The 57671-nt window shown below is 46.9% G+C and carries 48 protein-coding genes (2 of these 48 only partly in view); 16 read left to right on the top strand and 32 right to left on the bottom strand.

Annotation, left to right across the window (positions count from 1 at the left end; all coding sequences use genetic code 11):
* From AACQ79_RS15420 to AACQ79_RS15375, 10 genes are all read right to left on the bottom strand, one after another.
* On the bottom strand, positions 1-499 hold the 5' portion of the coding sequence (locus tag AACQ79_RS15420) for a methyl-accepting chemotaxis protein (protein ID WP_019281512.1). Its footprint begins 1142 nt before the window's first position; only the first 499 of its 1641 coding nucleotides appear in the window; it begins with the start codon at positions 497-499; the stop codon falls past the left edge of the window.
* A gap of 400 nt (positions 500-899) precedes the next feature.
* Positions 900-1196, bottom strand: a complete 297-nt coding sequence (gene fis / locus AACQ79_RS15415) for a DNA-binding transcriptional regulator Fis (RefSeq protein WP_010320338.1) — start codon at positions 1194-1196, stop codon at positions 900-902.
* 23 nt (positions 1197-1219) lie between these two features.
* Positions 1220-2188, bottom strand: a complete 969-nt coding sequence (gene dusB / locus AACQ79_RS15410; protein ID WP_010320339.1) for a tRNA dihydrouridine synthase DusB — start codon at positions 2186-2188, stop codon at positions 1220-1222.
* Between the two features lie 139 nt (positions 2189-2327).
* Positions 2328-3215 carry a 50S ribosomal protein L11 methyltransferase gene (gene prmA / locus AACQ79_RS15405; RefSeq protein WP_013855808.1) on the bottom strand — a complete coding sequence of 296 codons (888 nt, stop codon included), beginning with the start codon at positions 3213-3215 and terminating at the stop codon, positions 2328-2330.
* Positions 3216-3328: 113 nt separating this feature from the next.
* Positions 3329-4675 (bottom strand): acetyl-CoA carboxylase biotin carboxylase subunit, encoded by a 1347-nt coding sequence (gene accC, locus AACQ79_RS15400; RefSeq protein WP_013855809.1) that lies wholly within the window; start codon positions 4673-4675, stop codon positions 3329-3331.
* A 14-nt stretch (positions 4676-4689) separates the two neighbouring features.
* Positions 4690-5145 carry an acetyl-CoA carboxylase biotin carboxyl carrier protein gene (accB, locus tag AACQ79_RS15395; protein WP_013855810.1) on the bottom strand — a complete coding sequence of 152 codons (456 nt, stop codon included), beginning with the start codon at positions 5143-5145 and terminating at the stop codon, positions 4690-4692.
* 83 nt (positions 5146-5228) lie between these two features.
* Positions 5229-5678: a type II 3-dehydroquinate dehydratase gene (gene aroQ, locus AACQ79_RS15390; protein ID WP_013855811.1), complete on the bottom strand. Its 450-nt coding sequence runs from the start codon at positions 5676-5678 to the stop codon at positions 5229-5231.
* Positions 5679-5963: 285 nt separating this feature from the next.
* Positions 5964-7913, bottom strand: a complete 1950-nt coding sequence (gene acs / locus AACQ79_RS15385) for an acetate--CoA ligase (protein ID WP_170899332.1) — start codon at positions 7911-7913, stop codon at positions 5964-5966.
* A 141-nt stretch (positions 7914-8054) separates the two neighbouring features.
* The gene (locus AACQ79_RS15380) at positions 8055-8687 is read right to left on the bottom strand and encodes a 3'-5' exonuclease (protein WP_170899331.1); all 633 of its coding nucleotides are present in this window, start codon (positions 8685-8687) and stop codon (positions 8055-8057) included.
* A 13-nt stretch (positions 8688-8700) separates the two neighbouring features.
* Positions 8701-10527, bottom strand: a complete 1827-nt coding sequence (locus AACQ79_RS15375) for a DUF294 nucleotidyltransferase-like domain-containing protein (RefSeq protein ID WP_170899344.1) — start codon at positions 10525-10527, stop codon at positions 8701-8703.
* 202 nt (positions 10528-10729) lie between these two features.
* Between AACQ79_RS15375 and AACQ79_RS15370 the strand changes: the two genes are divergently transcribed.
* Together AACQ79_RS15370 and AACQ79_RS15365 are read left to right on the top strand one after the other, a co-directional pair.
* Positions 10730-11920 carry a 3-phenylpropionate MFS transporter gene (locus tag AACQ79_RS15370; protein ID WP_094146942.1) on the top strand — a complete coding sequence of 397 codons (1191 nt, stop codon included), beginning with the start codon at positions 10730-10732 and terminating at the stop codon, positions 11918-11920.
* 86 nt (positions 11921-12006) lie between these two features.
* The gene (locus AACQ79_RS15365) at positions 12007-15441 is read left to right on the top strand and encodes a PAS domain-containing hybrid sensor histidine kinase/response regulator (protein ID WP_170899330.1); all 3435 of its coding nucleotides are present in this window, start codon (positions 12007-12009) and stop codon (positions 15439-15441) included.
* A gap of 97 nt (positions 15442-15538) precedes the next feature.
* On the opposite strand, the gene AACQ79_RS15360 is transcribed toward AACQ79_RS15365, so the two are convergent.
* Positions 15539-17242, bottom strand: a complete 1704-nt coding sequence (locus tag AACQ79_RS15360) for a sodium:solute symporter family protein (RefSeq protein ID WP_013855817.1) — start codon at positions 17240-17242, stop codon at positions 15539-15541.
* A gap of 12 nt (positions 17243-17254) precedes the next feature.
* Positions 17255-17521: a DUF4212 domain-containing protein gene (locus AACQ79_RS15355; RefSeq protein ID WP_013855818.1), complete on the bottom strand. Its 267-nt coding sequence runs from the start codon at positions 17519-17521 to the stop codon at positions 17255-17257.
* Between the two features lie 387 nt (positions 17522-17908).
* Between AACQ79_RS15355 and AACQ79_RS15350 the strand changes: the two genes are divergently transcribed.
* Entirely contained in the window at positions 17909-19654 is a 1746-nt protein-coding gene (locus AACQ79_RS15350) for a potassium/proton antiporter (RefSeq protein ID WP_170899329.1), read from the top strand.
* Between the two features lie 4 nt (positions 19655-19658).
* Here AACQ79_RS15350 and AACQ79_RS15345 read toward each other — a convergent pair whose 3' ends face one another.
* From AACQ79_RS15345 to aspA, 11 genes are all read right to left on the bottom strand, one after another.
* Complete coding sequence (locus AACQ79_RS15345; RefSeq protein WP_094500620.1) at positions 19659-20288, bottom strand: response regulator transcription factor; 630 nt, start codon at positions 20286-20288, stop codon at positions 19659-19661.
* 241 nt (positions 20289-20529) lie between these two features.
* The gene (locus tag AACQ79_RS15340) at positions 20530-22332 is read right to left on the bottom strand and encodes a protein-disulfide reductase DsbD (protein ID WP_170899328.1); all 1803 of its coding nucleotides are present in this window, start codon (positions 22330-22332) and stop codon (positions 20530-20532) included.
* 160 nt (positions 22333-22492) lie between these two features.
* Complete coding sequence (locus AACQ79_RS15335; RefSeq protein WP_088718009.1) at positions 22493-22951, bottom strand: arginine repressor; 459 nt, start codon at positions 22949-22951, stop codon at positions 22493-22495.
* 407 nt (positions 22952-23358) lie between these two features.
* Positions 23359-23823, bottom strand: a complete 465-nt coding sequence (pyrI, locus tag AACQ79_RS15330) for an aspartate carbamoyltransferase regulatory subunit (RefSeq protein WP_017042201.1) — start codon at positions 23821-23823, stop codon at positions 23359-23361.
* A 15-nt stretch (positions 23824-23838) separates the two neighbouring features.
* Positions 23839-24768 (bottom strand): aspartate carbamoyltransferase, encoded by a 930-nt coding sequence (gene pyrB, locus AACQ79_RS15325; protein WP_017042200.1) that lies wholly within the window; start codon positions 24766-24768, stop codon positions 23839-23841.
* A 455-nt stretch (positions 24769-25223) separates the two neighbouring features.
* Positions 25224-26234: an ornithine carbamoyltransferase gene (locus AACQ79_RS15320; RefSeq protein ID WP_013855826.1), complete on the bottom strand. Its 1011-nt coding sequence runs from the start codon at positions 26232-26234 to the stop codon at positions 25224-25226.
* 134 nt (positions 26235-26368) lie between these two features.
* Positions 26369-27280, bottom strand: coding sequence for a carbamate kinase (arcC, locus tag AACQ79_RS15315; protein ID WP_013855827.1), 912 nt, complete (start codon positions 27278-27280; stop codon positions 26369-26371).
* A 73-nt stretch (positions 27281-27353) separates the two neighbouring features.
* Entirely contained in the window at positions 27354-28577 is a 1224-nt protein-coding gene (gene arcA, locus AACQ79_RS15310; RefSeq protein WP_017046788.1) for an arginine deiminase, read from the bottom strand.
* A gap of 842 nt (positions 28578-29419) precedes the next feature.
* The gene (locus tag AACQ79_RS15305) at positions 29420-30865 is read right to left on the bottom strand and encodes a YfcC family protein (protein ID WP_026027156.1); all 1446 of its coding nucleotides are present in this window, start codon (positions 30863-30865) and stop codon (positions 29420-29422) included.
* Between the two features lie 515 nt (positions 30866-31380).
* Positions 31381-32694 carry an anaerobic C4-dicarboxylate transporter family protein gene (locus AACQ79_RS15300; RefSeq protein ID WP_017042196.1) on the bottom strand — a complete coding sequence of 438 codons (1314 nt, stop codon included), beginning with the start codon at positions 32692-32694 and terminating at the stop codon, positions 31381-31383.
* A gap of 148 nt (positions 32695-32842) precedes the next feature.
* Positions 32843-34297, bottom strand: a complete 1455-nt coding sequence (gene aspA, locus AACQ79_RS15295) for an aspartate ammonia-lyase (protein ID WP_017042195.1) — start codon at positions 34295-34297, stop codon at positions 32843-32845.
* Positions 34298-34776: 479 nt separating this feature from the next.
* Here aspA and AACQ79_RS15290 point away from each other — a divergent pair, with 479 nt between their 5' ends.
* Both AACQ79_RS15290 and cspE read left to right on the top strand, forming a co-directional pair.
* Complete coding sequence (locus tag AACQ79_RS15290) at positions 34777-35280, top strand: FxsA family protein (RefSeq protein ID WP_038149154.1); 504 nt, start codon at positions 34777-34779, stop codon at positions 35278-35280.
* 286 nt (positions 35281-35566) lie between these two features.
* Positions 35567-35779 carry a transcription antiterminator/RNA stability regulator CspE gene (gene cspE / locus AACQ79_RS15285; RefSeq protein ID WP_013855834.1) on the top strand — a complete coding sequence of 71 codons (213 nt, stop codon included), beginning with the start codon at positions 35567-35569 and terminating at the stop codon, positions 35777-35779.
* A 96-nt stretch (positions 35780-35875) separates the two neighbouring features.
* On the opposite strand, the gene trmL is transcribed toward cspE, so the two are convergent.
* From trmL to AACQ79_RS15270, 3 genes are all read right to left on the bottom strand, one after another.
* Positions 35876-36352 carry a tRNA (uridine(34)/cytosine(34)/5-carboxymethylaminomethyluridine(34)-2'-O)-methyltransferase TrmL gene (gene trmL / locus AACQ79_RS15280; protein WP_013855835.1) on the bottom strand — a complete coding sequence of 159 codons (477 nt, stop codon included), beginning with the start codon at positions 36350-36352 and terminating at the stop codon, positions 35876-35878.
* A 100-nt stretch (positions 36353-36452) separates the two neighbouring features.
* On the bottom strand, positions 36453-37853 hold the full coding sequence (gene cpxA / locus AACQ79_RS15275; protein WP_013855836.1) for an envelope stress sensor histidine kinase CpxA: 1401 nt from the start codon (positions 37851-37853) through the stop codon (positions 36453-36455).
* Positions 37853-38539, bottom strand: a complete 687-nt coding sequence (locus AACQ79_RS15270) for a response regulator (RefSeq protein WP_013855837.1) — start codon at positions 38537-38539, stop codon at positions 37853-37855. Before AACQ79_RS15270 ends, cpxA begins: the two co-directional genes overlap by 1 nt.
* Positions 38540-38722: 183 nt before the next feature.
* On the opposite strand from AACQ79_RS15270, the gene AACQ79_RS15265 reads away from it, so the two are divergent.
* The 3 genes from AACQ79_RS15265 to pfkA all read left to right on the top strand — a co-directional run bounded on the left by AACQ79_RS15265 (position 38723) and on the right by pfkA (position 41474).
* Positions 38723-39220, top strand: a complete 498-nt coding sequence (locus tag AACQ79_RS15265) for a CpxP family protein (RefSeq protein WP_017049227.1) — start codon at positions 38723-38725, stop codon at positions 39218-39220.
* A gap of 122 nt (positions 39221-39342) precedes the next feature.
* Positions 39343-40251, top strand: coding sequence for a CDF family cation-efflux transporter FieF (gene fieF / locus AACQ79_RS15260; protein WP_010318335.1), 909 nt, complete (start codon positions 39343-39345; stop codon positions 40249-40251).
* A gap of 260 nt (positions 40252-40511) precedes the next feature.
* Positions 40512-41474, top strand: coding sequence for a 6-phosphofructokinase (pfkA, locus tag AACQ79_RS15255; RefSeq protein WP_026027886.1), 963 nt, complete (start codon positions 40512-40514; stop codon positions 41472-41474).
* A gap of 114 nt (positions 41475-41588) precedes the next feature.
* Here the strand turns inward: pfkA and glpX are convergent, their stop codons facing one another.
* Positions 41589-42596, bottom strand: a complete 1008-nt coding sequence (gene glpX, locus AACQ79_RS15250) for a class II fructose-bisphosphatase (protein ID WP_013855841.1) — start codon at positions 42594-42596, stop codon at positions 41589-41591.
* 317 nt (positions 42597-42913) lie between these two features.
* Between glpX and zapB the strand changes: the two genes are divergently transcribed.
* Positions 42914-43156, top strand: coding sequence for a cell division protein ZapB (gene zapB, locus AACQ79_RS15245; protein ID WP_013855843.1), 243 nt, complete (start codon positions 42914-42916; stop codon positions 43154-43156).
* 118 nt (positions 43157-43274) lie between these two features.
* On the opposite strand, the gene metF is transcribed toward zapB, so the two are convergent.
* The 3 genes from metF to AACQ79_RS15230 all read right to left on the bottom strand — a co-directional run bounded on the left by metF (position 43275) and on the right by AACQ79_RS15230 (position 47988).
* On the bottom strand, positions 43275-44165 hold the full coding sequence (gene metF, locus AACQ79_RS15240) for a methylenetetrahydrofolate reductase (RefSeq protein WP_170899327.1): 891 nt from the start codon (positions 44163-44165) through the stop codon (positions 43275-43277).
* Positions 44166-44410: 245 nt separating this feature from the next.
* Positions 44411-46822: a bifunctional aspartate kinase/homoserine dehydrogenase II gene (locus AACQ79_RS15235; RefSeq protein WP_017049225.1), complete on the bottom strand. Its 2412-nt coding sequence runs from the start codon at positions 46820-46822 to the stop codon at positions 44411-44413.
* On the bottom strand, positions 46822-47988 hold the full coding sequence (locus AACQ79_RS15230) for an O-succinylhomoserine (thiol)-lyase (protein WP_017049224.1): 1167 nt from the start codon (positions 47986-47988) through the stop codon (positions 46822-46824). Before AACQ79_RS15230 ends, AACQ79_RS15235 begins: the two co-directional genes overlap by 1 nt.
* 393 nt (positions 47989-48381) lie before the next feature.
* On the opposite strand from AACQ79_RS15230, the gene metJ reads away from it, so the two are divergent.
* Entirely contained in the window at positions 48382-48708 is a 327-nt protein-coding gene (gene metJ / locus AACQ79_RS15225; protein WP_170899326.1) for a met regulon transcriptional regulator MetJ, read from the top strand.
* Positions 48709-48856: 148 nt separating this feature from the next.
* Here metJ and AACQ79_RS15220 read toward each other — a convergent pair whose 3' ends face one another.
* The gene (locus AACQ79_RS15220; protein ID WP_026027888.1) at positions 48857-50134 is read right to left on the bottom strand and encodes a malic enzyme-like NAD(P)-binding protein; all 1278 of its coding nucleotides are present in this window, start codon (positions 50132-50134) and stop codon (positions 48857-48859) included.
* A gap of 205 nt (positions 50135-50339) precedes the next feature.
* A complete protein-coding gene (gene rpmE, locus AACQ79_RS15215; protein WP_010318344.1) occupies positions 50340-50555 on the bottom strand; it encodes a 50S ribosomal protein L31 in 216 nt (71 codons plus the stop codon).
* Between the two features lie 268 nt (positions 50556-50823).
* On the opposite strand from rpmE, the gene priA reads away from it, so the two are divergent.
* The 6 genes from priA to AACQ79_RS15185 form a co-directional block, all read left to right on the top strand.
* Positions 50824-53025, top strand: coding sequence for a primosomal protein N' (priA, locus tag AACQ79_RS15210; protein WP_170899325.1), 2202 nt, complete (start codon positions 50824-50826; stop codon positions 53023-53025).
* Positions 53026-53330: 305 nt separating this feature from the next.
* Positions 53331-54338: a DNA-binding transcriptional regulator CytR gene (gene cytR / locus AACQ79_RS15205; protein WP_013855849.1), complete on the top strand. Its 1008-nt coding sequence runs from the start codon at positions 53331-53333 to the stop codon at positions 54336-54338.
* A gap of 102 nt (positions 54339-54440) precedes the next feature.
* Positions 54441-54983 carry an SPOR domain-containing protein gene (locus AACQ79_RS15200; protein WP_013855850.1) on the top strand — a complete coding sequence of 181 codons (543 nt, stop codon included), beginning with the start codon at positions 54441-54443 and terminating at the stop codon, positions 54981-54983.
* A gap of 120 nt (positions 54984-55103) precedes the next feature.
* Positions 55104-55670, top strand: coding sequence for an ATP-dependent protease subunit HslV (gene hslV / locus AACQ79_RS15195; protein WP_017046778.1), 567 nt, complete (start codon positions 55104-55106; stop codon positions 55668-55670).
* Positions 55671-55705: 35 nt separating this feature from the next.
* Positions 55706-57037: an HslU--HslV peptidase ATPase subunit gene (gene hslU / locus AACQ79_RS15190; protein ID WP_088729195.1), complete on the top strand. Its 1332-nt coding sequence runs from the start codon at positions 55706-55708 to the stop codon at positions 57035-57037.
* Between the two features lie 122 nt (positions 57038-57159).
* On the top strand, positions 57160-57671 hold the 5' portion of the coding sequence (locus tag AACQ79_RS15185; RefSeq protein ID WP_170899324.1) for a 1,4-dihydroxy-2-naphthoate polyprenyltransferase. 406 nt of this gene lie beyond the right edge of the window; the window shows 512 of its 918 coding nt (coding positions 1-512); its start codon is at positions 57160-57162; its stop codon lies off the right edge, out of view.

Genomic DNA, 57671 nt, shown 5'->3' with positions numbered 1-57671 from the left:
ATTTTACATAAGAGATTTTACCCACATCGACGCTAGAACCTGGTTTGGGCCACATATAGTCGACAAAGCCTTCACCCTGCTGTTTAGCGACTTTAGTAAATTCTACAAACAGTTTTTTTCCGGTCGGGTCTGCGGCATTGGAGAGATCTTTACCGTCCAATTGGGGCTTCATTGGGTGCATGATCATACTTGGCTGAAGGTCGTTGATCCAAAAATAATCATCAGCCTCGTAGCGCAGTTTCGCGATGGCTTGTTTGGCTTGAGTCTGTGCTTGCTGCTCGGACAAGGTGCCATCGATTTGTAATTGGTGGAAGTAGCTTAATACGCCGTATCCTGTTTCGACGATGTGGCGAGTTTTCGTCTGTTTTGATTGCATTAAATCGTGTTGATAACTATTGAGCATGGAGACAAATGGGATCAACAGTAGCAGTGTGGTGACCGTGGTCAGCAGGTATAAACGCGTTCTAATTTTGGTCTGGCGCAAGTTCAGTAAGCTCATTGACGTCACTCCTTGTCAATCTTCCGAGTGGTTTTATCATTATAGGCCCATTTGACTTGGTGTTTAGATTGTTGCGTCGCCGAGCTCATCTTAGTCACTCCATTTTTGGGGGGATAAAGCCTTACTCATTGTATGCACTGTTCACGACAAGTTATTTGGGGATCGGTCGGTAAATTTCCATCACATGCACAATGTAACCAGTTTGTTGCGGTCGCGTAAATGCGACAACAGAAGAAGAGAGAGCCCGCTCAAACAATCAGATCTCTTTATTGCATTAATGCAAAGTAAAGCCGCCCGTTGATATTTTAGTTATCCGTTGGGTGAAAATGAAAAAACCGAGCGCAGAGGCTCGGTTTTAAAAGCGATGGTATCTAGTTGCTAGATTTGTGCAGTAGCTAGATTAGTTCATGCCGTATTTTTTTAGCTTCTTACGAAGAGTGCCGCGGTTGATGCCCATCATGGTTGCTGCGCGAGTTTGGTTACCGCGAGTGTACTGCATGATGGTGTCGAGTAGTGGCTGTTCAACTTCAGCAAGAACTAACTCGTATAGTTCTGTCACTTCTTGGCCGTTTAACTGCGCAAGGTAGTTTTTAAGAGATGCTTTAACTGAATCACGTAGTGGCTTTTGCGTGATTTGATCTTGTGAAGTTACGGTTGTTACTGTGAAAGCTTCTGAAGTCAGGTTTTGTTCGAACATATGCGGTCTAGCTCTTCTCTTAATTATGATGCAACGTTATCAAAATAACCTTCGAGCGCGTCAATTTGCAGCGGTGCTGCGTCAATAGCGTTGAAGGTACGGCGAAACTCACTCGCTTGTTCATGTTCTTTCAGATACCAACCCACATGCTTACGAGCGATGCGAGGGCCTAAATACTCACCATAGAAACTGTGGAGAGCCTGTACATGGCCAAGCATAATATCTTTCACTTCCGCAGCCGGAAGTTCAGACATCGTGGTGCCGTTTTCCAAATAGTGTTGGATTTCTTGGAAAATCCACGGGCGACCTTGGGCAGGGCGTCCAATCATTAAAGCGTCAGCGCCGGTGTAATCCAGCACGTATTTCGCCTTCTCTGGGCTATCGATATCACCGTTAGCAATAACCGGAATAGAGATGGCGTTTTTCACCGCTTTAATGCTGTCGTATTCGGCCTCGCCTTTGTACATACACGCTTTGGTTCTGCCATGCAGGGCTAAAGCTTGTATGCCGCAGTCTTCGGCTAATTTAGCGATGTAGACACAGTTTTTGTTGTCTGTGTCCCAGCCAGTACGGGTCTTTAATGTCACTGGGACATCAACGGCGTTCACCACCGCTTTCAAGATCTGTTCAATCGTCTCCGGAAATTGGAGTAAGGCTGAACCCGCTAGCTTTTTATTCACTTTTTTTGCTGGGCAACCCATGTTGATGTCGATGATCTGAGCACCGTTCTCAACACTAAATTGGGCAGCATCGGCCATAAGCTGTGGGTCGGCTCCCGCAATTTGTACCGAGCGAATGCCCGATTCGCCCTCATGTACCATACGTTGCATCGACTTTGACGTATTCCATAGAGCAGGATTAGAGGACATCATTTCACTGACGGCCATGCCTGCTCCATAGCGAAGACACAACTCTCGAAATGGTCTGTCAGTTACTCCTGCCATAGGGGCAACGATAAGATTGTTCTTAAGTTGATAGTTTCCGATTTTCAAAACGTCATCACAGTTCTGTACCAGCAAGGGCGCGCATTTTACGCATTTTTTTACTGCGTGAAAAGACTAATATTTGAGCATTTACAATTTGTTTTAGTAAATCGTATAAAATACAGTCTATTAGCACGCAAAGTCTTATCTAGCCTTGCTTGCGACCCGAGATGCGGCACCACTCATTGAGCTCAATTATCGGGTCAATGTGAAGCTCGTCACGATAATGGTTGGCAACTTCTTCGGCTTGAGTGTCTAAAACACCGGACATCGCAAGTTGGCCATTGGGCTTAAGTAACCCTTTTATCACACCATTCAGGTCACGCAGTGGGCCGGCCAAAATGTTGGCCACAACCACGTCAGCGATTAAGCCTTCAGGTTGGTCTTGTGGCAAATACACTTCAAGTTGGTCAGCTACGCCATTGCGCCCTGCGTTGTCGTTAGAAGCAAGCAGTGCTTGTGGGTCGATATCAATACCGACGACTTTGGCTGCGCCCAATTTGATCGCCGCAATGGCTAAGATGCCTGAACCACAACCAAAATCGATGACGGTTTTGCCTGTCAGATCGAGCCCTTCGAGCCACTCTAAACATAATGCGGTCGTCGGGTGAGTACCTGTACCGAATGCAAGGCCCGGGTCGAGCATTACGTTGACAGCGTCAGGCTCTGGGATTTCACGCCAGCTTGGGCAAATCCACAAACGTTGACCAAATTTCATCGGGTGGAAGTTGTCCATCCATTCACGTTCCCAGTCTTTATCTTCGAGCTGTTCAACTTTGTAGGCAAAGTCATCACTCAGCAGTTTGCTTGAGCGAATTTGGTCTATGATCCATGCGCTATCGGCTTCGGCATCATACAGCGCCAGCACGTCGGTATCGCCCCAAAGGCGAGTTTCGCCCGGAAGCGGTTCAAAAACAGGGGTATCGTGAGCATCAAGAAAAGTGACGGATACTGCGCCCGTCTCTTCCATCAGCATGTCGCCAATTGGCTCGGCATTGGCGTTAGTTGCGTTCAGTTTAATTTGAATCCAAGGCATGTCAGTTGCTCTGTTATGTCGTCAGTTGGCGCAGAGTTTAGCAGAAACTGACTCGGCTGCCGAAAACAAAAATGCTCACCGAAGTGAGCATTTGGTCTCTCGCGACGCGAAAATTAGTGCTGTAAACCCAATTTCTTCTCAAGGTAGTGGATGTTCGCTCCACCGTGTTGGAAGTTCTCATCTTGCATGATTGATTGCTGCAAGGTGATATTGGTTTTAATGCCATCGACGATCATTTCGTTTAACGCATTTTTCATGCGCGCAATCGCCACGTCACGGTTTTCACCGTAAGTGATGAGCTTGCCGATCATTGAATCGTAATGTGGCGGCACTGTGTAGCCAGCATAAATGTGCGATTCCCAACGAACGCCCATACCGCCCGGCGCGTGAAAACGTTCAATTTTGCCCGGTGAAGGGAGGAAACGAACCGGATCTTCCGCGTTGATACGGCATTCAATTGCATGGCCACGGATCTTGATGTCATCTTGGGTAAACGACAGTGGTTGACCTGCGGCGACGCGAAGCTGTTCTTTGATGAGATCAACGCCAGTGACCATTTCAGTGACTGGGTGCTCAACTTGAATACGCGTGTTCATCTCAATGAAGTAGAACTCGCCGTTTTCGTATAGGAACTCAAACGTACCGGCACCACGATAGCCAATTTCGAGACAAGCGCGAGTACAACGTTCACCGATGTATTTACGCATCTCTTCGGTAATGCCTGGTGCAGGAGCTTCTTCAACCACTTTTTGATGACGACGCTGCATTGAGCAGTCACGTTCACCAAGGTGAATGGCGCCACCTTGACCATCCGCAATAATTTGTACTTCAACGTGACGTGGGTTTTCTAGGAATTTTTCCATGTAAACCATGTCATTGTTGAACGCCGCTTTGGCTTCGGCACGTGTCATTGCGATCGCTTGGGTGAGTTCATTTTCGCTACGAACCACGCGCATACCACGACCGCCGCCGCCGCCAGAAGCTTTGATGATCACAGGGTAGCCAATACGTTTCGCATGAGCTTTGTTTTTGACCTCATCGCCATCCAGTGGGCCGTCAGAACCCGGCACACAAGGAACGCCCGCTTTTTTCATTGCGCTGATGGCTGACACTTTGTCACCCATCATGCGAATGGTATCGGCTTTCGGGCCAACAAAAATGAAGCCTGAACGCTCGACTTGTTCAGCAAAGTCGGCGTTTTCAGAAAGAAAACCGTAACCGGGGTGAATTGCTACTGCGCCAGTTACTTCTGCTGCAGAAATAATGCGTGGAATGTTTAAGTAGCTGTCAATACCACGAGCTGGGCCAATACAGATGGTTTCGTCGGCCAGCAGTACGTGTTTTAAATCACGATCGGCAGTTGAGTGCACGGCAACAGTTTTGATACCAAGCTCTTTACATGCGCGCAGAATACGAAGTGCAATTTCACCTCGATTCGCGATGACTAATTTATCTAACATAAAGCAAACCTCGATTATTCGATAACAACAAGCGGTTGGTCGAATTCAACGGTCTGGCCGTCTTCAAGTAGGATTGCCGTAACGATACCTGCTTTATCGGCTTCGATTTGGTTCATCATTTTCATCGCTTCAACGATGCATAGTGTGTCACCGACTGAAACACTTTGACCGACTTCGATGAACGCTTTTGAATCTGGACTTGGTGAGCGGTAGAAAGTACCGACCATTGGCGAAAGTACTTGGTGACCTTTTGGCGCTACAGGCGCGGCGGCTTCAGCCGTTGGCGCAGGGGCAGCGACTGGCGCGGCTTGTTGTGCTGGCGCTGGTGCAGCGTAATGCATCTGAGCCATCTGTACTGGCGCAGTGTTACGACTGATGCGTACCGATTCTTCACCTTCAGAGATTTCTAGTTCAGAAATGCCAGATTCTTCTACCAGTTCGATAAGCTTCTTGATTTTACGAATATCCATCTTTTCTTTCTCTTTATCTTGTGAATACGTCAGCCCTTAAGGTTGGGCCGTAGAGTGTTTGTTTGTCGTTGATCGTCTGTGGGTTATTTTGCCTGTAGCGCTTTTATGGCAGCTGCAAGAGCAAATTCATAACCTTGTGCACCTAACCCGCAAATCACCCCTTGCGCCTTATCCGACAGATAGGAGTGGTGGCGAAAAGGTTCACGTGCGTGAACGTTGGATAGATGCACTTCAATAAATGGGATGGCGACACCCAATAACGCATCGCGCAGTGCCACACTGGTGTGCGTCAATGCGGCGGGATTAATGATGATGAAGTCGACCTTGCCGTAAGCGGCATGGATGGCTTCGATCAGCTCATATTCGCGGTTCGATTGAAGATGTTCTAACTCAATATCTGCTTTTTGCGCTTGTTCGCGTAATGTCTCGACAATGTGCGCTAAGGTGTCAGAACCATAATGTGCAGGTTCACGTAGCCCTAACAGGTTAAGATTTGGCCCATTTAAGACCAGAATGCGAGATTTAGCAGTCATTGTGTCGACATCTCCCTATATCGTGAAACGAATATTAATATTCCCATATTATTCTTAGGTCAGAGTGAATTTTTCGTCAAAAATTCCCTGAATTTAAGAAATTGCCCAAGATTATAGCTAATTCAGCGCAAATGGCAGCAATTTACTGGTCTTATCAGATAGTTTACTCATTTAATTCTGCAACCGAGTTAACAGAATGAGAAGAACTGAGAGGGAAAGAAAAAGCCGCCACAAGTGTGACGGCTTAATCATCTCAATGCCTCGCGGCAGGTAGAATCGTTAGCGTTAAGACAATTCTGCTTTTTCGGCGATCAATTTATCCACTACGCTAGGATCGGCCAGTGTCGAGGTATCGCCCAAATTGCTGGTGTCGCCGGTGGCGATTTTACGCAAAATACGGCGCATGATTTTGCCAGAACGGGTTTTGGGCAGTGAATCGGTCCAGTGCAGTACATCGGGCGTTGCAATTGGGCCAATCTCTTTTCGTACCCAATCTTTGACCTCTTTGTGCAACTCGGCACTGGGGTAGACGCCATCATTTAAGGTGATGTAAGCATAAATGGCTTGGCCTTTAATATCGTGTGGTACGCCGACAATTGCCGCTTCTGCAATTTTATCAAAAGCAACCAAAGCTGATTCAATTTCCGCGGTGCCCATGCGGTGGCCAGAAACGTTTAACACGTCATCCACGCGGCCCGTTATCCAGTAGTAGCCATCCTCATCGCGGCGTGCGCCATCACTGGTGAAATACATACCTTTGAAGGTTGAAAAATAGGTTTGTTCAAAACGGTCATGATCGCCATAAACGGTGCGCATTTGACCCGGCCATGAATCTAAAATAACCAAGTTACCTTCGGCAGCCCCTTCAATGATGTTGCCCATGTTATCGACCAAGGCTGGTTGCACGCCAAAAAATGGCCGTGTGGCCGAACCCGGTTTAAGTGCTGTCGCGCCCGGCAGTGGCGTAATTAAAATGCCACCCGTTTCGGTTTGCCACCATGTGTCGACAATCGGTGATTTCTCGTTGCCGATGGTTTTGTAGTACCACTCCCACGCTTCTGGGTTAATTGGTTCTCCCACCGAACCCATAATGCGCAAACTGGTGCGTGACGTCTCTTTGACGGCTTCATTGCCTTTCGCCATCAAGGCGCGAATAGCGGTCGGCGCAGTGTAAAGAATGTTGACTTGGTGTTTATCCACCACTTGACTCATGCGGTTGGTGTCTGGGTAGTTGGGGACCCCTTCAAACAGAACGGTTTTTGCACCATTGGCCAAAGGACCGTAAACCAAGTAGGTGTGGCCAGTGATCCAGCCCACATCGGCGGTACACCAAAACACTTCGCCCGGCTGATAGTCAAACACATATTTGAAGGTCATCGCCGCGTAAACAAGGTAGCCACCGGTTGTGTGCAGCACACCTTTGGGTTTACCCGTTGAACCAGAGGTGTAGAGGATGAAGAGGGGATCTTCCGCTTTCATGGCTTCGGCTGGGCAGTGGTCGGAAGCTTTTGCGGTCGCTTCATGCCACCACACATCACGATGTTCGTGCCAGTCAATTTGGCCACCAGTGCGTTTAAACACGATGACTTTGCTGATGTTTTTCACTTCAGGGTGGGTCAAGGCTTCATCGACGTTTTTCTTCAAGGGCACAGCGCGACCGCCACGTACACCTTCGTCGGCAGTGATGACTATTTTGGAATCGGAATCAATGATGCGACCGGAAAGGGCTTCCGGTGAAAAGCCACCAAACACCACAGTGTGCACTGCGCCAATTCGAGTACAAGCGAGCATCGCAACGGCTGCTTCTGGCACCATTGGCATGTAAAGACAGACCACATCTCCTTTGCGTACTCCTTGATCTTTTAACACATTAGAAAAGCGACACACTTGTTGATGGAGTTCGTTAAAGGTGAGGGTTTTATCGTCAGCCGGATCGTCACCTTCCCAGATAATCGCCACTTCATCACCACGAGTGGCAAGGTGGCGATCGATGCAGTTAGCGGAGACGTTTAATGTGCCGTCTTCAAACCAGCGAATATCTACATGGCCAGTATCAAACGAGGTTTGTTTCACTTGAGTGAAAGGCTTAATCCAATCCACAATCTTGCCGTGTTCACTCCAGAAGCCTTCTGGGTCGGTCACTGATTGTTGGTACATCGCTAGGTAAGTGTCATTATCCGCATGTGTTTTGGCTTTGATGTTCTCTTTTACCGGATAAACGTGGGCTTCACTCATTGCTTTTCTCCTTGTGAATTCGAACAATTTCCCTGTTGATTGGCGATCAAATTGCGCTGAAAGGAAAATCTGTATGTGGGTAACTGTCAGTCAGAGTGCGATTTTCTACAATTAGACTTTAGGATGAGTGTGGGGTAAGTGCTAGCGCGAGTAAGGTGCAACAAAGGGAGGTAGATCACCTTTGGTCAAGCGCACAAACACTAATGCCGCGGCGATGGCATCTTGCAGCGCGTCGTGTTTATCCTGAATCGGCAAGTCGAGATGGCGACAAATCGCCTCTAAGCTGAGGTCGATGTACGCGTTCGGCAGCATTCTCTCTAACTGATCATGATAGATCTGACTTACCTCGATGAGAGCATTGGGCAGCGGAAAGCCTAAATGTCGCCGACAAGCGAGGTCGAGGATTTTCTTGTCATAACGAATGTGGTAGCCCACTAAAGGTCGGTTGCCGATAAAGTCTAATAGGTGTGTGATGGCCTCTTGCTCGTCGATGCCATCGACCAGATCTTGATGGCGAATTTTGTGGATTTTGACTGAACCCGAGTCGAGCGATTGTGGCGCGCTCAAACGCACTTCAAATGGCTGGCTGGTTAAAATACGGTTGTCGATAATTTTGGTGGCGGCAATCGTCACTAACTCGGCGCGATTCGGGTCAAGGCTGGTGGTTTCGCAATCGAGCGATACATATTCCCCTTGCATCGGCGTTGCAAACAGCGGCCGATAAGGCGAGTCTTTTAGTTTGTGAAACCAATAATGGCGTGTAAACCAATTCAATTTTCAGACTCCACTATTCGCGAATTTGATAGTGATAGCCAAGCCACTGCTTGAATTTTTTCACCACGTGTAAACTGTGCCTGAGCAGGTCACGCTCGGTTCGGTCGAGCTGTTTTAAATCGAGTTTATTGGTGCTGTGTTGATTGCTCAGTTGCTGAGCTAAGCGCAATTTAAAGAACTGTTTGAGCGCTTCACTGAGATTATCGGCGGTTTCTTTTTCCAAAACCCGTTGCTCTACTAGCGCCTCGATGCGTTCAAAGGTGTTGTTTTGTTGAACTTGATGTTCAAGGCTTAGGGCGCGAATGCCATGCACAATCGGGAAAATGCCACCTTGTTTAATATCTAAGCCAGATTTGGAGTGTTTCACAGTGCCAAACAGCGTGAGTGGCACAGAAAAGCTCAGCGCGGGGCGAGTAAACTCCATCAAAATCAATTCTTGGTCGGCCATTAAATGGCTCAAGTGCTGTTTAATAGGGGCCAATAAGTGTTTGTTGCCCGCGACGGCGTGTGCGTCGGCCATGATCGCAATGTCCATCACTTGCTCGGGTTTGGCCGCTTTCACCCATTGGCTAAGCGTGGTTTTCCACTCAGTTTGGCTTTTAACCCATTTCGGATTATTGACCATCACATTGCCCGGACAAAGCGGATAGCCGAGCTGCTGTAAGGTGTGGGTGAGTGTGTCCATGACCACACCCATTTGATGCCACTGCAAGCCATCTTTGATGATCAGCGCGTTATCTTGGTCGGTTTTGAGGATCTGCTCTCCACGGCCTTCGGAGCCGAGTACGATCAAGCAGCAGTGATCATGCAGCGCGGGCGGCACAACCAAATGAAAGGCTTTTTCGATGATCTGTTCATTGACCGCTGAAATCAGCTCCATAATAAAACGAGTGCGAATGCCATTGTTGATTAGGCTTTCAACCAGTTGCCGCTGTTTGTTGGAGGCGAGAGCTAGCTCTTCCACGCAGTTGGCGCGAGCAATACTTAACGTCAGCACGTGAGAATGAGTGGAGAAAGCACTGAGAATTTGTGTCATGTCCAGCATACCAACGGCTTGATGGCCATCGCACACCATCACCCGTTTTATGCGGTTGCGCGTCATGGCGATCATCGCATTAAACAGAAAATCGCCATCGTTGATATGCAGCACAGGAAAGGTAGCAATTTCCCCAACAGGGGTATCGAGCGAGTGGTTATCGAGCATGACGGAATGCAGCATATTGGTGCGCGTGACGATAGCATAGGGGGACGCACTGGGGTTTTCGATTAAGCGTTGATCATGCTCGGCAAGACGAACTAAGGCTGCATCAACTCCGTTATCGCGTAATTGCTGGGTCACTTGGTTGAGCGGTTGATCTGGGTTTAAAATCATCGGTGGATGGTAAATTGAGTCATCCACCTTAGTTAAAATAAATTCAGCTAAATTCTTCTGCTGGTGTGCTACATCAAGCAAAGCTTGGCGTTTGGCGAGGTTATTGTCGAAGTAGGCGGCGAACTGACCGTTGTCATTATACAGTTCGAGAAAGACCGCTTTCGGCAGAAGATAACTTAAGGTGTCTTCCAGCGCCACGTACTGATGCTTGGCTTTTTCTTCAAACAGCGCGCGTACATCAAACATGTCATCGTTGGCGTAGTGAGCAAAAATCTCTTTGCCATCTGGCGAGCGTTCTTCGACCGCGCCTTTGATCAGTACGTGTAGATACACGCTGGGTCTGTCACTGGCCTGCAGCAGATCGTTGCTACGAAAATACGCCACATCCAAGGATGAGCGAAGTCGCTGTTGCTGCGGCGGTGTTAAGCGGTCAAAGGGCGGTGACTGCATGTTGAATTTGTCAGGCATAACGATCGTCACTCAGAAGAAATTCCTATCTAAGTGTGACAAAAATCGCCACTACCTCCAGACGACTTTGGTCTAATGAGTGATATGACCCGCAAGGTTGTGAATAAGGAAACAGATTTATCAGTAAACTTCCCTTTTTAGAATCTTAAACTGCCTGCATAATACGGCCGTTTTCTCTCCCTCGTTTTGTTCAGGATGAATCATGCTTAACCCCTCTCCATATGGTTGGATATCGCAGTACTTTATTGGTTTCTTCTTTGCGTATGGTGTCTATTTGCCATTTTGGGCGCTGTGGTTTGAAAACCAAGGCGTATCAGCAACCGATATCGGCGTATTAATCGGTATGGGCTTTGCTACGCGTTGCGTCGCTAATTTGGTGATTACGCCGCGTATCCATAAGGCCGAGCTTCTTCTACCAGCACTGCGTTGGTTAAGTTTGGCGGCGTTTTTATTTATTGGTTTTCACTTCTTTACGGGCGGCAGTTTCTGGCTGATGGCGTTAGCTACTGTGTTGTTTAACCTTTGCTGTGGCCCCGTGGTGCCGCTATCCGATGCGATGGCTAACTATTATGCGCGCTTAAAAATGCTCGATTATGGTCGCACCCGCTTATGGGGGTCGGTGGCTTTTATCGCTGGTTCTACCGTGGTTGGCGTACTTGTGGCACGTTATGGTTCTGACATGATCCTCTACACCGCCTTGGCTGGGGTATTTGTTTCGCTACTGATTAGCTTGCGCAATCCCAACCCAATGCCCGTGACGGTTGGTGATGCACATGCCGTCCGGCCGAAACTGACGCAGTTATTGCGTGAGTGGCCAGTGATAAAATTCTTGATTTTAGCGGCGCTGATCCAAGGCAGTCACGCGGCGTATTACAGTTTCAGTTCGATTCACTGGAAAGCGGCGGGGCATTCGGAAGAGCTGATTGGCTATTTATGGAGCCTTGGGGTTGCCGCTGAAGTCGCGGTATTTGCGCTCAGCAAACGCCTTTTTTCAGGCTGGTCACTACGCACATTATTTGTTGTCGCGTCGATTGGGGTTGTGGTGCGTTGGACGTTAATGGCGTCGACCACCGCGCTGCTTGCGCTAGGGACGATTCAACTGCTACATGGGGTGACGTTTGCGATGGCGCATATAGCGGCGATTCAATACATTCAGCACGCACCGCAAAGCAAAATGGTGGCTATGCAAGCGCTGTATAATGCCATTCCACTTGGGGCATTTATTGCTTTGATGACCACCTTGAGTGGCTGGGGTTATGAACGCTGGGGCGCTAATGTATTTTGGGCGATGGCGGCAATGGGCATCTTGGCGCTGTTGATTAAAGTCGAACCCACATCATCCAATGAGTCAGGTACTGAGGTAATGAAAGCAGCGCCTGAAGCACAGAATTAACCTTAACTGATTGAGATTAAAAATTATCCTTAGTTAAATGAAGCCTCTTCTTTGAAGAGGCTTTTTTGAACCGATAAGGATATCAAATGCAAGGATGGATCGTCGTTCCCGTTTCGCTCGCTTACTTAGGCGTGCTGTTTCTCGTCGCTTGGTATGGTGATAGGCAAAGCCAATGGCTGGCGAAATGGCGACCGTGGATCTACAGCTTATCGATCGCGGTTTATTGCACCTCTTGGACTTTTTACGGCACTGTCGGTCAAGCGGCTAGCAACCCTTGGTCATTTCTGCCTATCTACATTGCGCCTATTTTAGTGTTTACCCTTGGCTGGCGTATGTTGGCGCGGCTGATTTTGATCGCGAAGCGCGAACATATTACCTCCATCGCCGATTTTATTGCTGCTCGCTACGGAAAATCGCAAGGATTAGCGGTAACCGTAACTTTGATTGCCGTGGTGGGCATTTTACCTTACATCGCCTTGCAACTGCGCGGCATCACTATGGGGCTTGAGATTGTCGCCCCCAACCTCGCTACGCAATTTGGTTATCAGAATTATCACGTCTCGTGGTTTGTGGTCGCGGCTTTAGCGCTATTTACCATGCTGTTTGGTACACGGCATATTGATAACACCGAGCACCACCGCGGCATGATGATGGCGATTGCGTTTGAATCTATTGTTAAATTGGTCGCTTTTTTAACCGTGGGCGGTTTCATCATTTATCTGGCTTCAAGCCGTGAAACGGTTGATCTAAGTGCGATTGCTCAGCAGACGTATCAAGCGCCCAACTGGCCAACGCTGTTGATCCACACCGTATTAACCATGATGGCGATCATCTGCTTACCGCGTCAGTTTCATACCATGGTGGTAGAAAATGAACGCGCGCAAGATCTACACACGGCGCGCTGGTTATTTCCTCTTTACCTGACTTTGATGGGGTTATTTGTTCTACCTATTGCATGGGTTGGGCAAAGTTTGTTAAGCGGCAGCCCTGCCGATACTTATGTACTCAGCGTGCCTATGTCGGTGGGCGCAGAGCAGATAGCCTTACTGGCGTTTTTAGGTGGCACATCAGCGGCCAGCGGCATGGTGATTGTCTCGACCATCGCATTGGCTATCATGGTTTCTAATGATTTGGTGATGCCGCTTCTGCTGCGCCGCATGCGCTTAACTCAGCGCAACTACCGTCATTTATCTGGGTTGTTGCTCAACATCCGTCGCGGGTTGATTCTGTTGCTGCTGCTTGGTGCTTGGGGCTTTTATCAGGCGTTGGATGCGATTGGTTCTTTATCGGCGATCGGTTTTCTCTCATTTGCGGCGATTACCCAATTTGCCCCTTCATTGATTGGTGGCATGTACTGGCGTGAAGGAAACCGCAAAGGCGTTTATGTTGGATTGGCGGTCGGTTTTACTGTGTGGCTAGTAACTTTAATGAGCCAAACCGACATGCTGGCGGGCGATGCACAAAGTAACGTTCTGTTATGGATGATCACCCCGCCGGATTGGTTGGTGCAGATGGGGCTGAAAAACTCAGATTGGGGCATGATGCTCAGTGTTGCACTCAACACATTCTGCTACGTTGTTGTCTCTATGGTGACTCGTCCGAGTTTGAGTGAGCGTTTACAATCGGCCTCTTTTGTCGGTACGCCGCTGCCTGAGAGTGAGAATCTCAGCTTGTATCAAAGCCGCGTGACAGTGGCTGAGCTTGAAATGTTGGCCGCCCGTTTTGTGGGGCGCACTCGCGTTCGCACTGCTTTTCGCCAATATTGGAGCCAGCAGAGAGAGACGTTACTACCTAACCAACAAGCGCCATCTACCTTAATCCGTCATACAGAAAGAGTGCTGGCGGGGGTGTTTGGTGCTTCTTCAGCCAAATTGGTGCTCACTTCCGCGCTGCAAGGACGCAACATGCAGCTTGAGGAAGTGGCGACCATTGTTGATGAAGCATCCGAGCTGTACGACTTTAGTCGCGGCTTATTGCAAGGGGCCATTGAGCATATTGGTCAAGGAATTACCGTGGTCGATAAAAAGCTACGGCTGGTGGCGTGGAATCAACGCTATCTCGAACTGTTTGAGTTTCCCGCTGGGCTGATTCAAGTGGGGAGGCCGATTGCGGATGTGATACGGCACAACGCGCAACACGGATTATGCGGCCCTGGTGACCCAGAGGATCACGTGCGGCGGCGGGTGTATCACCTTGAGCAAGGAACCAGACACACCTCGGCGCGTATTCGTCCTGATGGACGAGTTATTGAAGTGCAAGGCAACCCGATGCCGGGCGGCGGATTTGTGATGAGCTTTAGCGACATCACCGTTTTTCGCGAAGCGGAGCAGGCATTAAAAGAGGCCAATGAAACCTTGGAAGAGCGCGTGCACCAACGAACCCTAGAGCTTGAAACCCTCAACAAACGCTTGGTGGCGGCAACTCAAAAATCAGACCAAGAATCGCAATCAAAATCGCGCTTTTTGGCCGCTGTCAGCCACGATTTAATGCAGCCGTTGAACGCTGCGCGCCTGTTTGCCTCTTCGCTCTCGGAGGTGGCCAAAGAGACGGAAGTGAAAACGTTGGCGGGTTATATAGAGAGTGCTCTGGGCGCGGCTGAAGATCTGATTGGTGATTTGCTGGATATTTCACGTTTAGAGTCCGGCAAGCTCGATGTGCATTCTCATAGCTTTGCTATTAATGATGTATTTTCGAATCTTAACGCTGAATTTAGCGCCTTAGCTAAGCAGCAAGGGATTGATTTTAAAGTGATCCCATCCTCGCTCTATGTGATGTCTGACCCTAAATTATTGCGTCGCGTGGTACAAAACTTTCTCACTAACGCGTTTCGCTATAACCCTAAAGGTAAAGTGGTGTTGGGTGTACGTCGAGTGCGAGATCAGGTCAGGATTGATGTTTGGGATAATGGCATTGGTATCGAGCAAGATAAGCAGCAAGAAATCTTCGAAGAGTTTAACCGTGGTAGCCAAGTCCGTTCGGACCAAGGTTTGGGGCTCGGTTTAGCGATTTCAAAAGGCATTGCATATGTGCTGGGTCATGAAATTTCGATGCGCTCTTGGCATGGAAAAGGCAGCGTGTTTTCGCTCTCTTTGACGCGCGCTGAAGCTGTCAAACAGGCTCCGACCCTGGCGATAGAGCAAGGTATGCCATCTGATCTAAATCATCTGCGCGTACTGTGTGTGGACAACGAAGCTGATATTTTAGTCGGCATGAACGATCTGCTCGCAAGGTGGGGGTGTGATGTCAAAGTAGCAGCGGACTTACTGCAAAGTCTGAAAGCATTAGAAAACAATTGGTTGCCTGATGTTATTTTGTCGGATTACCGCTTAGATAATGGTCGCACTGGTTTAGAAGTGTTGCAGCAGTGTCGCTTGCGGCTTGGAGATAGCTTTGAAGGGGTCATCATCAGCGCTGATCGCACTGAAGAGATGATGGATGCGATTAAATCCAATGGCTTTAGCTTTATTCCCAAACCGATAAAACCACTCAAACTGCGCGCGCTGTTGAATCGAGTCAGTTAAGCATGCAGCATAAAGCCGATGCGTGGGCATCGGCTTTATGGTTGTTATCACACTTCACTGCGGAGCGAACATCGAGCATGACGCTCGCAGGTGAAGATTAGTGGTCGTGAGCTTGCCCCGCGCCTTTCGGGAAGCGGATTGACTCCACCATTTCTTGCACTTCGGTTGGAACTTCTGCGGTAAATTTATTCACCACAATCGATACCACGAAGTTCAAACACATACCTAACGTACCAATGCCTTCAGGGCTGATACCAAACAACCAGTTATCTGGCGTGCTGGCTGCCGGGTTAATGAATTTGAAGTAGATGATGTAGGTTGCAGTAAAGATAATCCCTGCGACCATGCCCGCGATCGCGCCTTCTTTATTCATCTTCTTGTAGAAGATGCCCAAAATAATGGCCGGGAAGAAGGAGGCGGCTGCCAAGCCGAAGGCAAACGCCACCACCTGAGCCACAAAACCCGGTGGGTTAATGCCTAGGTAACCAGCACCCACAATCGCAATGATGGCGGCTAAGCGTGCAGCTAGCAGCTCTTGTTTATCGGTCATGTTTGGTTTGAAGCCTTTCTTCAATAAGTCGTGAGAAATTGACGTTGAGATAACCAATAAAAGACCTGCAGCTGTCGAAAGCGCAGCTGCTAAACCCCCAGCTGCGAGTAAGCCAACCACCCAGTTTGGCAGTTTTGCCAGTTCAGGAGACGCCAATACGATGATGTCACGGTTAATGTTCATCTCGTTGCGCTCATCGCCAGAGTAGAACATACGACCGTCGTTGTTCTTATCTTTCCAGCTTACAAGGCCAGTATTCTCCCAGTTCTTAAACCAAGTAGGCGCGTCTGTTGCGGGTACGCCTTGCATGTCTGGGCCATTAATGGTCTCAATCATGTTCACGCGAGCAAAAGCAGCAACACCTGGCGCTGTGGTATATAGCAAAGAGATGAACAGCAATGCCCAACCTGCTGAGATACGCGCATCACGCACTTTAGGCACAGTGAAGAAGCGAATAATGACGTGAGGAAGACCAGCAGTACCCACCATCAAGGCTGCGCAGATAAAGAACACGTCAACCGTGCTCTTGTTGCCTTCGGTATAAGCGGTGAAGCCGAGCTCTTGAGTTAAGCCATCGAGTTTATCGAGTAGGTAAACATCGGTACCAGTAATGGTTGAGCCCATACCAATTTGTGGCAGAGGGTTACCTGTCATCATGATCGAGGTGAAAATGGCGGGAACAAGGAAGGCGAAAATGAGCACGCAGAATTGTGCAACTTGCGTATAAGTGATGCCTTTCATGCCACCGAGTACCGCATAGAAGAACACGATCCCCATACCGATGACGATACCAACGTTAATATCCACTTCGAGGAAACGAGAGAATACCACGCCGACGCCGCGCATTTGCCCCGCAACATAAGTAAACGAGATAAAGATGGCGCAAAATACCGCCACCATGCGCGCGGTTTTTGAGTAGTATCGCTCACCGATAAAATCTGGCACGGTGAACTGGCCAAATTTACGCAAATAAGGTGCAAGGCAAAGTGCCAATAACACATAGCCGCCTGTCCAGCCCATCAAGTACACGGTACCATCATAGCCAATGAACGAGATGATACCCGCCATTGAGATAAATGAAGCGGCTGACATCCAGTCCGCTGCGGTTGCCATGCCGTTGGCAACAGGGTGAACACCACCGCCAGCAACATAGAATTCACTGGTCGATCCTGCACGGGCCCAAATGGCAATGCCGATATAGAGTGCAAACGTAATACCGACCAGAATAAACGTCCAAGTTTGAATATCCATTTCGTAAACCTCTTAGTCTTCCTGCACGTTGTATTTCTTGTCGAGCGCATTCATGCGCACAACGTAAATAAAGATCAAGGCGACAAAGGTATAGATGGACCCTTGTTGTGCGAACCAGAACCCTAGTTTGAACCCGCCTAAATGAATCGTATTCAGTGCGTCGACGAAAAGAACGCCTGCACCATATGATACCAAGAACCACACTGCCAGCAGTGAGCCCATAATTCCCAAGTTTTCCTTCCAGTAGGCTTGAGCATGTTCGGTTGATTGGAACGCCATGACCTTCTCCTTCGGTTTGTATATCGTAGTGTTAATTTAATGTTACGAAATTAAGATAGCAGTGAAAGGGTGGTGGGTCTGTGCAACTTTAGTCGGGAGGTTGTTTTTTCCAATTCATTGTAACTAAATGAAATTCCTCAATTTAGAAGGCCTTTCTTATGTTGATTAAATGTTAAATTAGCCAAAAGTATAAGATCATAAGCTCTTGATTGGAAAATCGCTCATGGCGAGTTAACGATTTTTTATGTGGTTGGTTATTCATGCCGCGATAAAAACGATCAATGTTTACATAAAGTTGTCTTAAAAACGGATTAAACTAAGGCACAATGGAACGCGTATTTATGTTGGTTATTCAATCAATAATAATTAAATCAATAAGGAAGGAATATGGATGCAATCGCTATCAATGGTTTTTTTCTCGTAGGTGCTTTGCTGATTGCATTAAGTGTGTTGTTAAGTCCAGTCTCTTCTAAGTTAGGAATTCCTATTCTGCTCGTTTTTTTATTGGTGGGTATGTTAGCTGGGGAGGATGGCCCCGGTGGCATCTTATTTGATAATTATCCGATTGCTTATTTAGTCAGTAACTTAGCGCTTGCCATCATCCTATTAGATGGCGGCATGCGTACCCGTGTTGCCAGTTTTCGGATTGCCTTTTGGCCGTCAGTCTCGTTAGCGACGTTTGGGGTGGCGATCACCACCATTCTCACCGGCTTGATGGCGGCATGGCTGTTTAATTTGGAATTGCTGCAAGGTATTTTGGTGGGTGCGATTGTTGGCTCAACCGATGCGGCGGCGGTTTTTTCCCTGCTGAAAGGACGAAGCTTGAATGAGCGCGTCGGTTCAACGTTAGAGATTGAATCGGGCACTAACGATCCAATGGCGGTGTTTTTAACCGTGACATTAATTGCGGTACTGGGTAGCCAAGGCGATGATCTCAGCGCAGGATTCTTGCTGCTGAGTTTTATCCAGCAATTTGGCCTCGGGGCTTTATTTGGATTAGCCGGAGGTTGGCTGCTCTGGAAGCTGATTAATAGCAATCAACTTCCAGAAGGGCTCTACTCCATTTTGGCCATCAGTGGCGGTTTGATTATCTTTGCACTGTCCAATTCACTCGGCGGCAGTGGTATTTTATCCATCTACTTGACGGGTTTATTGCTGGGCAATAAACCGACCCGTTGCCGCTATTCCATTTTGAACGTACTGGATGGGATGACGTGGCTTAGCCAAATTGGCATGTTCTTGGTACTTGGGTTATTGGTCACACCTTCAGAATTGCTGAGCATTGCTGTGCCGGGCTTTGCGCTCGCCTTTGGTATGATTTTGTTTGCGCGCCCCATTTCTGTATGGATTGGTTTATTGCCATTCAAAGCATTTACTGCGCGTGAAAAGTGGTTTATCTCTTGGGTTGGACTGCGCGGCGCAGTACCCATTATTTTAGCGGTTTTCCCAATGATGGCGGGTTTACCGAATGCGCAGCTCTATTTTAACTTAGCCTTCTTCGTGGTGATGGTGTCGCTAGTGGTACAAGGGGGGACCTTGATGAAAGCGGCCGCTTTGGCTCGCGTTGAACTACCGCCCAAACCTGAGCCAATTTCACGTACCGGTGTTGAGATATACCCGTGCAGCGAATGGGAAATGTTGGTCTATAAACTCAAACAAGATAAATGGTGTATTGGTGAGCCATTACGCAACCTCTCTATGCCTGAAGGAACACGTATTACCGCCGTGTTTCGTGACGAGCAACTGCTTCACCCATCGGGCAGCACTAAGTTGCAAGAGGGCGATGTCTTGTGCGTGTTAGCACAGGAGAAAGATCTCGAATCACTGAGCAACCTATTTAGTGAAGCGCCAGAAAAAGCCTCGTTAGAGCGCTTCTTTGGTGACTTCTTTTTGGATGTGGATGCAAAACTCGTTGATGTCGCAGTCTACTATGGTTTGACGATTGAGCACCTCAATCAAGAGATGACGCTCAACGATTTGCTGATCCAAGAGCTCGGAGCCACACAAGTACTGGGTGACCATTTTGAATGGCAAGGTCTGTATCTGGTGGTAGCGGATGTGGCCGATTGGCAAGCAACCAAAGTCGGTTTACGATTACCTTTAGAAGAGACGTTAGATGAAGCGAGCGAGTAGCCGACTACTCGCCCAACTCATTGAGTAAAATTACTGCTTGAGTGCGGTTTTTAACCCCAAGTTTACGGAAAATAGCCGTCATGTGCGCTTTGATGGTCGCCTCAGAAACATTAAGCTCATAGGCGATTTGTTTGTTGAGTAGCCCATCAGAGAGCATGCCTAATACTTTGTATTGTTGCGGGGTTAAGGCGGCAATTTTCTTGGTTAAATCATTGCACGCGGCGTGATTGGCAATTAGCCCTTCAGGGAAAAATGGGTCACCGGCTAGGACTTGATTGAGTGCTGCGATCAGCGCGCGCATGTCACTCGATTTCGGAATAAAGCCAAACGCGCCATGGCTTTTTACTTGCGCTACTACCGAAGGCTCTTCACTGGCTGAAATCACCACAATCGGTAAATCAGGGTATTCGGCTCGCAAGTGAATGAGCCCTGACATCCCATTTGCGCCTGGCATTTTGAGATCCAACAGCAGCAAATCCACATCGCTCTGTTTGGTTAATAAGGCTAACAGGGCATCTAGCGAATCCGCTTCCAATAAATTGGCACCGCTTATCGCCATATGCACTGATTGAAATAGCGCATTGCGAAACAGAGGGTGGTCGTCAGCAATGATGATGGTGTAGGTCGAATCCATGACGTTTTACACTTTTAGCAATGTCGTTAAATCGATTATTGACCGCGATCTCTCGCTGAACAATCTTTATACGCTAAAAGTCTGAACTGTATCCACTTTTTGTCTGAGACTTAGTAGTGACTGAGCCTGATCTGAGAGTGGTGCATGCCAAGCGGTTCGAGAAGAAGTGATGGCGTTCACGCGCCATTATTGCCGACGGTTGCAATGGCTTGCTCAAACTGGCGGCAATAACGGGTAAACCTTAAAGCTGGTGGGCGATGAGGTGCGCTAAAAAGCGATCGGCTGGCATAAAACCGCTGATACGCGCGTTTGAAACGCGTTCACCTTGCGCATTCCAAAAATCAATCGTCGGTAACCCTAGCACGTTCATCGCCTTGAGCAGCTCAATATCTTGTGGCTGATTTTTGGTGACGTCCGCTTGCAATAGCACAAAGTTTTGCAGTTTCTGCGCGACCTCTTGCTGATGGAAAGTGTATTTTTCAAACTCTTTACATGCCACGCACCAGTCGGCGTAGAAATCGAGCATGACGGGTTTGCCTGCTAATTTGGCTTGGCTCAACTGCAAGTTGAGCTCGGCAATATTATTCACCCGAATAAACTCGACATGGCTACGGCTTGCTAGGTTGGCTTGTTCTGGCTTAAACCATGCATCCAGTGCAGGTTGCGCTGAAGCAAACAGACCCAATAGCGCAATAATGCCAACCATGCTCTGTTTCCAGCCACCAAACGGCAAGCTGTTTTTACAATGATAGAGCCAACCAAACGCGGCGATCCCAAGCGCGGACCAGAGTGCCGTTGACCACATTGGTGGCAATAAGCGTTCGAGTAAGAAGATCGGCGCAGCCAGTAAAATAAAGCCAAATAGTGTTTTGACTCTCTCCATCCAGCCACCCGCTTTAGGTAGCAGTTTGTTACCAAATACGGCGACCAAGATCAGTGGAATCCCCATGCCCATTGCTAAGGCATACAGTGCAATCGCACCAGTGAACAGATCGCCACTTTGCGCGACATACAGCAGCGCGCCAGAAAGAGGCGCGGTGGTGCACGGTGAGCAAACCAAACCGGAAATCGCGCCCATGGCAAACACGCCAAGACTGTTCCCGCCTTGCTGCTTATTGCTCAGGCTGCTTAGCCACGTCTGCACTTTGCTTGGCAGTTGCAAGGTATAAACGCCAAACATCGACAGGGCGAGTAGCACAAATAGGGTACTGAGACCAATCAGTACATAAGGGTGCTGCATCGCGGCTTGAAATTGTAACCCAGCCGAAGCGACGACTAGGCCAAGTACGGTATAAGTGAGCGCCATACCTTGCACGTAAATAAACGATAAAATCAACGCGCGCTGTTGTGAAAGTTGACCACGACCAAGCACGATACTGGTGAGGATCGGGTACATCGGGAGTACGCAAGGGGTAAAGGCGAGGCCAACGCCAAGTGCTAAAAATAGCAGCGGTGTCCACCAAGAATCGGCGAGGCGGCTTGCTAGCCCGTCTTGTTCAGCCACGGGCGCTTTTGGCGAATCTGTTTCGCTTTTCGCCATATTGGTAGCCGTGTTGTTGTCAGAGCGAGTATCGCTTGCCACAGCTTGAAGGTCGATAATTCGCGTTTCTGGTGGATAGCAAAAGCCCGCTTTGGCACACCCTTGGTACTGGATAATTAATTTGGCGTTTGCCGATACGCTAAGGAGCGGTACGTCGACAAACAGTGGTTCAGTATAAATCTTCACATCACCAAAAAATTCATCGTGATATGGCTGACCATCGAGCATCTCGATTTCACCAAGCTGCGCATTTTCGGCGCTGATACTGATCCGATCTTGGTAGAGGTAATAGCCCTGCTTGACCTGCCAATCTAAGAAGATCTGCTTACCTTGCTGCTCGGCATGAAAAGGAAACGCTTGGTCAACTGGGACAAATTGATTGTCGGCTGAGGCCAAACCGAGGTTGTTACCACTATTGAATGGATTGTCATTGCCGAAGACCGCCAACGCAGGTTGGGAAAGTGTCAGCAGAGCTAGCAGTACAAAGGAAAAGAGTAGGCGCATACAAAAATCGAGTCTTCATTAGGTGAGTGTCATCTTAACCCAATCAGACCGCTTTTCGGCGCAATAAGTTTCACAGTGATGGAAAAATCGTCGCTGATGAGGCAGTGAAGCGAGAAAAGCCAAGTGAGGTTGTGGACCTCACTTGGCTGGGCGATGGGGGTTAAGCGACACCTAGGCGAGTTTTCACCACCGCTTCACACGCTTCAATATTATTGATGTCTTTGGGAATAATAAGCACAGTGTCATTACCACCGACCGTTCCTAAAATCTCAGTGTGGGGATCAATATCAACCAATCGTGCGACTAATTGAGCACTTCCAGGATGAGTTTTCACCACCACAGTGGATTGATTGTGAGTGATAAACTCAATTTGTGAGGCGATAGATGACTCAACACGCACTGGCGCGGTTTCGACCGTAATGCAGTACACTTTTTTGCCGCACGCATTTTGCACTTTCACCACACCAAGTTGGGAAAGCAAGCGTGACACAGTGGATTGGCTAATGCCTTCGTAGCCGAGCTCTATCAGCCTGAGTCGTAGCTCATTTTGGTTAGCAAAACTTTGTTGTTGTAGGATTTTTTTACAAGCGGAAGCTAACGTTTTGTCATCGGTTTGCATTGCGCCGTGGGGGATTTTTCTGTTCACGGGCGGTTCCTTTTATACACGCTACTGCGTCTGGGGTATCGGTGATCCTTACCATGCCAGCACACTCCCAAAGCCATAGAGTGTGAGTTCACGTTATGTTTGACGCCAATGGCGCAACGGTTGAGCATTGCTCTTTCCCCTCTATAAGTGGTGGGGGATTATTATTGATGCTTGTAGCTTAACATTAATCAATGTGTCGCTTTTTGCGGGGGATCACCAAATAATAAACTAGATTACCGATTGATTTTTGGCGTTTTATGTTGATTTGATGGAATAATATGCACGGAAATATGCAAGATTCGTAAGTTGGTCCAGCGCCGAGTTAGGACGCTGGAGGCTGACAGGGCTGTAAACGCGATGGATGCGCGCTTAGTGCTGTTTTAGCAACGTTCAGTCATGATTTCGCGCGAGAATACTTTCTCACAATAGTGGCATTTGAGATGCACATTCTCTTGTTTGAGTTGCACTTTAAAGCGGCTCTCGACAGGCTCGCCATGAGAGATGCAGTTGCTGTTTGGGCAACGAAATACGCTGTCAATTCTCTCTGGCAAAGTGAGGGTCAGTTTGTTGACCACTTTATACTCTTCAATTTGATTGACGGTGGCTTTCGGGGCATACAGTGCTAATTGGTTCGCTTGCTCTTTGGTGAGATAAAGGTTTTCTATTTTAATCAGATCTTTATTACCTAACGCAGAAGAGGGTAGGTTTAGGCCAATCGTCACACGTTGATTGGTTTCATTTAACTTAAACAAAGAGAGAATTTTGATCCCAAGGTTGGCAGGGATATGGTCAATCACGCTACCGTTACGAATCGCTTCAACTTGTAATTGGGTCTCTTTTACCATGATTTTATCTCCTACTTATAAGGTTGGGTTAAGAACAAGGGCTAATAAAGCTTCACGCGCATAAACGCCGTTTTCGGCTTGTTGGAAATAGTAGGCGTAAGGTGTTTTATCGACATCGGTGGTGATTTCATCGACCCGAGGCAGTGGGTGCAGCACTTTTAAATTGTGGCGCGCTTCTTTTAATGTTTCTGCGGTTAAGATGTAAGCCGATTTCATATGTGCGTATTCGGATGCATCAAAGCGCTCTTTTTGTACGCGCGTCATGTACAGCACATCCAGTTCAGGCACGACCTCTTCAATGCTGGCGTGCAAACTAAACGCAATGCCAGCCTCTGAGAGCTCTTCGCAAATGTAATCTGGCATCGCCAGCACTTCTGGGGCGATAAAAAAGAAACGTACATTGTTGAATTTCGATAAGGCTTGGGTGAGCGAATGGACGGTGCGGCCATATTTTAAGTCGCCGACGAACGCGACGTTAAGGTTATCGAGCCTGCCTTGCGTTTCATAAATGGAAAACAGATCGAGCAAGGTTTGAGTTGGATGTTGGTTAGCTCCATCACCACCGTTGACTACGGGGACGCCGTTGGAAAACTCAGAGGCTAAACGTGCAGCGCCTTCTTGTGGGTGGCGCATAACAAATGCATCGACATAAGAGGAAATAACTTGCACCGAGTCAGCTAAGGTTTCCCCTTTCTTGGCAAGTGACGTATTGCCGCCATTATCAAAACCAATCACTGTGCCGCCTAGGCGCTGCACTGCCGTTTCAAACGACAAACGGGTACGTGTAGAAGGTTCAAAGAAGCAGCTTGCTACTACTTTATTTTTGAGAAGTTCAGGGTTTGGTTCCGCTTTAAGCCTTGTTGCGGTTTCAACAATCAGCTCCAGTTCCGCGCGGCTCAGTTCTGGAATGGAAATGATGTGCTTGTTAAATAACGAATGCGCCATAACGTGTCTTCCCTCTGTATGGTTCGCTTTGGCTACTAGCCTTTGCGAAATTTTGCTTAAAAAAAAAGCCCCCTAAAATAGGAGGCTTCAATAACGTTCAGAACAGAAAAACAAAACAGCTAACTCGACCGGCGCCGGGTGTAATGGATGGCGTTGATGGGGAGTGCTGCGGTTCATTTTCTGCTCCGTTTAGACAAATTGCGAAGGATTATACGGACAAAAAACACGCTGGCAATACTCTTTGGAAAATATCCAGAAAATGGATTTTTATGCGAAATTAGCTTAATTTCGATGTTATTTACTACGCGTTTACAGCTAAAGCATAAGCGCGATTTGTGAGTGTTATTGACTGAAAAAAAATGCGAGCTTTATTCAAGCTCGCATCGATTCAACATCAAAGAGATGAAGTAGGCGATTCATCGCCTACATTCATTATCTACTATTCGTTACCTAAGTTAGTTACCTAAGGTGGCCACCATCACGGCTTTGATGGTGTGCATGCGGTTTTCAGCTTCATCGAACACGATGGAATGCTCAGATTCAATCACTTCATCGGTCACTTCAACGCCTTTGGCAAGCACTGGGTAGTTTTTCGCAAGCTCTTTGCCAACGGTGGTATCTTCGCCGTGGAAAGCAGGCAAGCAGTGCATGAATTTCACATGTGGGTTACCAGTGGCTTTTAACATCGCCATATTCACTTGGTAAGGCAGCATCAATTCAATGCGCTCTGCCCATGCTTCTTTCGCTTCGCCCATCGATACCCAAACATCGGTGTAAAGGAAATCACAGCCTTGAACGCCTTCTTGAACATCATCTGTAAGCGTAATTTTCGCGCCTGTTTGCTTTGCAATAGTGCGACATTCCGCGACTAATTCTTCGGTTGGCCAGAACGCTTTTGGTGCAACAAGGCGAATGTCCATGCCCATTTTCGCAGCGCCCACCATCAAGGAGTTACCCATGTTGTTGCGTGCATCACCGAGGTAGGCAAATTTCATTTCATGGAGGCGTTTGCCACGGCCATGTTCGATCATGGTAAGGAAATCAGCCAAAATTTGTGTTGGGTGGAATTCGTCGGTTAAGCCGTTCCATACTGGTACGCCAGCGTAGGCACCAAGCTCTTCAACGATCTCTTGACCAAAGCCGCGATATTCGATGCCGTCATACATACGGCCTAAGACGCGCGCGGTATCTTTCATCGACTCTTTGTGGCCAATTTGTGAACCTGATGGGCCTAAGTAGGAGACTTGAGCACCTTGGTCAAACGCTGCTACTTCGAATGCACAGCGAGTGCGAGTTGAGGTTTTTTCAAAGATAAGTGCAATGTTTTTGCCTTTGAGACGAGGCTGCTCATAACCGTTGTATTTGGCTTTTTTCAGCTCAAGGGATAGATCCAATAGGTGCTGGATTTCGCGTGGAGTGAAATCAAGAAGTTTTAGAAAGTTACGATTGCGTAAGTTAAAAGCCATGATCTTTTCCTCATTTGCAACGCTTGCTTCTGATGAGAGGGTGGAAGAAAGCGTTACTATTTGTTTAAAGTTAAAAACAGTTGTTTAAAGTTAAAAACAGATTCGGTTTATAAAATAGATTTAAAAACAATGTTTTAGTCACGCGTAATGTTGGTGCCTGCTGTGCCTTCTAAGATGCGTAGGCCATCTTCTAACGCGCCGATCCCAACGACTTTCCCGCCTTGTTGAATGAATTCGCACGAGGCTTCAATTTTTGGCCCCATAGAACCAGCATCAAATTGATAGTTGGCAAGCTCGCTTGGCGTTGTGCTGCGCAGCGCATGTTGGGTTGGTTTACCCCAATCAAGGTAAACGGCGTCAGCATCGGTCAAAATCAGCAGCGCGTCGGCGTTCAATTGTTTGGCAAGAAAGGCAGCAGACATGTCTTTGTCTATCACTGCTTCTACACCGACTAATTTGCCGTTTTCACGTTTGACTGGAATACCGCCACCACCGGTGCAAATCACTAAATGACCGGCACTGATAAGCTGGGAAATCGCATCATGTTCGACGATGCCTATCGGTTGAGGGCTCGGAACCACACGGCGGAAGTATTGGCCGTCGGGCTTGACTGTCCAGTGGTATTTCTCAGCCAATTCACGCGCTTCTGCTTCTTGATAAACTGGGCCAATCGGTTTAGTTGGGTTGGCAAATGCAGGGTCTTTCGGGTCGACCATCATTTGGGTCAACATGCACGAAATGTTGCGTTCAGGCAGCATGTTTTTGAACTCTTGCATCAACATGTAGCCAATCATCCCTTGAGTTTCACTGCCCAATACGTCGAGTGGGTACGGCGCTACTTTTTTGTATTCGAGACCTTGTAGTGCCAGCAGGCCAACTTGAGGGCCATTGCCATGCACCAGCACCACGTTATAGTGTTTGGCTATTTCGGAAATGGTTTTGACTGCAATTTCAATGTTGCGACGTTGAACATCTGCTTCTAATGGCTGACCACGACGAAGTAGCGCGTTTCCACCTAATGCAACAACAACAGTTTGTTTGCTCATAATTCTATCTCTTCTAAGGTGGGTTGAGGCGTGCAGAGGAAATTTGCCTCAACCCATTTGATTAGCCTAAGGGCTAGATACCGTCACGCTCAATTGGGCAGCTCATGCAGCGTGCACCGCCACGGCCACGGCCCAATTCGTCACCAGGAATAGACAGAACAGTGATGCCTGCTTTGTCGTATTTTTCATTGGTATAGGTGTTGCCTTCATAGCCAATCACGACCCCAGGTTTGACGGTTAGGACATTGTTTGCATCGTTCCACTGTTCACGTTCTGCGTTGAAGTTGTCACCGCCCGTTGTGATTAGGTTGAGCTTGTCAACGCCAAGTGCTTTTTCGATGGCGGTAACGAAGTAACCTTCTTCTTTCACGTTCACGGCACCAGACTCATCGCCTGTGAGGCTCCAGCATTTCACATCTTTGCGTACCACTTCTGGGTAAACAGAGAAGGTGTCTTCACGCATGTGTGTCATGACGGTATCTAAGTGCATGCAAGAGCGGTGTTTTGGTAGTTCCATCGCAATGATTTGCTTCGCTTGGCCATGTTTAAATAGGCCCGCAGCTAAGTGTTCAACACCTTGCGCTGTGGTGCGCTCAGACATACCAATCAGTACTGCACCTTTGCCAATCACAAGAACGTCGCCACCTTCAATGGTTGAATTATCGTAATTAATGCTCTCGTCATCACCGAAGTATTTAATGAAGTCTTGGCCCGCAAAGCTTGGATGCCAGCGGTAAATCGCACGCACATGGTTGGTTTCACGTTGACGTGCAGGTTTTGCCATCGGGTTGATTGACACGCCACCGTATACCCAGCAAGACGTATCGCGAGTAAATAGATGGTTTGGTAGTGGTTCAATGATGAAATCGGTTGGTGCATGCAAGCCTTGCATCATTGAAGAGGATTTCATTGGCATTTCAGCGTAAGACAAACCACCTGTCAGGATTTTTGCCAATTCAAGGTTTGGCAGATCGCTGAGGTAGCAGCGCACGTCATTCGCAAATGTTTTGCCAAGGCGGTAATCCGATACTTGTTGAGTAAGCAGCCACTCTTTTGCGACGGGAACCGCTAGCGTGTCGGCTAATAGATCGGTCAGCAGTAAAACTTCAACACCTTGGTCACGTAGCGTTTGTGTGAACGCATCATGCTCTTTCCCCGCACGCTCTACGGCCAATACATCATCAAACAAAAGGTCGTGACAGTTGGATGGTGTTAAGTGAGTGAGTGAGCGTCTTGGGCGGTGAACAAGAACTCGACGTAATTGACCAATTTCAGAACCAACATATAACTTACTCATAATAGTATCTCTCTTAATTTATATGCATTTATGCCGTTATATTTTTGACATTAAATTCAACTTGTTCTGGATAAATACATAATTATTTCTGTAGGGAATTCAGTATGAATTTATTTATTCACTTCTTTGTTCTGCAATTAATATTACCCTTGGTCTGTATATGTTCTTAGAGGTCCATCACAGAATGATTTATATTGAAATTCGGCGAAAATAATAGTTTTTTAACAATGTTTATGCAGTGTTTATATTGTGAGTGTCATATTTATTACTGCCTTTTTTATGGATGTTCATTCAATTTAAATCTCACGCAGCACTACTCCATATAGGATCGGTATTTTGTTTGGGAATTTTATGCACTAAAAACACATCGATAATTCATCGAATGGGTTAAGAATATGCACTTGAAAAGGGTATATAGTTGAATATGAGTCGAAGAAATGGGCTGTGTTAACATAACTTTCTTAATAAAACTTGATCTCACGCAGGCTTTCTAATGTAGATGTTTTGTCTGAATTGGCGTAATAGAGGACGGAAAATGAGAGATGAAATAGCAGGCGATCTGAATTTGGTGATAAAGGAATATAGGCCGCGTTTTATTTAGTCACCAAAAGTGGTTATTTATCCCAGCCGATTGCTATAAAAAAATAGCCATCAAAACTAATGGTTATCTAACGACGTTGAAAGCCATCATTTCCTGATTTGGCTAACGTATCATGTTTAGAGTTGAGTAGCTGCGCAGCCAAGAGCCTAAGTCGGCCTGCCAATAAAAAAGCCGCAATCATGCGGCTTTTAAAGGGTGTGACGCGGTTTTCACCTACGACATATCGTTCATCAGTTTGGCGCTATAGCATCGCACCTAGGCTGAGAGATAGCATAATGAATACGCACAATATGCCTAACAGTGGTGCGACCCATTTCACCCAGCGAACATAAGGTACACGAGCAATTGCTAAGCCGCCCATCACTACCGCAGAGGTTGGCGTGATGAGGTTGACTATCCCTGAAGCCGATTGGTAAGCCGTGACGACAAGGTCGCGGCCAACGCCTGCAAAGTCAGCCAATGGAGCCATGATGGGCATGGTTAATACCGCAAGGCCAGAAGACGAAGGTACAAGGAAAGAGAGAAGAATTTCCAGTAAATACATTACGTTAATAAAAATGACGGATGAAAGGCCAGTAACCATTTGCTCGGCTGAGAACAAAATAGTGTCGGTGATCATCCCGCGGTCCATGATCACCACAATGCCGCGTGCGATACCAATGATCAGCGCTACGCCTAATAGGTCTCGTGCACCATCAATAAAGCTGGTGGTGAATTCCTCTTCACTCATACGAGCAATTAAACCGATAATAATGGTTGCGCCCAAGAACATGGCTGAGATCTCAGCCATCCACCATCCAGCAACAGATACCCCATAAATCATCACGCCAAAAGCGGCCGCGAAAATGGTCAAAATAACTTTGCGGGTGGCGGTGAATTCGAGTTTCTCTCCACTTTGGTTGCCAAGGAAGTGAGCTTTGTTCTCTTCGTACTTATCGTACACAATCGATTTGCTTTGATCTGCTTGCACCATTTTCGCGTAGCGCATCACGTACAGCACACAGATAACCCAACCGACAGCTAACATTGCTAAGCGCAACATGATGCCATCAGTAAACGGAATGCCCGCTGCGTTGGCCGCAATTACGGTGGCAAACGGGTTGATAGTGGAGCCCAGCGTACCGATACCCGCGCCAAGCAGTACGGTAGCGGCGGCAACCAGTGGGTCAAAACGAGCGGCCATCATCACTGGTACGAGTAAGGTGTAGAAAGGTAAGGATTCTTCCGCCATACCGTAAATCGTACCGCCTGCGGCAAACAGCGCCATCAGGATGGGTATCATCAACTCTTCACGCCCTTCAAGCCGCGCTGTTACGCGTTCAATGCCCGCATCAATCGCACCTGTTTTGGTCACTAGGCCCAAAAAGCCACCAATGACCAAAATGAACAGAGACACGTCAATCGCGGCAGCTTCGTAGCTGTTGTGGTCATAAAAGCCGTCAATCGGTGCCATCAACACATCGATCACCCCTTGTGGGTTACCTTCTGCGTGTTGATAAGTTCCCGCAATAGGCACTTCTTTGCCCAGTTCTTCATTCATGGTGCGCTGATACTGACCGGCAGGCACAATCCAGGTTAAAAGGGCCACAAGAGCAATTAGAATGAAAAGGATGGTGTAAGCGGAAGGAAACTTAAAGTTAGCAAAGAAGCCACCTTTAGGTTCCGTGGATACAGTTTGGGTTGTCATAGCGATCTCCTTACACTCAGAGAACAACGAGATTCTGAGTGTGTTCAGCGGCTAATGTTCTTCAGTCTTCCAGCCCATTAAAATATTATCTACTAGGGGTGAAAGAATAAAAAGTTATTGGAACTTCAATTAAATACGTTAAATGAAAAGTTTTAATTATTATTAAGTAAACATAAATGCTCACTTGCTCAGATATCTGTATAAATTCTAAGGTGAGTTTTAAAGCGTAACTTTGTCTTGCTTCACAAAACAATAGTACCGAGTTACACACCGTTTTTTTAGGGAATTTAATTTAGGGTAATTGAGTGTAAATAATGGAATTATATTCTTACGCTTTTTATTCGAAGACATGGAGATAGGCGGATAATCGTTGTAGGGTAAATATATTGAAATTTTATTCATTAAGCTGAATGAATGAAGAGAAGTAATTATTTATTGCTTTATTGATATGTGTCAATATTTTATACGTAACAAATAAAAAGGGAGCCAAAGCTCCCTTATAACAATAGTAGAGATTACATCAAAATATTGGAGAACAACAAACCAAAACCAATACTAAACACCATGCTTAACAAGCCAGGGAGCATAAAGCTGTGGTTGAAAATATACTTACCAATACGAGTGGTACCAGTCCGGTCAAAGTCGATAGATGCGATGATAGGGCCGTAGTTTGGAATGAAGAAGTAACCGTTAACGGCAACGAAAACCGCAATAATAATGGCTGGTGGCAAACCCAAGGTTATTGCAACAGGGACTAACACGGCTGTTGTTGCGCCTTGGCTATTGACCATCACCGACAGAGCAAATAACGCGAACGCGAATGTCCATGGAGCGACTTCCACTAAGCCAGAGACCGCTTCTTTGACCATGGCACCATGGCCGGCAATGAAGGTGTCACCTAACCAAGCGATACCGAAGATCGCCACGATGGCACGCATACCTGCATGGAATACGGAACCTTGGCTGATGGCGTTGCCGTCAGGTTTGCACAGTAAAATGATCAGCGCCGCGATAGACAGCATCACGATTTCAATCGTGTGCGCCATCCCCATGGCTGAGCCGTTAAATTGTGGGCGCAAGCTAGGTAATGCACCCATCACCACCACCACAATGGCACCAAACAAAAATAGCCCGACCGATTTTTTCGCTTGTGGCGTGATTTGAATATCAGCAATCGATACTTCTTGTTCCATCTCTGCGCGGAATTCTGGGTCTTGCAAGCGACGTTGATATTCTGGGTCATCTTTCAGCTCAACACCGATTTTATTGACGAATAAGCACGCGCAAGCCAAACCAAGAATGGTACTTGGGATGGTGATCATCAACACATCCGTTAGCGTGATGCCTTGTGGTTCTAAGAAGGCGACTAACGCCACGACGGCGGCCGCAATTGGGCTAGCTACAATCGCAAATTGTGACGCGATCACCGCCATACCTAAAGGACGTTCTGGGCGAATACCACTGCGACGGCTCACTTCAGCAATTACGGGCAGTACTGAATAGGCCACGTGACCTGTACCAGCCATCATTGTAAAAAAGTAAGTTACCAAAGGGGCGATGAAAGTGATGTGGCGAGGGTTTTTATGCAAAATGTTAGTGGCAATTTTGATCAAATAATCTAAACCGCCAGCCGCTTGCATTGAGGCTGCTGCTGCAACCACGGCCATGATCATCAACATCACATCAATCGGTGGGCTGGTTGGTTGCATGCCAAATCCAAAGCTCAGTACAGCAAGGCCAATACCGCCCATCACACCAAGCCCAATACCACCAATCCTTGCACCAATTAGGATACATCCTAATACGATAAGGAACTCAATTAAGAACATCTTATACTCCTAAAGATAATGAAAAATAGGGTCATTCTACAGGTTCAGCGATATTGAACGGTATGCTTTGCGCCATGATGTAACGCAATTTTTCCTCACTTAATAACTTGTAGAAAGTAAAAAGGCTCTGAATCAGAGCCTTTTTTGATTATTCGTAGCGTTTCGCTTTGTACTGAGGGCGCATAAAGTTTTCGACGGACAAGATGTCATCGAGCTCTTCGGCGGTGAGTAAGCCTCGCTCAAGCACCACTTCACGTACGCTCTTACCCGTTTCCGCACAAATTTTACCCACGATGTCACCTTCATGGTGGCCAATATATGGGTTAAGGTAAGTCACGATACCGATAGAGTTGAATACGTAAGCTTCACACACTTCTTTATTGACAGTGATGCCGTCAACACACTTGTCACGAAGGTTTATGCAGGCGTTTGAAAGAATTTCAATTGACTCAAACATGCTTTGTGCAATCACAGGTTCCATCACGTTTAGCTGTAATTGGCCACCTTCTGCGGCAAAGGAAATAGTGTTGTCGTTACCAAGTACTTTAAAGCACACTTGGTTGACCACTTCAGGCACCACAGGGTTTACTTTTGCAGGCATGATGGAAGACCCAGCTTGCAGTTCAGGTAGGTTCAACTCGTTTAGACCCGCGCGAGGGCCAGATGAAAGAAGACGTAAGTCATTACAGATTTTAGAGAGTTTCACAGCAAGGCGTTTTAGCGCGCCGTGCGCCATAACATAAGCACCGCAGTCAGAGGTTGCTTCAATTAAATCTTCCGCTGGTACCACAGCTAAGCCTGTCACCGCAGCAAGGTGTTTCACTGCCGCCGCTTGATATCCCGGCGCCGCATTCAGGCCAGTACCGATCGCTGTTGCGCCAAGGTTGATCTCAAGCAGCAGTTTAGAGGTGTACTCTAGGTTGCGGATCTCTTCATTAATGGTGACCGCCCAAGCGCGGAACTCTTGACCTACGGTCATCGGTACGGCGTCTTGCAATTGAGTACGACCCATTTTCAAAATGCCAGAGAACTCTTGGCTTTTTAGCTCAAACGCACCTTTTAGATAGGCAATAGAATCAATCAGTTTCAGGATGCTGTTGTATACCGCAATGCGGAAACCAGTAGGGTAAGCACAGTTGGTTGATTGGCTTTTATTAACGTGGTCATTGGGGTTGATGAACTCGTACTGACCCTTTTCTTTACCCATCAATTCCAGAGCAAGGTTTGCGATCACTTCGTTGGTGTTCATATTGACAGAAGTACCGGCGCCGCCTTGGTATACGTCTGACGGAAATTGATCCATGCACTTACCTGTTTCTAGGATCAAGTCACACGCTTGGAGGATGTAATTAGCCACTTGGCTTGGAATGACGCCGAGCTCTTTGTTGGCTAGCGTGGCGGCTTTTTTGGTCATCACCATACCGCGTACAAATTCAGGCACATCAGAAATGGTTGATTTTGAAATATTAAAGTTTTCGATAGCGCGCAGCGTATGAATGCCGTAATACGCGTCAGCAGGAACGTGACGTTGACCTAATAGATCTTCTTCGATACGAGTGGCCGAGTTAGCTGTAGCAGCTGTCGTTTCTGATAGGGTAGCCATAACAGGATCCTTAGAGAATTATTCTGATAATTAGTGAAATTATTAGCCATTTCTGCAGTTTAAGAATCCATTCGTCAGAATTTTAGGCTGGAAAATCCGTCCTGACTTCTGTGGCACATCATACTCAACCTAGATTTAAAAAATAGTAAGTGGATCACCTTTTAGGTCAATATTTTATGAAAATTTGATACGCACTCACATGCGTTATTTTTAGGTTTTAAAAACAGTTATCGCGTTGATAAATAGTTGTGATGCCGGCGGTTGGATTTGTCTGTGTGGTATGAGATTTGTTCAGGTTTTGTTAGCAAAATGAGCGAATGAATGGATTTCAGATAGAGCCAATATTCGGTCTATTTTAAGATAGATACTGGCTCTATTTAGTCATTTAGGCTGCGAGGTGGTGCTCTTTGATTGAGCGTTGAGTGTTGTAGTCGCCTGTGGTTGACGGTAAGGTGAGAGCAATAAACAAAGGAGGGCGTGTGTTTCCAATCTTACTTCTGGCTTTTATTTTTGTGCCAATCATTGAAATTGGTCTCTTTATCCAAGTAGGCAGCTTGCTAGGTATGTGGCCAACTATCGCCTTGGTGCTGATTACGGCATTTGTTGGTGCATCATTGGTTCGTAGTCAAGGGATACAAACTTTACTTAGCGTTCAACACCGTTTGCACCAAGGTGAGCTACCTGCGCAGCAAATTATTGAGGGCGTGATGCTGGCGGTGGCGGGTGTGCTACTTTTAGTACCGGGTTTTTTGACCGATGCACTTGGTATGGTGGTGCTATTGCCTGCGCCTCGGGCTTTGCTTGCCAACTATTTGATGAATAAAGTGGTGGTGAATGGTGTATCAGGCCGTTTTCAGGCGCAGTTTGATGATAGCCGTCATAACAAAGCCCCATTTGATCGTGACTTTGAACCATCTGAAACGGGAAAAACCTTCGAAGGTGAATTTGAACGTAAAGATGATGAGCATAATAGGCTGAAATAAAAGACTTTTTATGGTGTTTCTTACTCTATTGTTTTGAGTTGTAAAAATTAAATGCCGAAATAGATTGCTTAGTGCAACGTTAGCGAATATAGTTACCTCGCTCTGTTGTTCAGGGGTTATTAATGAAACAAAAAATAAAAGTAAAAGTAAATTCTCAGAATCCCATCGTAAAAGTTGATGTCCTCAGTGTTTCCCTTACCTTATTAGTAACATTAAATAATTCAATCTATCAGTGCATTGCGCATAAGCGCGATAACTTTATGAATTTAAATAAAAGGGACACATTATGTCTAACAAAACAACTGGTTCTGTAAAATGGTTTAACGAAACTAAAGGTTTCGGCTTTCTTACTCAAGATAACGGCGGCGCTGACGTGTTCGTACACTTCAATGCAATCGCTTCTGACGGTTTCAAAACTCTAATTGAAGGCCAAAAAGTGTCTTTCAACGTAGAAAACGGTCAAAAAGGCCTACAAGCAGCTCAAGTAACTGTTCTGTAATCTAGCCTAATATCTAGAATTAATAAAAAGGTCGCCTAGGCGGCCTTTTTGCTATTTGGTGATTTATCTTCTTACCGTTTTAGAGCACTAGCGCTGTTATTGCGCACCTTCAAAGCCCATTTGACGCCACGCTTCAAACGCAATAATAGCGACCGCATTAGAGAGATTTAAACTGCGAGCTTCTGCCATCATCGGAATACGAATACGTTGTGTCATCGGTAGGCTTTCGATGACTTGCGCTGGTAATCCACGAGTTTCTGGGCCAAACATCAACACATCTCCTTTTTGAAACTGCGCATCGACGTGGTGCCCCGTGGTTTTAGTGGTACAAGCAAAAATCCGGTACGTTTCGCGCTCTGCATTGAGGTAGTCCATAAAGGCATCCAAGTTGGCATGACGCGTTACGCGCGCTAAATCGTGGTAATCAAGCCCTGCACGGCGCACTTTCTTCTCTTCTAGATCAAAACCCAGCGGTTCAATAAGATGCAAATTAGCGCCGCAATTGGCACACAAGCGAATAATATTTCCGGTATTAGGGGCGATTTCAGGTTCGTAAAGTGCGATATCAAACATGGTATAGCTGCTCTTAAGGAGTGTGGGCCGGAAGTATAAGGTGACGAGCCTATTGAGTACAAGTCACCCGTTATTTGGCGATATAGGCATTAAGTGGAATTTAACTATCCAATGGGAGCGTGAATTGTACTTTTAACCCACCTAATTGGCTGCGACTTGCGTGAATCGTACCGCTGTGTTGACGAATGGCACTTTCGGTGATGGCTAAACCTAACCCTGTACCACCACTGTGCCTATCTCGCGCAGTGGAAACACGGTAAAAGGGGCGGAAAATATCGTCTAACTCGTTTTCGGGAACGCCTTCACCATTGTCTTCCACGCAAACCGATAGTCTGCCTTTTTCGACCGAAAAGGTAATATTGATTTCATCTTTGCCATAGTAAATGGCGTTACGCACAATGTTTTCCAATGCGCTCATCAGCAGTTTTGGTGTGCCGGAAATCGTGTGCGGTGGAATCGCATTATAGGTGAGTCTTTTTTCCATCTGCTCCGCCTCAAATTGGGCATCACTCAATAATTCCTCCCATAAACTGGATAGCGGTTGAGTTTCTCGGCTGAGATGGCTATTGGTTTGCATACGCGAAAGCGTCAGAAGTTCACCGATCATCTGCTCTAAACGCTGTGCTTCGGTGTCGATCCGCTCCAATTCTGAGCTGCTACCTTGTTTTCGAGTGGCAAGTGCATTGGCCATTCTCAGTCGCGTTAAAGGGGAGCGCAGTTCGTGTGAAATATCCGACAGCAATCGCTGCTGGCCAGAAATCATCTGATTGACGGCTTCTACCATTTGGTTAAAGCTTTTTCCTGCTTGGCGAAATTCACTGGTGCCTTTTTCTAAGCTTGGGTCGACCACAAATTCGCCGCGAGCGACCCGTTTGGCGGCTTGCTCGAGGCGGCTGGCGGGTTGACTCAATGCCCATGCGAGCCATAAGAGTAGTGGTGTACTGACGAGCATCACGGCAAGCAGTAGGCCGAACGGACGGTCGAATAGTTGCAATAAGAACGGAGGGGGCTCATTCCAGCGAATACCGACAAACATGAGTAGATCTTGCTTAGCAAGGGTAATTGGCAATGGACCTGAAATCATATAACGGCCATAGAGCTTCTGTTGTGGCTTATCAATGGATTCAATGCTGGTCACGAAATTTTGGAGTGCTTTAAACTTAAAGTCGGCTTGAGTTTTGGTGGTGAGAATTGTGCCATCTGGCGTTGTGATAAAGAATTGTGGAGTGCCGTTCTTCTCGCGCATGTGCCCTTCACCACGCTTGTTGCTGCTACTTTCTAAACGAAAGAGGATGCGTGTGAGTTCATGCTCATCTTTAAACATACTCTCTATTTTTTGTTTTAAGTGTGTAAGACGTTGGTATTCATCGCTAGGTATATCACGGGTTTTACGAGGATCAAGGTGCGGCAGTGCTAATACTGCGATCAGCACCAGCAGCATCGTAAACCAAAAAATGGCAAAAATTCTGCCATAAAGGCTGTTGATTTTAGGTAGGCGCATTAATCCTCCAGAATCATGAGGTAGCCACGACCACGCAGCGTTTTAATCCGTGATTTACCATCGACACGCTCAGGTAATTTCTTGCGTAAATTCGAGACGTGCATATCAATCGCGCGGTCAAAGGCCGCCAACCGTTTTCCTAGAACATCAAGGCTGAGCGCTTCTTTAGTTAAGGTTTCGCCTGGGTTTTGCACAAAATGAGTCAGCAAGGCAAATTCCGTGGTGGTAAGGTCCAGCAATTGCCCTTGGCAATAGGCTTCCTGCTTGCTGGGGTATACTTGAATATCTTGGCACTCAATGACTTCATTATGTTTGGTGCCATTGCTGGTTTGGGTTCGGCGCAAAATCGCGCGAATGCGTGCCAGCAGCTCTCGGTCACTGAAAGGCTTCGGTAAATAGTCATCCGCGCCGAGTTCTAGACCGATGACGCGATCGATCTCCTCTCCTTTGGCGGTGAGCATTAATACCGGGGTATGCCAGTTTTCACGTAACTTTTTCAGCGTTTCCATCCCATTAAGTTTAGGCATCATTACATCGAGTAAGACAAGATCAATGCGATCATGAATGGCCGCGAGCCCGCTCTCTCCATCATTCGCTTCAGAGACATCGAAGCCTTCATAGCTCAAGACTTCTTTTAGTAAGCTGGTGAGCTCAGTATCATCATCAATCAGAAGAATATGCGCCATGTGTCGCCTCGTCGTTGGGGAAGTTATGGGTACAGTTTACTGCGAAATAGGCAAGATATTCAGTGAGCGGTAAGCTCTTTACGATTCTTTACGCTCACTATACGTTGCTTTACCGTACAGGCCCTATTCTACACTCAAGCGCTGTGAATACAGCTTGTTAGAATCCACTTAGTGAAGGAATAGATGATGAAAATGGCAAAAAAATTAGTACTTGCGGCGGTGATACTTCCTCTGACTCTTAGCACAGCAAGCGTCTTTGCATTTGGTGGTAAAGAGCAGCATAAAGGCCCAAATGATGAGTGTGGCGGTTTTGATCGCGGCATGATGCAGCAGCTTGATTTGACGTCTGATCAACAAGCAAAGTTGAAAGGAATGCGTGAGGCGAATCGCGAAGCGATGAAGGGTGAGCACAAAGGTCAACGCCAAGCGAAAATGAAAGCGCACCATGACAAAGTACAGGCTCTCGTGCTCGCTGAGAACTTTGATGCGGCAGCGGCAAATGAACTAGCCAAAGAGATGGTCGATCAACAGGTCGCTCACCGTGTCAAGATGCTAGAAAAACGTCATGACATGATGAGTGTGCTAACTCCGGAACAAAAAGCAAAACTGCAAACGCTACAACAAGATCGCATGCAGAAGTGCATGGAAAATGGTCCTAAGCACATGAAAAAAAATAGCTAGTCATTGATAACCGCTAATCATTGATAATAGGCCTCGGGTGAGGCCTGTTCATTTTTGTGTCATATTCATTCTTAATTTGAGAAGGTATACTACCTGCTCATTCTCAAGCTGATTTTAGTGATATGAAACAAGAATACGCACGCCTTGTTACGCTTGCTGCCTGGACAGCAACCCTTGTAGCCTCATTGTTGCTGATAGTAAAAGTGATCGCTTGGTGGGTTACTGGCTCGGTCAGCCTACTCGCATCCTTGATTGATTCCTTACTTGATATTGCCGCTTCCGTGGTCAATTTAATTGTGGTGCGTTACGCACTGCAGCCCGCAGATAAAGAGCACGCCTTTGGTCATGGTAAGGCGGAATCGCTTGCGGCTCTTGCCCAAGCGATGTTCATTTCAGGCTCGGCCTGTTTTCTTATCCTCAATGGGGTTGACCGTTTTTTCCGCCCACACGAATTAACCTCTCCTGAATATGGCGTTTATGTCAGCCTGTTTGCAATGCTGGTGACTTTTGGCTTAGTGTTGTTCCAAAAGCATGTCGTGAAAAAAACGGGCAGCCAAGCCATTGCCGCGGATTCATTGCATTACCAAACCGATCTGTTCATGAATGCGGCGATTATGATCGCGCTTATATTGAGCTGGTTTGGCTTTAAACAGGCCGATGCCATCTTTGCGATCGGCATTGGCGTTTATATTCTTTACAGCGCTTTTCGTATGGTGCAAGAGGCCATTCAGACCTTATTGGATCGTAAGTTACCTGATGAGGAATTGAAGCAAATCCGCACAGAATGTCTTTCTGTGGCTGGTGTGTTGGGTGTGCATCAATTAAGAACTCGCATGTCTGGACCTGTAAGATTCATTCAGCTACATCTGGAACTAGATGACAATATCCGCTTGATTGAGGCGCATCGCATTTCCGATGAGGTGGAAGATAAGCTACTCGAGGCTTTCCCGGGAGCTGATGTATTAATCCACCAAGATCCTTATTCTGTGGTGTTTGGACCAGAAAAAAAGCAAAAATCACAAGGGTGGTAGCGACAAAAACGCGCTTATTAACTATCTTTTTAAGAACAATAAATAAGCCTGATTCTGATATGAATCAACAAAGCATTAACTCAAAACTGTAATACTCTTACATAAGTAGCAAACTTACATAATTTCGTGCAAATAACAGTAGTATTCCTCTTTAGGAAAGGTAACATTATGCACAGATTAGAAAGATTTTGCTGTCGGTTTTATCGCTAACGGACAGCGTAAAAAATTAGTATTAAGTTCCCAAAAAATCGAGGGTGAGCATGATTAAGAAGATCGGTGTTTTGACTAGTGGCGGTGACGCACCTGGCATGAACGCAGCAATCCGTGGTGTTGTTCGTACGGCACTCGGTGCTGATTTGGAAGTATTTGGTATTTACGATGGCTACCTTGGTCTTTATGAAGATCGCATTAAAAAATTGGATCGTTCAAGCGTTTCTGACGTTATCAATAAAGGTGGTACTTTCCTAGGTTCTGCGCGTTTCCCTGAATTTCGTGAAGTCGCAGTACGTGAAAAAGCGATCGAAAACCTAAGAAAGCATGGTATTGATGCTTTAGTTGTCATCGGCGGTGACGGTTCTTACATGGGTGCGAAAAAGCTGACCGAAATGGGTTTTCCATGCGTTGGTTTACCAGGCACGATTGATAACGACATTGCAGGTACCGATTACACCATTGGCTACTTAACAGCATTAAATACGGTTATCGATGCGATTGACCGTTTACGTGATACTTCCTCTTCTCATCAACGTATTTCTATTGTTGAAATTATGGGTCGTCATTGCGGTGATTTGACTCTGATGTCGGCAATTGCAGGCGGTTGTGAATACATCATCACCCCTGAAACTGGCCTGAATATGGAGCAACTGATTGCAAATGTTCAAGACGGTATTAAGAAAGGTAAGAAACACGCCATTATTGCACTGACTGAGTTGATGATGGATGCTAACCAACTGGCGAAAGAAATTGAAAAAGCAACGGGACGTGAAACTCGCGCTACCGTGCTGGGTCATATTCAACGCGGTGGTCGCCCGACGGCGTTTGACCGTGTTCTTGCGTCACGCATGGGTAATTTTGCAGTACATTTACTGCTTGATGGCCACGGTGGTCGTTGTGTTGGTATTCAGAAAGAGCAGTTGGTTCACCACGATATTATCGACGCAATTGAAAATATGAAGCGTCCAGTTCGCACTGATTTGTATAAAGTGGCTGAAGAGCTGTTTTAATCGCTTCTTCCATCTCGGTATAAAGTGATTAAGTAAAAAAGACCGCATTGCGGTCTTTTTTGTCTCTCTATGCTTTGTCTTTAAAATAAAACAGAGCAAAGCACTGGCGGCGGATTACAAAATGATCGCGCGCACTTCTGGGTCTTTGCGTTCTAAGTAGTGAATTGATTTAATACGGCGAATGGTACGACAGCGGCCACGAATTAATAGCGTTTCTGTGGTGGCGATGTTGCCTTTGCGGGTAATACCTTCCAGCAGATCCCCTTTGGTGATACCAGTAGCTGAGAAAATGACGTTATCACTGCGGGCCATCTCTTCCATTTTCAGCACTACGCCAGCTTCGACACCCATTTCCGCGCAGCGAGCTAACTCTTTTGCACCGTAAATGCGGTTTTCTTCCGTATCGCCTTTGACTTCATGACGTGGTAGTAGACGGCCATGCATGTCACCATCTAGAGCTCGGATGACCGCGGCTGAAACCACTCCTTCAGGTGCACCGCCGATGCAGTACATCACGTCGACTTCACTATCAGGCATGCAAGTTAGGATCGAGGCGGCGACATCGCCATCTGGCACAGCAAACACGCGAACACCCATCTCTTGCATCTGCGCTATGGTGGCATCATGGCGAGGTTTCGCTAAGGTGATCACCACTAGAGTGTCTAATGGTTTATTCAGCGCGGCGGCGATATTTTCTAAATTCTCTTTTAAAGGCTTATTGAGGTCAATGCACCCTTTAGCGCCGGGGCCAACCACCAATTTTTCCATGTACATATCAGGTGCTTTAAGGAAGCTGCCTTTTTCGCCAGCCGCCAAAACAGCCAATGCGTTTGACTGGCCCATTGCCGTCATGCGTGTACCTTCAATAGGATCCACTGCGATATCAACCGCATCGCCACCAAGGCCAACAAGCTCGCCAATGTAGAGCATTGGAGCATCGTCAATTTCGCCTTCACCGATTACAATTTCACCTTGGATGTCGGTTTTATTGAGTAGGTTGCGCATGACTTCTACCGCTGCGCCATCGGCCGCATTTTTATCGCCTCGGCCAAGCCATTTGTAACCTGCCAGTGCGGCACCTTCAGTGACTCGAGAGAATGCCATTGCTAAATCGCGTTTCATGCTAGCTCCAAAGAAAAGGGAATAGGAAATTTCGGCGGGAATTTTAGCATATCAAATAGTAAACGTTTGCTTTTTTAGTTCACAAGGGTTGCACTTGATCAAAGCTAAGCCTCAAATTGAGCAAATCCATGGTCAGATAAAGTGTTTTTCGGCCTAGGTTTGGCGCTTAAGTGAGTTGACTGTTAAGTTGAGCCGATTTTTTAGCCAAATAGCGATAAAATTTGCATATAGTGAGTGTTTCTGAGCGCTGTGCTGAGTAGAATGAACCAATAAGTGAAATTTTGTTCACCTCAACCGAATAACTAAGGGTATGCACCATGTCTTTTGAAGTATTAGAACTACTAGAAGCAAAAATTCAAACCGCAGTTGACACCATCGCACTTCTACAAATGGAAGTGGAAGAGCTTAAAGAAGAGAAACAGCAGCTCGTGAATGAAGCGAATGAGCTAAAAGTAGCGCGTGAAGAGCTTGAGCAAAAAGCGCAACAAATGGAGCAAGAGCAGAGTGCATGGCAAGATCGTATTCGTAGCTTACTTGGTAAAATGGACGACGTGGAATAATCTGCTCGCTTAAGTGATACCACAACGCCGACATCAAGTCGGCGTTACTTTTAATCAATCATCGCGTTTTATCACGAGCAACATTTACCAATAATAGCGTTATGAGTGTAGAGAAAGTTTATGCTTTCGGTCTTACGCCCAACGTATGGCACAATGCGTAGGTCATTTCAGCGCGATTGAGCGTATAGAAATGGAAGTCTTTGACACCTTCACGGCTTAAAATGCGAACCATGTCAATTGCTTGGCTTGCACCCACGAGCTGGCGTGTGGTTGGGTCATCATCTATTCCATTAAATTGTTTCGCCATCCATCCGGGGACTTTAACGTTGTTTTGCGCGGCAAAGCGAGAAGCTTGTTTAAAGTTTGATACCGGTAGAATGCCCGGTACAATTTCAGCATCAATACCAGCGGCTACGCAGCGGTCGCGAAATCGTAAGTAGCTTTCAACATCAAAAAAGAATTGAGTAATTGCGCGGTTTGCACCTGCATCAATTTTGCGTTTTAGATTGACCAGATCGGATTGCGCGCTTTTCGCTTCAGGGTGGACTTCTGGAAATGCCGCGACAGAAATATCAAAATCATGGCGAGATTTGAGTAGAGTAACTAAGTCGGAAGCATACATTTCTGGTTTGCCGCCATCAGCGGGAATATCGCCACGCAGCGCAACTATGTTCTGGATGCCGTTGTGCCAGTAGTCATCGGCAATCTGAACCAGCTCATCGCGAGAGGCATCAATGCAAGTGAGGTGCGGTGCTGCAATAAGGCCAGTTTGATCTTTAATCTCTTTAATGATCGAATGGGTGCGGTCGCGCTCGCCAGAGTTTGCTCCGTAAGTCACAGAAACAAATTTAGGTTGTAGGGTTTTTAAACGGTGAACGGAATTCCACAATGTCTCTTCCATTTGCGCTGAGCTGGGTGGAAAAAACTCAAATGAGACATTGATATTATCTGATAGCTCAGCCACGTTCTGGTTGAGTGCATCAATATGACCGGCGTGCGTGTATCCCATTTTATTTCTCCCTGTGGCGTTCTTCCGCCAATCTATCATTCCTTAAGTTGACGTTTAGACGTCTATATGTCCACAGAATGTATTGAATAGCATTTAATGTCAACACTGTAATTATGAATATTATTCATGTTGATTGTGAGTGACCTTCAAGTCATGCTCAACCTCGGTATGCATGACCTAATATCATCCTTTCGCAGTTAAATTAAGGAGCCTAGTGGCCCCTTAATCTGGAATAAGCTGGAGTGTTACAGCAAGCTTGACAGCAAGTTGAGGTCCGATTGGATAGCTCCTGCTGTCACTTCTCTACCAGCGCCCGGGCCACGAATCACTAACGGGTTATCGCGATACCATTTACTCTCGATAGCAAAGATGTTGTCACAAGGTAAAAGGTTAGCCAAAGCGTGTTCACGCTCTAAAGCTTCAACCCCCACCGTTGCTTTGCCATTTTTCTCAAGCCTTGCGACATAGCGTAGCACTTTATCTTCACGTTGTGCTTTGGTTAGTCTCTCTGCTAATTTTTCACTCAGCAGTTGGCCTTTGTCTAAAAAGTCATCCAGTGAGAGGTGCTTGAGCTCATCAGGAACCAGTGATTCAACTTTGACATTTTCCGGTTCGATATGTAATCCCGCTTCACGGGCTAGTATCACCAGTTTGCGCATTACGTCTGAACCATCCAGATCGCTGCGCGGGTCAGGCTCGGTAAGTCCTTGTTGCCATGCTAAATCGACCAGTTCGCTAAACGGTATTGAGCCGTCGAATTGCTGAAATAACCAAGATAAAGTGCCAGAGAAAATACCAGAGAGGGCGACGATTTCATCACCGCTTTCACGCAAATCACGTACCGTGTGGTTAATGGGTAAGCCTGCGCCAACCGTCGCGTTGTAGAGCCAATGGCGGCTAATTTTCGCGAACGCTTCTTTTATTTGGTGGTAATCGACGCTAGAGGAAGAGCCCGCGACTTTATTCGCTGAGATGAGGTGCACCCCATTTTCAGCAATGCTGAGATAGTGATCAGCCAGTTCTTTGCTTGCGGTTACATCGAGCACAACCGCTTCGTCATATCCTTGAATATTGCTTAATCGTTGTAGCCAAGTCATTCCTTCACTGGCAATCGCTTCATCGTCAAAATGCTTTAAAACCGATGCCGCATCAATCCCTTGCTCATCAAACCAATAGGTTTGGCTATCGACCACCGCGACCAACTCGAAGTTCATGCCATGGCGTTTTTCTAACTCTGATTTTTGTTCAGCAAAGAGTTTTAACCAACTCGAACCAATGTTGCCTTTGCCACACAGTGCCAGTGCGACCCGTTTTTGCGCCTGAAATAGTTGGTTGTGCATACCCACCACTAAGGGGGTGATCGGCGTTTTACGTAGTACCGCGACTAAACTCAGCCCAGATTCGGCTTCACAGATAAACTCGATCGGTGATGAACGTAGTTGTTGATAAAAGCCGTAGCAGTGATTGGGGTTTTTCGTCACTCCCGCACCCACAGCACCCACTAATGAAAAGCCTTCTTTGAGTTTAATTTCTGCTTCAAAAGCGGCATCTTGCAGATGGGCTAGGGCTCCACCTGAAATCTCAGCAGTATAGGCAAGGCGCAGTTGGTGTTGATCGGCTTGAGTATCGAAAGCTAGCGGTTCGAGTTGAGCACGACGCAAGCTGCGCAGCACATCGTTTTGTAGGCGCTGGAAGTCATGCCCGTGAGCAAAATTAAGCTCAATCAACAGCACATCATCAAGTGAAGTAATGATTTTGGCACCGCGTCCCGATGCCAATACACGCTCAATACGAGTCGAGCCTGCTTCGGGTTGATAACTGCAGCGCAAGTGCAAATCCATGGTGCTTTGCGCCACGGGCTGCAAAGTTCGGCTGTGCAATACTGGGGCGGCAAGGCGCGCTAACTCGTTGGTTTCGTCCAAACGCAGTAGCGGCAGTAAACAGGCATCACTAACAATGCGCGGGTCGGCGCTATAAACACCGGCCACATCACTCCAAATCGTTACTCGGTTTACTTCCGCAAGTGCGCCGATCATAGTGGCGGAGTAATCGGAACCATTGCGCCCAAGTAGCACAGTATCACCTTGTTCACTGCGAGCCATAAAGCCTGTGATGATCACTCGGTGATGCGCGTGTTGTGCCAAAATTTCTTTCAGCAAAGGGTAGGAGCGAGCGCGATCCACTTCCGGTTGTGTGCCTGCTTGCGCGCGAAGAAATTCGCGGGCGTCTTGTGCCACAGCCGCAAGGTTATGTTGATTGAGTAACGCCGCCAATAAGCGTGATGACCACACTTCACCATGGCCAAGTACCGCCGCTTGTTGAGCTGGCGATAGGGGCGCGCAAAGCTGACCCAAGGTGCGAATTTCGTTGGTGAGTAAAGTGATGAGCGGTTGCGCTGCATCTTCATCGAGCAGCGCGTTGATTAAATCGATTTGGTACTGACGGACAGATTGCAAGTTCTCATGAGCCACTCGGCCATCTTTATTGAGAGCGTCGAGAAATTCGATTAAACGATTGGTGGTTTTTCCTGCGGCAGAAACCACCACCAAATCATCAGCTTGAGAATACTCTTTTAAGATATTAACGACCCGTTTGTAGCATTCAGGATCGGCAAGGCTGCTACCGCCAAACTTGTGTAATTGACGTAGGGCAGTCATTAATAGGCCTCCTTCGCTTTAGCAAAGGCTTGAGCGAGATCGTCAATCAAATCTTGGGCATCTTCTAAGCCGACCGATAGGCGTAATAGCTGCTGTGAAACACCGGCTTCGGCCAACGCTTCTTCGCCCATCGCTCGGTGAGTCATCGAAGCGGGGTGGCAGATTAAGCTCTCCACGCCTCCTAATGATTCTGCCAGTGAGAATAATGTTAACTGAGAGACAAAATATTTGAGCTGTTCAAAGCTGCCCGCAAACTCAAAACTTAGCATAGATCCAAAGCCAGATTGCTGCTTTTTCGCTATCTCATGGCCAGGATGCTCTGGCAAACTCGGGTGATAAATGACCTTTACTAAGGCTTCGCTTTGCAGATAGTCCAAAATGGCACGTGAGCTTTCCTCATGGACGCGCATTCTTGCGCCTAAGGTACGAATGCCACGTAGCGTCATATAGCTATCAAAAGGGGTTCCCGTTGAGCCAAGGCAGTTGCCCCACCATGCTAGCTCTTCAGCGTGCTGCTCTGTTTTGGTGATAACAACTCCGCCAATCACATCGGAGTGGCCGTTGATGAATTTGGTGGTGGAGTGGATGACAAAATCTGCGCCCAACTCTAATGGTTTTTGGAAAACTGGCGTTAAGAAGGTGTTGTCAACCGCCACTAATGCACCGACGGCGTGTGCTTGTTGGCAAATATCAGCAATATCTACCACGCGAACCAATGGGTTGGATGGGGTTTCAATGAGTACCAATTTGGGTTTTTTCGCCAAAGCGGCCTGCAAAGCGTTTGGATCGGATTGATCAATAAAGAGTGTCTTAAAATCGCCTTTTTTGGCGCGTGTATTAAACAGTCGATATGTGCCACCGTAACAGTCATGCGGGGCCACGATCAGATCGTCAGGACTTAAAAAGGCGGAAACCCATAGATTCAGCGCCGAAGTGCCACAGTTAGTCACCACTGCGCCTTGACCCGATTCGAGTTCAAACAACGCTTTTTCGAGCAGACCTCGATTTGGGTTGCCAGAGCGTGTGTAATCGTATTTAGGCACTTCACCAAACGCAGGAAAGCTATAATTTGTCGAAAGATAAATTGGAGGCACAACAGCATGATATTGAGAGTCGGATTCAATACCGGTTCTAACGGCGATGGTGGCTGGCTTGCGAGTGGTCATGACGGTTTCCTTACTTAATTAAACTCAATAAACTGACTTTTATTGAGGGGTTCCTGCTTTATCTGGGGACAACGAAAGGGCAACGTCCATTGTCTCGAGTATTAGCTATATCCGATAGTGCGTGAGATTGCTATCCCCTTTCTAACTTGAAGTTGCTGCGATGTTGGCTAGGTTCACCTACTTCAATCACATAGTCTGGCTGCCTTGACTTGCCGCTCTGCTGAAATTTCAAGTATTTCGGGTATCTCTTTGTCGATAATGGCACACTTTACTGAACTCAAAAGAAGACGTCAATATATCTAGACGTCTATATGTCTTTGCTTGTGGCGGTAAATCCCGCTAAAATCCAACTTTCAAATTTTTAACGACCAATTACGATAACGAAGGTGCGCAATGGCAGACTGGAATGGGGAATACATTAGCCCATATGCTGAACATGGGAAGAAGAGTGAGCAAGTCAAAAAAATCACCGTTTCAATCCCATTGAAAGTGTTGAAAGTATTAACTGATGAGCGCACTCGCCGTCAAATCAATAACTTACGCCACGCAACGAACAGTGAGCTGCTGTGTGAAGCCTTCTTGCATGCTTATACCGGTCAACCTTTACCGACCGACGAAGATTTGAGAAAAGATCGTCCAGACGATATTCCGATGGAAGCAAAAGCATTAATGACCGCCATGGGCATTGAATTTGAAGCGTATGATGATGAAGAAGTGTAGCGCGTAATTGCGGTACAACGAGATAAAATCGAGAGGATACTGGGTAAGTTGCCATGGTGACTTTGGCTCTGTGTCTCAGAATATAAAAAAACCGCTGAAAGTCAGCGGTTTTTTTTCGAGCGAGGCATTTAGCCGCTCAAGCTTGTGATTATTCTTGCATGTAATTGACAGGCATCTCGATTCGAGCGACGCCAGAGTCAACCGCTGCTTGAGCAACCGCTTTAGCAACACGAGGCAGTAGGCGTGGGTCCATCGGTTTTGGAATGATGTATTCAGGGCCGAAACTTAACGCTTTTACGCCTGCAGCTTTCAACACTTCAGCCGGCACTTCTTCTTTAGCCAGTTCACGTATCGCCTCAACTGCGGCTAGCTTCATTTGGTCATTAATTTCACTAGCACGGACATCCAAAGCGCCACGGAAAATAAATGGGAAGCACAACACATTGTTGACTTGGTTTGGATAATCGCTACGGCCTGTGCCGAGAATTAAATCGTCACGTACCGCGCGTGCGAGTTCCGGTTTAATTTCCGGATCAGGGTTTGAGCAAGCAAATACGATCGGTTTATCGGCCATTAATTTTAGCGCTTCGGCAGGCAGCAGGTTGGGGCCTGACACACCTAGGAATAAGTCAGCGCCTTCAATCACATCTTCCAGTGTGCGTTTGTCGGTGTTATTAGCAAACAACTGCTTATATTCATTGATGTCATCGCGACGAGTATGAATCACACCTTTGCGATCAAGCATGTAGATTTTTTCACGCATTGCGCCGCACTTAATCAATAGTTCCATGCAAGCGGTGGCTGCTGCGCCAGCGCCAAGACAGACGATAGTGCATTCGTTGAGTTTCTTGCCTTGCAGTTCAATCGCATTGAGCATGCCAGCGGCAGTAACAATCGCAGTGCCGTGTTGATCGTCATGGAAAACAGGCACATTACAGCGTTCGATCAAACGGCGTTCAATCTCAAAGCAATCTGGTGCTTTGATATCTTCTAAGTTGATGCCGCCAAAGGTGTCGGCGATGTTGGCAACCGTATCGACAAATTCATCGATTGTGCGGTGTTTTACTTCAATATCAATTGAATCAAGTCCAGCAAAGCGTTTAAACAGTAGCGCTTTTCCTTCCATGACGGGCTTGGAAGCCATCGGACCTAAGTTACCTAAACCAAGAATAGCCGTGCCGTTTGAGATCACAGCGACGGTGTTGCCTTTCGCAGTGTATTTATAAACGTTGTCGATGTTCTGTGCGATTTCACGAACCGGTTCAGCAACGCCCGGGCTGTAAGCTAAAGCAAGGTCTTCAGCCGAGTCGGCAGGCTTAGTTAGTGAAATGGCAATTTTACCCGCGGTTGGGTAAGCATGGTAATCGAGTGCGCGTTGGCGAAATTGTTCTTCTGCCGTTAATTCTTGGTGAGTGTCATCAGACATAGGTATAAGTGCTCGTGTTGGATTGGAAAAGGTCCATAATTCTAATGGATGTCGCTCAAACTTCCTAGGCGGGAACCTGACGTGCTTCATCAAAAAATGGAGAAAATGTCGCAGATAAGACCAGTGCGTACTGACAACTATACAAAAAATGCCAACAAAAAAGGATGCCGAAGCATCCTTTTTTAATTTTCTAGCAAAAAAGAGATTATTTGCTAGAAAGAGCACCGAAACGCTTGTTGAAGCGATCTACACGGCCGCCGGTATCAACGATACGTTGCTTACCAGTGTAGAATGGGTGACATTTGTCACACACGTCTAGGTGGATAGAATCTTTGCCTAGCGTTGAGCTGAACTCGAAAGAGTTGCCGCAAGAACAAGTCGCGCTAACTGCTTTGTACTCTGGATGGATACCAGCTTTCATGGGATAACCTCAAATTGGGCCGCGTCGCTATCCGAATCGAAGCCGGACACCACACGTAGTTAATAAAAAAATGTTGATACCGCTGACTGCTTAACATCAAGCAAGAAGCCATATCATCAAGGCGCGATATATTAATGAATCCTCTTCAGTGGATCAAGCCATTTCGCCGCTATTTTCGCCACATTTTTGTCCAATGACGAAGCTCGAATTTCGGTGACGCATCCAGTAGACTGTCTTTTCACATTTTTTGTAGAACGAACGGTCGATTATGCGCCCCACCATTGCACGCGTTGCCTTACCTGTCCCATTGGATAAGCAGTTTGATTATCAGATCCCAAGTCATCTGTTTCCGATTGTTGGTGGACGAGTGTCGGTGCCATTTGGTCGGCAAACTCTGGTGGGTATCGTCACCGCTATAGTCAGTGAGTCTGAGTTTTCAGTCGATCAATTAAAGCCGCTAAAAGCGGTGCTCGATAGCCAGCCAGTCTGGCCAGAGAAACTCTATCAATTGCTGTTGTGGTGTAGCCAGTTTTATCAATACCCATTAGGCGACACGCTATTTAATGCATTGCCTGGCGCATTACGTAAAGGGAAAGCGGCCGATTTTTCGACTTTAGTGGAGTGGCAACTGACGCCCAGTGGGCGCGATCAACTCATGCAAGGATTCGGGCGAGCGGTAAAGCAAGCCAAAGTGATGGCGATGCTTGAGTCTGGCGCTGTGCCCCATCAACTGTTTATTGATGAAGAGGTAGGTAGCAGCGTACTCAAAACCTTACAAGAGAAAGGCTGGATAGAATCACTGGAAAAACGGCCGACACTGACGGCTTGGCCGCAAAATGTTGAAGCGGATGTGGAAAAGCCCAAGCTCAACCAAGAACAAGCGATCGCGATTGCTTCAATTAATAGCCATCACCATTTCGCATGCTATTTACTTGAAGGGGTCACCGGTTCAGGGAAAACCGAAGTTTATCTAAACTTAATCAAGCCCGTTTTAGAAAAAGGACGTCAGGCATTGGTACTGGTGCCTGAGATTGGTCTAACACCACAAACCATTAACCGCTTTCGTAAGCGATTTAATGTGCCAGTTGCCGTGGTCCACTCGGGGCTCAATGAAACCGAGCGCCTCAACGCGTGGTTAGCGGCGCGTGATAATATCGCGGGCATTATTATTGGTACTCGCTCAGCGCTGCTAACGCCTTTTGCAGACCTAGGTATCATCATTGTTGATGAAGAGCACGACGCTTCGTATAAACAGCAAGATAGCCTACGCTACCATGCAAGAGATGTCGCGGTAATGCGTGCAAACCTTGAGCAGATCCCGATTGTGCTCGGTTCCGCCACTCCAGCATTAGAAACGTTGCATAATGCATTGAGCGGCAAATATCATCACTTAAGCTTAACTCAGCGTGCGGGCGTAGCGGTTCCCACTAAAAACAAAGTGTTGGATGTGAAAGGCCTGTTTTTAGAGAGTGGGTTATCAGCGCCGCTGATTGCTGAGATGAGAAAACACCTCAGCGCAGGTAACCAAGTGATGCTGTTTCTCAATCGGCGCGGCTTCTCGCCCGCGCTGATGTGCCATGAATGCGGTTGGATTGCCGAGTGCAAACGTTGCGATGCGTACTATACCTTTCACCAATACAGCAGTGACATGCGTTGTCACCATTGCGGCTCGCAACGTCCGGTGGTTCATCAGTGTCAAGGTTGTGGTTCAACTCAGTTGGTCACGGTTGGGGTAGGTACCGAGCAACTTGAAGCGCAACTGGCGCAGCTTTTCCCCGAATATAAAACGGTGCGTATTGATCGCGATAGTACGCGTCGTAAAGGCAGTTTAGAAAGTGCGTTATCATCGATTCGACAAGGTGAGTATCAGATTTTAATTGGCACGCAGATGCTTGCTAAAGGGCACCATTTTCCCGATGTGACTTTAGTGGCGTTATTGGATGTGGATGGTTCGCTATACAGCAGTGATTTTCGCGCCGCCGAACGCTTGGCGCAGCTATTTACTCAAGTGGCAGGTCGAGCAGGGCGCGCTAGTAAACCCGGCGAAGTCATTTTACAAACGCATCACCCAGAACACAGTTTGCTGCAAGCACTGTTGCAAAAGGATTATCGTCATTTTGCAGAAACCGCGTTAGAAGAGCGGAAAATAGCGATGTTGCCGCCTTACACCTATCTCACACTGTTTAAAGCGGAATCCAATCAAGCTTCGATGGTGGAAGAGTTTTTACGCCAAATTAGGCATACGTTAGAAGCGCATCCGTTATTTGATGATTCGTGCTTAGTCTTAGGGCCAACCCCAGCTCCATTGGCGAAAAGAGCGGGCAAATATCGTTGGCAGTTATTACTGCAAACTCAACATCGCTCCAAAATGCAAAAACTATTGATGAGTGCTAAGCCTGCGATTGAACTGTTACCATTAGCCAAGAAAATTCGCTGGTCGTTAGATATTGAACCGCAAGATCTCAGTTAAACCTCAGTAGCGTTTTCGATGAAATGAGATGTAACATATTGAAGCAATCGAGTGCTAAAAAGGTTACTGTTATTTTTGTCAGCCTATTTAATCCTCTCTAATGTGAGTGGCTTCACGCTTATTATGTAAAATTTGTTAATCTGACCGTAACTTTCTGGGTGGAAATGAATAGACTATCACTCATATATCCGCTGTGAATAACAGCTCAGCGTTCAAAATGGATAACCAGATTTTACAACCGGATTTTATAAACATAACAACGGGTGATTTCAGCCCAGTAACAACTTTTAAAGAGGTTAATTTCTATGGCGACAATGAAGGATGTTGCCCAGCTTGCAGGTGTATCAACCGCCACAGTATCTAGGGCGTTGATGAACCCTGAAAAAGTATCATCTTCAACGCGAAAGCGTGTCGAAGATGCTGTTTTGGAAGCTGGTTACTCACCAAATTCTCTCGCTCGCAACTTACGCCGTAATGAATCTAAAACCATTGTCGCTATCGTGCCTGATATTTGTGACCCTTACTTCACAGAGATCATTCGTGGTATCGAAGATGCGGCGATGGAACATGGTTATTTAGTACTGTTGGGTGATAGTGGTCAGCAGAAAAAGCGAGAAAGTTCGTTAGTTAACCTCGTATTTACTAAGCAGGCCGATGGCATGTTGTTGCTGGGAACTGATTTGCCGTTTGATGTTAGTAAGCCGGAGCAAAAAAACCTGCCACCTATGGTCATGGCATGTGAATTTGCGCCAGAACTTGAGTTGCCGACGGTACATATTGATAACCTTACTTCAGCGTTTGAAGCGGTGAACTATTTGACACAGCTCGGGCACAAACGCATCGCGCAAATATCGGGGCCAGCAGAGGCCACGCTGTGTAAGTTCCGTCATCAAGGTTATCAACAAGCCTTACGCCGTGCAGGAATTACCATGAACCCTAATTATTGCACTTATGGTGATTTTACTTTTGAAGCCGGGGCTAAAGCACTGCGCCAATTATTGGCGTTATCTGAGCCACCCACCGCCATTTTTAGTCATAATGACAGTATGGCGATCGGTGTCATTAAGGAAGCCAAAAAATTGGGTTTGCGCGTTCCACAAGATATTTCAGTGGTGGGATTTGATGATATTCAATTTGCGCTCTACTGCGATCCACCGTTAACGACCATCTCACAGCCGCGCTATGAGATAGGGCGTCAAGCAATGCTCATGATGCTCGATCTTCTTCGCGGTCAAGAGGTTGGCGCAGGCTCTCGACTATTAGAAACCAAGTTAGTGATTCGAGAAAGCGCAGCGCCTCCTCGTTTGAACTAACCACACGCAGCGCATTTTTGATGCGCTGCAACTCTTTCAACACTATTAAGTCGTTGGAAACTGCATTAACATTGGCACAAACCATCAACTTTTGAATTCTCTGTGGCTAATAAAGATTATGTAAGGCGCGGTCGTAGTCCGAAAAAGCCGACCCCGAAAAAAACAGCTCCACGTCGTAAACCTTGGCGTAGTGGCTTATTGGCACTGTTGCTCGTTTCCGGTTTTGGTTATGGGCTGTTCTTACTCAGCCGTGATCCTGAGCCGCCTCAAGCGGTTGTGGTTCCTACAAAACCAGTCGCAAAACCTAAGCCAGAGAAAGTGATCCCACCGCCCCCAGAGGAAAAATGGGATTACGTGGATAGCTTGCCGAAACGTGAAGTAGAAGTGGTAGCCAAAGAACAGAAAGTGTCTGAAATCCCTTACATTATGCAGTGTGGGGCGTACAAAACTTCGGCACAAGCTGAAAGCCGTAAACTTGATATCGCGTTTCAGGGTTTAAAAAGTGAAATCCGAAAAACGGAAGGCAGCAGTTGGTATCGCGTGGTATTAGGGCCATACAAATATAAGCGTGATGCGCAGCGTGACGAGCATAAATTACAACGCGCTAAAATTGAGCCGTGCGCCATTTGGACTGAACCACAATAAGAGCGATCACTCACCGCATACAATCGATTCGCGGTGAGTGTTTTTTGTGACTTGAAATCTTCCCCAACCATCCTCATATATTTGCTAACTCCATCGTGAAAACAAATAAGAGGTCCTGTCGTGACTACCATCGTCTCTGTACGTCGTAATAATAAAGTTGTCATCGCCGGTGACGGACAAGTATCGCTCGGTAATACCGTAATGAAAGGCAACGCGCGCAAGGTTCGCCGTCTGTACAATAATCAAGTCTTGGCAGGGTTTGCAGGTGGTACAGCCGATGCATTTACCTTGTTTGAGCGCTTTGAAAGTAAGCTGCAAATGCATCAAGGTCATCTTACTAAGGCCGCGGTTGAGCTGGCAAAAGATTGGCGTAGTGACCGAGCGCTGCGTAAGCTAGAAGCGATTTTAGCGGTGGCTGATGAAACGGCATCGCTCATTATTACGGGCAATGGTGACGTCGTTCAACCAGAAAACGACCTGATTGCTATCGGTTCGGGTGGTAATTTTGCTCAAGCTGCGGCGACTGCATTATTAGAAAATACCGATTTAGATGCACGTGAAATCGCTGAAAAAGCACTGAAAATTGCGGGCGACATTTGCGTGTTTACCAACCATTTCCACACTATCGAAGAACTAGAAATACCGGCGGAATTGCTACTGCAACAAACAGTGATCACCGAAAAATAAAGACAGTGTTAGGGTAAAGAATTAAGGAAAATCTGATGTCTGAAATGACTCCACGTGAAATTGTTCACGAATTAAATCGCCATATTATTGGTCAAGATAAAGCCAAACGTTCGGTGGCGATTGCGCTGCGCAACCGCTGGCGTCGCATGCAACTCGAAGAGAGCTTGCGCGCCGAAGTAACGCCGAAAAACATTTTGATGATTGGTCCAACTGGGGTGGGAAAAACGGAAATTGCTCGTCGTCTCGCCAAGCTTGCCAACGCACCATTTATTAAAGTGGAAGCGACTAAATTTACCGAAGTGGGTTATGTTGGTAAAGAAGTGGAAACCATTATTCGCGATTTAACTGATGTCGCGGTAAAAATGACTCACCAGCAAGCGATGGAAAAAGTGCAATTTCGCGCGCAAGAGCAAGCAGAAGAGCGCATTTTAGATGCTTTATTACCACCAGCTCGTGATGCTTGGGGAGAGAATGAAAAGGGCGAAGAGAGTTCTAACACTCGCCAAATCTTCCGTAAAAAGTTGCGTGAAGGAAAGCTCGACGACAAAGAGATTGAAATCAATGTCGCTGTCCCTCAAATGGGGGTTGAAATTATGGCACCTCCAGGCATGGAAGAGATGACCAATCAGCTGCAAGGTTTGTTTCAGAACCTTGCAGGGGATACCAAGAAAAAACGCAAACTCAAAATCAAAGAGGCCTTCAAAGCTTTGACTGAGGAAGAAGCGGCAAAATTGGTCAATCAGGAAGAGCTGAAAGATCAAGCTATTTTTAATGTTGAAAATAACGGCATTGTCTTCATCGATGAGATTGACAAAATCTGTAAACGCGGCGAAAGCTCAGGTCCAGATGTGTCGCGTGAAGGGGTACAACGTGATTTGCTACCTTTGATTGAGGGCAGCACTGTCTCGACTAAGCACGGCATGGTTAAAACTGATCATATCCTCTTTATTACGTCGGGTGCATTCCAAGTGGCGAAGCCCTCTGATTTAATCCCCGAGTTGCAAGGCCGCTTGCCGATTCGCGTCGAACTTGAAGCATTATCGAGCCATGACTTTAAACGTATTTTGACTGAGCCGAAAGCCTCTCTGACCGAGCAGTATATTGCGCTGATGAAGACGGAAGAGGTGAACATTGAATTCACTGAAGATGGCATCACTCAAATTGCGGAAGCCGCGTGGAAAGTGAATGAAACCACGGAAAATATCGGCGCACGTCGCCTGCATACCGTGATGGAGCGTTTGATGGATGAAATCTCATTTGATGCAACAGAAAAACCTGGCTCCTCAATGATTATCGATGCCGCCTATGTCAAGCAGCGCCTAGGTGAGTTAGTCGAGAATGAAGATTTGAGCCGCTTTATTCTTTAGCGGGTCGAATGGTCAGTACACTGTTTGTAGCCCGTCCAAAGTGACGGGCTTTTTATTGCCGTGTTATACTCGCCAGCAGAACAGTATATACTGACCCCTTTTTTGAACGGCAGTGACCTTGCATGAAGAATTCGCTCCATATCTGGCTTGATGCGGCCAGGCCTAAAACGCTCCCTCTCGCGCTAGTTTCTATTTTAACGGGCAGCGCGTTAGCTTTCTCATCGGGCCATTTTTCGTTGCCAGTAGCGCTGCTTGCTCTGCTTACCGCAACTTTACTACAAATTTTATCTAACCTTGCAAATGATTATGGTGATGCGGTCAAGGGCACGGATAATGAGGCTCGCTTAGGGCCAATCAGAGCGATTCAGTCCGGTGCGGTGACGCTCGATGATATGAAGCAAGCGATGCTGATTAACATCACATTGACGGTTATCTCGGGTTTGGTGTTGATTTTTTATGCACTGGATAGTGTGCAAAGTATTCTGGCTTTTGTCGGGCTGGGCGTGCTCGCTATTGTGGCCGCGATTGCTTACACGGTCGGTAACAAACCCTACGGCTATGTCGGCTTAGGTGATTTATCCGTGTTCATTTTCTTTGGTTTACTTGGGGTGTCTGGAACCTATTTCTTGCATAC

The sequence above is a fragment of the Vibrio sp. 3-2(1) genome (genome assembly GCF_963887575.1).
Taxonomy (GTDB): domain Bacteria; phylum Pseudomonadota; class Gammaproteobacteria; order Enterobacterales; family Vibrionaceae; genus Vibrio; species Vibrio anguillarum.
Note: the sequence above shows the minus strand (reverse complement) of the source record. Positions and strands in the feature narration are given on the sequence as shown.

What these genes read in the sequence shown, in the direction of transcription:
- fis (WP_010320338.1), bottom strand. Translation starts at nt 1,196, where the DNA reads ATGTTCGAACAAAACCTGACTTCAGAAGCTTTCACAGTAACAACCGTA.
- prmA (WP_013855808.1), bottom strand. Translation starts at nt 3,215, where the DNA reads ATGCCTTGGATTCAAATTAAACTGAACGCAACTAACGCCAATGCCGAG.
- accC (WP_013855809.1), bottom strand. Translation starts at nt 4,675, where the DNA reads ATGTTAGATAAATTAGTCATCGCGAATCGAGGTGAAATTGCACTTCGT.
- accB (WP_013855810.1), bottom strand. Translation starts at nt 5,145, where the DNA reads ATGGATATTCGTAAAATCAAGAAGCTTATCGAACTGGTAGAAGAATCT.
- aroQ (WP_013855811.1), bottom strand. Translation starts at nt 5,678, where the DNA reads ATGACTGCTAAATCTCGCATTCTGGTCTTAAATGGGCCAAATCTTAAC.
- acs (WP_170899332.1), bottom strand. Translation starts at nt 7,913, where the DNA reads ATGAGTGAAGCCCACGTTTATCCGGTAAAAGAGAACATCAAAGCCAAA.
- AACQ79_RS15375 (WP_170899344.1), bottom strand. Translation starts at nt 10,527, where the DNA reads ATGCCTGACAAATTCAACATGCAGTCACCGCCCTTTGACCGCTTAACA.
- AACQ79_RS15370 (WP_094146942.1), top strand. Translation starts at nt 10,730, where the DNA reads ATGCTTAACCCCTCTCCATATGGTTGGATATCGCAGTACTTTATTGGT.
- AACQ79_RS15365 (WP_170899330.1), top strand. Translation starts at nt 12,007, where the DNA reads ATGCAAGGATGGATCGTCGTTCCCGTTTCGCTCGCTTACTTAGGCGTG.
- AACQ79_RS15360 (WP_013855817.1), bottom strand. Translation starts at nt 17,242, where the DNA reads ATGGATATTCAAACTTGGACGTTTATTCTGGTCGGTATTACGTTTGCA.
- AACQ79_RS15355 (WP_013855818.1), bottom strand. Translation starts at nt 17,521, where the DNA reads ATGGCGTTCCAATCAACCGAACATGCTCAAGCCTACTGGAAGGAAAAC.
- AACQ79_RS15350 (WP_170899329.1), top strand. Translation starts at nt 17,909, where the DNA reads ATGGATGCAATCGCTATCAATGGTTTTTTTCTCGTAGGTGCTTTGCTG.
- AACQ79_RS15345 (WP_094500620.1), bottom strand. Translation starts at nt 20,288, where the DNA reads ATGGATTCGACCTACACCATCATCATTGCTGACGACCACCCTCTGTTT.
- AACQ79_RS15340 (WP_170899328.1), bottom strand. Translation starts at nt 22,332, where the DNA reads ATGCGCCTACTCTTTTCCTTTGTACTGCTAGCTCTGCTGACACTTTCC.
- AACQ79_RS15335 (WP_088718009.1), bottom strand. Translation starts at nt 22,951, where the DNA reads ATGCAAACCGATGACAAAACGTTAGCTTCCGCTTGTAAAAAAATCCTA.
- pyrI (WP_017042201.1), bottom strand. Translation starts at nt 23,823, where the DNA reads ATGGTAAAAGAGACCCAATTACAAGTTGAAGCGATTCGTAACGGTAGC.
- pyrB (WP_017042200.1), bottom strand. Translation starts at nt 24,768, where the DNA reads ATGGCGCATTCGTTATTTAACAAGCACATCATTTCCATTCCAGAACTG.
- AACQ79_RS15320 (WP_013855826.1), bottom strand. Translation starts at nt 26,234, where the DNA reads ATGGCTTTTAACTTACGCAATCGTAACTTTCTAAAACTTCTTGATTTC.
- arcC (WP_013855827.1), bottom strand. Translation starts at nt 27,280, where the DNA reads ATGAGCAAACAAACTGTTGTTGTTGCATTAGGTGGAAACGCGCTACTT.
- arcA (WP_017046788.1), bottom strand. Translation starts at nt 28,577, where the DNA reads ATGAGTAAGTTATATGTTGGTTCTGAAATTGGTCAATTACGTCGAGTT.
- AACQ79_RS15305 (WP_026027156.1), bottom strand. Translation starts at nt 30,865, where the DNA reads ATGACAACCCAAACTGTATCCACGGAACCTAAAGGTGGCTTCTTTGCT.
- AACQ79_RS15300 (WP_017042196.1), bottom strand. Translation starts at nt 32,694, where the DNA reads ATGTTCTTAATTGAGTTCCTTATCGTATTAGGATGTATCCTAATTGGT.
- aspA (WP_017042195.1), bottom strand. Translation starts at nt 34,297, where the DNA reads ATGGCTACCCTATCAGAAACGACAGCTGCTACAGCTAACTCGGCCACT.
- cspE (WP_013855834.1), top strand. Translation starts at nt 35,567, where the DNA reads ATGTCTAACAAAACAACTGGTTCTGTAAAATGGTTTAACGAAACTAAA.
- trmL (WP_013855835.1), bottom strand. Translation starts at nt 36,352, where the DNA reads ATGTTTGATATCGCACTTTACGAACCTGAAATCGCCCCTAATACCGGA.
- cpxA (WP_013855836.1), bottom strand. Translation starts at nt 37,853, where the DNA reads ATGCGCCTACCTAAAATCAACAGCCTTTATGGCAGAATTTTTGCCATT.
- AACQ79_RS15270 (WP_013855837.1), bottom strand. Translation starts at nt 38,539, where the DNA reads ATGGCGCATATTCTTCTGATTGATGATGATACTGAGCTCACCAGCTTA.
- AACQ79_RS15265 (WP_017049227.1), top strand. Translation starts at nt 38,723, where the DNA reads ATGATGAAAATGGCAAAAAAATTAGTACTTGCGGCGGTGATACTTCCT.
- fieF (WP_010318335.1), top strand. Translation starts at nt 39,343, where the DNA reads ATGAAACAAGAATACGCACGCCTTGTTACGCTTGCTGCCTGGACAGCA.
- pfkA (WP_026027886.1), top strand. Translation starts at nt 40,512, where the DNA reads ATGATTAAGAAGATCGGTGTTTTGACTAGTGGCGGTGACGCACCTGGC.
- glpX (WP_013855841.1), bottom strand. Translation starts at nt 42,596, where the DNA reads ATGAAACGCGATTTAGCAATGGCATTCTCTCGAGTCACTGAAGGTGCC.
- zapB (WP_013855843.1), top strand. Translation starts at nt 42,914, where the DNA reads ATGTCTTTTGAAGTATTAGAACTACTAGAAGCAAAAATTCAAACCGCA.
- metF (WP_170899327.1), bottom strand. Translation starts at nt 44,165, where the DNA reads ATGGGATACACGCACGCCGGTCATATTGATGCACTCAACCAGAACGTG.
- AACQ79_RS15235 (WP_017049225.1), bottom strand. Translation starts at nt 46,822, where the DNA reads ATGACTGCCCTACGTCAATTACACAAGTTTGGCGGTAGCAGCCTTGCC.
- AACQ79_RS15230 (WP_017049224.1), bottom strand. Translation starts at nt 47,988, where the DNA reads ATGACCACTCGCAAGCCAGCCACCATCGCCGTTAGAACCGGTATTGAA.
- metJ (WP_170899326.1), top strand. Translation starts at nt 48,382, where the DNA reads ATGGCAGACTGGAATGGGGAATACATTAGCCCATATGCTGAACATGGG.
- AACQ79_RS15220 (WP_026027888.1), bottom strand. Translation starts at nt 50,134, where the DNA reads ATGTCTGATGACACTCACCAAGAATTAACGGCAGAAGAACAATTTCGC.
- rpmE (WP_010318344.1), bottom strand. Translation starts at nt 50,555, where the DNA reads ATGAAAGCTGGTATCCATCCAGAGTACAAAGCAGTTAGCGCGACTTGT.
- priA (WP_170899325.1), top strand. Translation starts at nt 50,824, where the DNA reads ATGCGCCCCACCATTGCACGCGTTGCCTTACCTGTCCCATTGGATAAG.
- cytR (WP_013855849.1), top strand. Translation starts at nt 53,331, where the DNA reads ATGGCGACAATGAAGGATGTTGCCCAGCTTGCAGGTGTATCAACCGCC.
- hslU (WP_088729195.1), top strand. Translation starts at nt 55,706, where the DNA reads ATGTCTGAAATGACTCCACGTGAAATTGTTCACGAATTAAATCGCCAT.